Below are 50464 nucleotides of genomic sequence, written 5' to 3' on the forward strand. Positions count from 1 at the left end.
GGAACCGGTCACGCGTACCCGGCTGCCCAGACCCACCTCCTCACCGGAGGATCCGGAGCCCAGACGCAACCCCATACTGTCCGGGATCGGTGTGGTCGTGGTGGTCGCCGTGGTGATCGTTTCCCTGTTGTTCGCCGCCAACCGCTCGGACGAGGACGACGGTTCCACCACGGGGGACGCCGCGAAGACCTCCGCCGCGCCCGAGGCGTCGAGCGGACCACCGCTGTCCGCCGCCCAGTTGCCCGAACGCGTCGAGTCGGGTGTGCCGGTCGGCTACCCGCAGACCGCGGAGGGCGCCCAGTCCGCCGCGGCGAACTTCGTCGTCGCGTTCGGCTCGGACCGGATGTTCCGGGCCCAGCCGCGCACCGCGATCATCACCACGGTCACCGACCCGGCGGTCCGGGACGGTCTGCTCGCGCGCGCCGACCAGACCTACCGCACGCAGACCACGACATTCGGCCTGCAACCGGACGGCTCGCCGCCCAAGGGACAGACCTTCGTTTGTCGGGCCGTCCCGATGGGCACCAAGTCCGTTGTCTTCACCGCCGCTTCGGCGACCGTCGAGGTCTGGAGCGTCGGCGTGGTGGGCCTGGCCGGACCCGGCTCCACCAAGCCGGTGGCCGAGGCGTGGAACACCACCACGATGAAGTTGTCGTGGGTGAACGGCGACTGGAAGCTGGTCGAGTTCAGTCAGAAGGAGGGCCCGACTCCGGTCTCCGGGCTACAGGATCCGTCCAGCGCCAACGACATCGCCAAGGCCGACGGGGAGTTCGGGGAATTGCGCCATGCACGCTGACCGGGAACGCCGCAGCCTTCGCAACCGATTCCTGACCCTCGGCGGGACACTGACCGCGGCCTGGACCGTCGTCGTGCTCGGCGCCGGCCGCGCGTGGGCCGAGCCCACACCGGGCGCCACCACACCGCCCGGCGGTACACCCGCTCCCAGCGCACCCGCGAGCAAGCCGGAGTGCGACCTGCTCACCGGCCCCGCCAAGGACATCTGCAACAACGGCGGCCCCAGCGCTCCGGGCACCGGCACGCTGGGTACCGTCACCGACCCGCTCGGCTCGATCGCCAAGGGCTGCGCCGACGCGGCCACCTGGATCATCGACAAGCTCGCCGGCGCGGTCAACGACACCACGCAGGTGGACTTCACCAACCCCGGCTTCCTGCGCCAGTACGCGGTGGTGTTCGCCGCGTCCACGTTCCTCACGCTGATCCTGTGGATACTCGCGGTCGCCAAGCGCGCCGTGCGCGGGGTCCCGATCGGCACCGCGATCAGCGAGGCGGTCGGCTACCTGTGGCTCGCGGTGATCGCGTCCGCGTTCACGCCGCTGATGCTGTATCTGGCCGTCTCGATGACCGACGCGGTCACCGCGGCCATCGCCACCGGTACCCAACAGGACACCAACAAGTTCCTCGGCGGCTTCTCCAAGGCGCTCGATCCCGCGAGCGACCTCGGCGGCGGGCCGGTGATGCTCATCTTCGTGTCCTTGCTCTCGATGGCCGCCGCGGCCGTGCTGTGGGTCGAACTCCTGGTCCGTGCCGCGATGTTGTACGTCGGCGCGATCCTGGGCACGGCGGTGTACTCGGGTCTGGTGGACAAGGCGATGTGGCACCACGTCCGGCGCTGGGCCGGGATCATGATCGCGGTACTGCTCGCCAAACCGGTGATCGTGATCGTGCTCGGATTGGCCACGGCGGTCACCGCCGGCGGCAAGGACGACGCGTTCTCGTCGGTGCTCTCGGGCCTGGCGATCCTGTTCCTGTCCATCTTCGCGAGCGTGCTCATCTATCGTTTCGTCCCCAGCATCGGCGACGACATGGCCTCGCTGCACAGCAGCCGCAAGGCGATGCAGTCGGCGGGTCCGGCGTCCATGGTCAACGGCCCGGCCACGTACGTGAAGCAGGGCATCCAGGCGCACGCCTCGCGGGGATCGACCGGTTCCGGCTCTGCCCCGGTGACCGCGAACGCCGTATCGTCGGGCATTGCGGCCCATGGCACCAGGGGCGGCGGATCGGGCGGCGCCCCGACTCCGGCACCGACGCCTCCGGCCAACCCCGCGGCAACGCCTCACGCGAGGAACGGTAAAGAGTAATGACTACGCAACCGGTCGCCCGACGGCGGACCTTCCTGATCGGCAAGGCCAAACCCACCGCCGTCATCGGCAAGAACCGCGAGCCCGGTGAGATCTTCCTGATCATCGCGGCCGGCGGACTCGCCCTGATGTGGGGCCTGTTGGTGCCCGTCCTGGTGATCCGCATCGCCGGTCTGGTCGGCTTCCCACTGCTCGCGTTCGCCGCCGTGTACATGCCGTACAAGAAGCGCACGTTCTACAAGTGGTGGGAGATCAACCGCACCTACAAGCGCACGCTCAAGCGCGGCGCGAAGTACCGGTCCGCGGTCACCGAGGCGGGCACCAGGCTGACCGGCCAGGGTGTCGCGGTCGGTGCCCCGCCCGGGGTCGGCCGGGTGACCTGGTCGAGTGTGCCGTTCGGCCCGGACGACCTGACCGTGCTGCTGCACCTGGAACGGCGCACGGTCACCGCCGCCGTCGAGATCGAGGGCCCGGGTGTGGGGCTGCGCGACTCGGAGGACCAGGAGGCGCTGGTCGAGCGGTTCGGCACGCTGCTCAAGCACGTGGCCAACGGCGACGGTTTCGTCACCCGGTTGCAGGTGCTGGCCCGGACGCTGCCCGCCGACCCGGACGCGCACGCCAAGGACGTGGCCCGGCGCGGCGACCACAAGGCGCCGCTGTGGGTCCAGGACTCCTACGAGCAGCTCCAGTCGATGGTCTCCACCTCCTCCGAGCAGCACCGGGCCTACCTGATCGCGTGCATGCACTACACCCGGGAGCTGGCCGCCGAGGCGAACGTGATGGGCAAGGGTGACAAGGGCATCGGCGTGGTGATGGCACGTGAACTCACCGACGTCTGCGCCCGGTTGACCGAGGCGGACATCCGGGTCCGGCAACCGCTGAACGAGGCCCGGCTGTCCTCGCTGATCCACTCGATGTACGACCCCGAGCACCAGATCGACGCGTTCGAGGGCATGCAGGCGCGCTACGCGTGGCCGGCCGAGCTGGACGCGACGCACCAGAACTACCTGGAGGCCAAGACCCGCGAGTCGGATTCGGCCGAACCGTGGTGCCACGCCACCGCGTGGATCAAGGAGTGGCCGCTGACCCCGGTCGGCGTCAACTTCCTGGCCCCGCTCCTGGTGCACACCCCGGACGTGATCCGCACCGTCGCCGTCACGATGGACCTGGAACCCACCGACGTGGCGATCGAGCGCATGCTCACCGAGAAGACCAACGACGACGCGGACGCGGCCCGCGCGGCCAAGATGAACCGGGTGGTCGACCCGCGCGACATGGCCCACACCGGCCGGGTCGACCAGCGCGGCGAGGACTTGGCGGGCGGCGCGGCGGGAGTGAACATCGTCGGCTACATCACGGTGTCCTCGCGCAATCCCGACCAACTCTCCCGGGACAAGCGCACGATCCGCGCGTCGGCGGGCAAGTGCTTCCTCAAGCTGGAGTGGTGCGACCGCGAGCAGCACCGCGCGTTCGTCAACACGCTGCCGTTCGCGACGGGCATTCGCAAGTGAGCGTCGGCGGCCACGACAGTGGCCGCGACCAAGGGATGAGGTGATCACGTGTCAGGTCTGATGTCCGCGTTGACCCAGGGCTTCTCCGGCATCATCTTCGGCCGCAACGAGACCCAGCGGCTGCCGGTGCGTACGTCCACCGGCCAGGCCCAGGCGGTCTACCTGCCCACGGCCGCACCCGGGCTGGGCGACTCGGGCGTGATCATCGGCCGCGAGGTGTACTCCGGCAAGGGCTACATCTACGACCCCTTCCAGCTCTACGGCCAGCAACTGCCCGCACCGCACTGGCTGGTCCTGGGCGAGTCCGGGAACGGCAAGTCGGCGCTGGAGAAGACCTACGTGCTGCGCCAGCTGCGTTTTCGCGACCGCCAAGTGGTGGTCCTGGACGCGCAGGGCGAGGACGGCGTCGGCGAGTGGAACCTGATCGCCGAGGCGTTGGGCGTCAAGCCGGTCCGACTGGACCCCAACGACCTCTCCGGCGACGCGGTCCGGCTCAACCCGCTGGACCCGGCGATCGCCGTCACCGGCCAACTGGCGCTGTTGCGCACCATCATCGAGGTGGCCATGGGCCACGCGCTCCAGGAGCGCGCCGGCTACGCGCTCAAGGCCGCGCACACGCACGTGATGCGCACCGTGCACGGGCGGCAGCCGATCCTCCCGGACATCGTCGAGGCGTTGCGCAATCCGACCCCCGAGTCGTGCGAACTGCTCAGCCTGGACGTCAAGGACGTCCGGGTCTGGGGTCTGGACGTCGCGCTGGTCCTGGACCGGCTCACCGACGGCGACCTCAAGGGCATGTTCGAGGGGCCGACCACGGACGGCATCGACCTGGACTCGCCGCTGATCATCTTCGACCTGTCGCACATCGACCGGAACTCGATCGCGATGCCGATCCTGATGGCGATCGTCGGCGTGTGGCTGGAGCACACCTGGATCCGCCCGGACCGGGTCAAGCGCATCTTCCTGGTCGAAGAGGCGTGGCACATCATCAACAGCCCGTTCGTGGCCCAACTCTTCCAGCGCCTGCTCAAGTTCGGCCGTCGGCTGGGTCTGTCCTTCGTCGCGGTCGTGCACCACCTCTCCGACGTGGTGGACGGCGCGGCGGCCAAGGAGGCGTCGGCGATCCTGAAGATGGCCTCGACCAGAACCGTGTACATGCAGAAGTCGGACGAGGCACGCGCGACCGGGAAGGTGCTCGGCCTGCCCCGGTGGGCGGTGGAGATCATCCCGACGCTGACCCCGGGTATCGCGGTGTGGGACGTGAACGGCAACGTACAGGTGGTCAAGCACCTGATCACCGACACCGAGCGGCCGATGGTCTACACCGACCGCGCGATGACCGAGGACGCGGTGGAGGAACGGGTGCGCGCCGAGGCGGCGTTGGCCGACGATCCGGCGGCGTAGATGGGCTCGCCCGGACAACCGCCGGAACCGCGCCTGCCCACGCCGGGCCGGGCGCCCTCGCGTGGCGTGCCGGACGGTCTGCTGATCGCGGGCCTGTTGCTGCTGATCGCGGGCACCGCGGTGATCTGGCTCTCCACCGGGTTGGCCGCGCTGGCGAGCGGCAAGGACTGGCCGGACGGGGTCACCTACCGCCGGTCGGCGCTCGCCATGCGCTCGGTGTTCGGCACGCCCGACGACCTGCCGCGCGCGTGGCCGGACACCCCGCCGGGGCAGTTGCCCACCCCCACCGCGTTCTGGGTGTCCTTCGGCTTCGTGGTGCTGCTCCTCCTGATCGCGGCGGGGTGCGTGTTCCGGTGGTGGTTGCGCCGGATGGCGGCGAGGGCCGCGCGTGCGCCGGCGGCGGCCGCGATCGCGAACGCACGGGCACAATCGCCGAATTCACTGGCCCCGAAACGGAATCAGCGGCTCCCCGACGGGGAATGATGCGCTTGCGTCCTCGTCGAGGACGCCCCCGAACGTGGCCGGGCCTGGTCGCCGCGTGGCCGCACGGTCACCCGGCGATCGGCCCGACCCACCATGTTCGTGGCCGCATGGCCCTGATGGGACTCGGCCGGCGGTTGGCTGGTCGATGCCATGGAGTGGCCGCGGACGCCGGCCGGGCCGAGATGTCGCCGGCTCCGGGTGACGGTGACGGGTGACGGTTTCAGTCCGTCCAGGTCATGCATTCTTCGCAGCGGTAGGCGCGTGGGCCGGACTTGTATTCCACCTTGTCGGATTTGCGGTAGTACTTGCACGCGCGGTTCTTGCAGACGATCGGGTGGCCGTCGACCGCCTCGGCCGGTAACGGCGCCGTCTCGTAGGTGCACGGCGTGGGTGGGAGCTTCTTGTAGTAACCCCCCGTCGCCGGCAGCGCGGTCGGGTCGAACGGTGAACACGCGGCCCCGTCGGACACATCCTCGGACACGTTCATGGCACCTCCTCCGTGTGCCGGCACGCTAGCCGAGAAACGGGTGCGGGGCGGGTGGTTCGGGATGGTTCCGCCCGAAGGGCCGACGGGGCCGCGTGGGTTCAGTCGCGGGCCGGCAGGCCGGCCGCGCGTCCGTGTACGGCGATCGAGGTCAGCACGAGGAGTGCACCGAGCAGTTGCACCGGACCGAGTCGCTCACCGCGCAGGAGCGCGGAGAGCACGGTCGCGGTCAGCGGCTCGAGCAGCACCGCCACGACGGCGCCGGCCGGGTGCGCGCGGCCGAGCGCGGTGAAGTAGGCCACATACGCCGCCCCGGTGGGCAGCACGCCCAGGAAGACCACCGCGCCCAGGACGTCGGCGCGCATCGGCACGGTCATCCCGACCACCAGCCCCGCGGGCAGCAACAAACAACCCCCGAAGAGGAATCCGAGGCCGGTCACCGCGACCCGATCGAGCGTGGGCAGGGCCGGTCGGGAGTCCAGGGTCAGCACCGCGAACCCACCGGCGGCCACCAGTGCGAAGCCCGTACCGACGAGCGCGCCGCCCGCGCCGCCCGCGGGTGTGCCGAGCAGCAGGACCAGACCCAGCGCGGCGGCGGCAAGGCTCGCGAGCACGATCCGGCCGGGTCGGCGCCGCTCGCGCACGGCCGTGCCGACGGTGACCATGAGATGTACCGCGACCATGGTGGTGAGCGTGGCCAGACTCACCGAGCCGGCCACCACGGCCGCGAAGTAGGCGGCCTGGAACACCGTGAACAGCGCGCCGGCGCTCGCGATCCGGGCGAGCTCGGCCCGGCTCGGGCGGCGTACCCGCAGCCGCCCCGTGGCCAGCGCGTAGCCGGTGATCAGCAGACCGCCGGCGAGCAGCCGGTAGGCCGCGATGGCCACCGGGTGCAGGCCGGCGCGGCCGGCCAGGACCGCGCCGGCGATCCCGCCGGTGCCCCACAGGACTCCGGCGAGGACGAACAGATCGAGCCCGGATCGGGTGTTCCGGGCAGCGTGCACGAAGGTACGAACAGACATGGAATGGCTCCGACTTCGACGCCAACAGGACAACGTCGGAGCGGGGCGGCACCGGTTCGGGCCAGGTCGGGCAGGGGCCGCGACCCGGACTGTCGGATCGGACCCGGGGACACCCCGCTCAGTGGCGGGGCGGCGGGCAGATCGACCAGTCGCGGTGCATGGACGACACCCTAACGTCGCGCCGGCGCCGCGGGCAGGTGATTTCGCGGTGCCGGGAGAGGGTGTGAAACGTTTCTTCGGGGCAGCAGCCCACCATGGACGAAACGTCGAAGGAACGACTGGACCGCGAACTGAACGAGTTGCTCCAAGGGCTGCGCATCGCGCTCCCGGGTGTGCAGTTCATGTACGCGTTCCTGCTGACGGTGCCCTTCGCGCAGGGCTTCGCGCGTGTGACCGAGTTCCAGAAGGACGTCTTCCTGGTGGCGTTGATATCGACCGCGCTGTCCTCGGTGTGCTTCATCGCGCCGGCCGTCCAGCATCGACTGCTCTTCCGGGGCGGCCTCAAGGACGTCCTGCTCAGGCGGTCGAACCGCTACGGGATCGCTGGCGCGGTCGCCCTCGCGGTGGCCATGATCTCGGCGATCCTGCTGGTCGTGGACTACCTGTTCGGCCGTTCCTGGGCGTTGTCCGTGGCGATCCCGCTCGCGGTGCTGATCCTGTGGGTGTGGCTGCTCCAGCCGATGGTCACCCGTTTCCGGCGGGCCGGCGACCCGCTTCCCTGAAGCTTCGCGCACAAGACTTCAGAGCGGGTCGCGTCGGATCCGTATCGGGTCAGACCCATTCCAGGAGCCGGGCCGCGTGCGCCCGGACCGGGCACGGTACGGGCACGCCGCAACCGCACTCGCCGGCCTCGGCGGGCCGGTGCCGGATCAGCGTGCGGGTGACCACCAGGCGGTAGTCCAGCAGTGGGTCCTCGGCCGGGCGCGGGGCCCTCGGGCGCGGCGCGCGCAGGATGCGCGGCGCCGGTCTGGACAGTCCCTCGGGCAGCGGCCGGTCCAGCCGCTCGATGTCGCCGCGTTGCCTCGGAATGCGCACTCGCATGTATCCGGTCCCCTTCTCGTCCGGTGTCCCGCCGTGGCGGCGCACCCGAGCGTGGCAGCGCTCGGAGCCCGCCGGATCACTCCGTGTCCAGGCGCCCGCCCGCGTCCGGCTGGGATTCCTCGACCCGCGCGAGCATGCCGCGCAGGCCGGCCGCGAGCGCGTGCCGCTCGGCCGGACCCAGGTCCTGGAGCAGACCGGCCTCGAAGACCGCGGCCTCGCGCACCACGCGCAGCCACACATCCCGACCGGTCGTGGTCAGTTCGACGATCACCCGCACCCGGTTCTGCTCGTCCCGGGTTCTGGTGACCAGCGCCTCGGCGACCATCCGGTCCAGCCGATGGGTCATCGCCGCCGGGGTCAGGCCCAACCGGCGGGCCAGGTCGCCGGGGCTGAGCCGGTAGGGGCGGCCGACCAGCACCAGGGCCTTGAGCACCTCCCACTCGGCGTTGGTGATGCCCAGCGCGGTGAGTTGGCGGCCGTACGCGACGTTCATCCGGCGGTTGAGCTTGGACAGCGCCGCCACGATCGTCTCGACCTGCGGGTCCACCTCGGGGAACTCGCGCTGGAAGACGGCGAGGTACTCCTCGATGTCGCCTTCGTCCGCTGTTGCCTGCTCGGCCCCCTCTGTCATGCCCGGAAGTATCGCATCCTCGGCCCGCTCGGCCGCCGTCTCCGGGCTGTCGCGACACAAGGCGTTGGACGGCGACGCTATAGATCCGTATAGTTTAGCTCTGAAGTCTTCAGGCTTGAGGACTCGGACTCTTCGGATCAGGCACGGCGGCGACGCCGGCGTGGGCCCGGACCAGGCGCGCCCTGGACTCCGGTCGCCCCCGGCGCACCCGCCTCGACGCGGATACAGGCGGTCCCTCGCCGCCGGACTCGGGCATGCCCCGGGCCGGCGACGGTCGGCTCGGCTGCTCTCGCACGCCTCCGTACGCCCGAGCCCGGCCTGCGGACCGATCCCCGTGGACCGGAGCGGCCGGCCCGCGCGACCGGTAGTCGGGAGGTGTGTGATGGCGACCCAGGGCGCTCTGCGTCGGATCCAGCTCGGTAACGCGCTCAGTGCGTTCGGCAGCGGTTTCACGGTGCCGTTCCTGTTCGTGTACGTGACGCGGGTACGAGAGCTGTCAGCCGGTCAGGCCGGCCTGATGTTCAGCGTGCTCGCCATCGCCGCGCTGTGCGCGCTCCCGATGGTCGGTCCGGCGATCGACCGGCGCGGCCCCCGCCCGGTGGTCGCGGTCGGCTCGGTGGTGGCCGCGCTCGGCGCGCTGACCCTGGGTCTGGCCCGCGGCGAGCTGCCGGTGATGGTGGGCGCCGCGCTGCTCGGAGCCGGCGTGGCCGCGATCCAGCCCGCGCTGGCGACGATGATCGTGCGGTGCACGACGGCGCCGACCCGCGCTCGCGCGTTCGCGCTCCAGTTCACCTTCAACAACCTGGGCCTGGGCATCGGCGGGTTGATCGGCGGCCTGATCGTCGACCCGTCGCGGCCGGCCAGCTTCACCCTGCTGTTCGCCATCGAGACCACGATGTTCCTGGTGCTCGGCGCGGTGTGCGGAACGGTCCGGCTGCCCGCGGTGCCTGCCGCGCCGGCCGGGACGGTGCCGGGCGCGGGTTTCCGGCATCTGCTGCGAGACCGCGCGATGGTCCGGCTGTGCGTGGTCAGCGCGGTCATCTTCTTCACCTGCTACGGCCAGTTCGAGTCGGGCCTGGCCGCGTTCGCGACCGAGGTCAGCCGGATCTCGCCGAGCATGCTGGGCGTCGCGCTCGCGGCCAACACCGCGGTGATCGTGCTCGGTCAGCTCACCGTCCTGCGGATCACCCAGCGCCGCCGGCGCAGCACGGTGATCGCGGCCACCGGCCTGGTCTGGCTGCTCGCCTGGATCGTGACCGCGCTGTCCGGTCTGGTGCACGGCGACAAGGTCGCGGCGGCGGTCACCATCATCATCACGTTCGCGCTGCTGGGCGTGGGCGAGTCGCTGCTCGCGCCGACGCTGGGGCCGATGGTCGCGGACCTGGCACCCGCGCACCTGCTCGGCCAGTACAACGCGGCCCAGTCCCTGGTGAAGCAGCTCGCCATGGCAGCGGGTCCGGCCTTCGCCGGCGTCATGGTCGGCGCCGGCCTGTACGGCCCCTACCTGGCCGCCCTGATGGCCTGCTCACTCCTGATCACCGCACTCGCCCTACGCATGCGCCACACCCTCAACCCCACCCAAAACGGCACAATAATCGCCGAATCCACCCCCCACCCCACCCCCCAGGCCCTCACAGCCTGACCACCAACCTCAACCCCGGCCGGCACATGACGCCAACTCAGCCCGGCCGGCGCTTGAGGCCACTCAGCCCGGCCGGCGCTTGAGGCCACCCCAAAGCAACCCACCGCCCAAGGTCAGCCAAAACCAATCCAGCCCGGCCGGCGCATGAGGCCACTCAGCCCGGCCGGCGCTTGAGGCCACCCCAAAGCAACCCACCGCCCAAGGTCAGCCAAAACCAATCCAGCCCGGCCGGCGCTTGAGGCCACCCAGCCCGGCCGGCGCATGAGGCCAAAAACCCCATCACCCCAACGGGAACTCGCACCAGACCGTCTTGCCCTCGTCCGTGAGCCGACTCCCCCACGACTTCGCGATCGTCGCCACGATCGCCACCCCACGCCCACTCTCGTCGTCGGCCGCGGCCCGCCTCCGCCGCGGCACGTGATCGTCCGCGTCCGAGACCTCGACGATCAACCGCTTGTCGGTGCGCCGAAGGCGCAACCGCATCGGCGCGGCCCCGTGGGTGAGCGCGTTCGCGACGAACTCGCTGACCGCGAGCACGCCCAACTCGCGCAGTTCCTCGCCGACCTGCCAGCTCGCCAGCACGCCCGACGTGAACGCCCGGCCACGCGCGGCCACCTCGCTGCCGCCGAGCAGGTCCAGCGACGCGGTCCGGAACAGCCGGGCCTGGGCGCCTTCCCGACGCGGCAGTTGCAGCACGAGCATGGCCATGTCGTCGTCGTGTTCCTCGGGCAATTGCATGTGCGCGATCAGATGGTCGCGGACCGCCTCGGGTTCGCCCACCGACGACAACAGCGCGGCGCCCAGCGTGTCGATGCCCTCGTCCAAGTCCTCGCCCCGGCGCTCGACCAGGCCGTCGGTGTACAGCACCACCGTCGAGCCCGGGTCCAGGGTGATCCGGCCGGAGGTGTGCGGCCAACTCGCACCCGTGCCCAGCGGCGGCCCGTTCGCGTCGTCGAGCTTGTGGATCACGTCCTCGCCGTCGCGGACCAGCGGCGGAAGGTGGCCCGCCGTCGAATAGGTCAGCACGCCCTCCCCCGGGTCGTAGACCGCGTACGCGCAGGTGGCGATCTGGGTGGCGTCGATCTCCATCGCGGTCTCGTCGAGCAGTTGCAGGATCTCGTGCGGCGGCAGGTCCAACCGCGCGTACGCCCGGACCGCCGTGCGCAGTTGACCCATCACCGCAGCGGCGCGCACGCCCCGACCCATCACGTCGCCGATCACCAGCGCGGTGCGGCCCGCGCCCAGGGTGATCACGTCGTACCAGTCGCCGCCCACCGCGGCGTCCGTGCCGCCGGGCAGGTACTTCGCGGCCACGATCAGGTCGTCGGGGTTCTCCAGCCGCTGCGGCAGCAGGCTGCGTTGCAGGGTGACCGCGGCCTGCCGGTGCCGCCGCTCGCTCTCCCGCAGCCGGTCGGTGGCCTGCACCTGGTCGGTGACGTCGACCGCGAAGACCAGCACGCCCCGCGTGTCGCCGCCGCGCCCGGCCGCCTCGGGTCGTACCGGCGTGCAGACGAACGTGTAGTAGCCGTGCTTGCGCTCGCTCTCCGGCATGCCGGGATACGTCTCGCCGCGATGGTCGACGCGGCGGGCGCGCACCGTCCGCCCGCGCCCGGTCCGGTAGACCTGATCCATCAGCGTCAGCAGCCCGTGCTCGGCCAACTCGGGCAACGCGTCCCGGGCCGGAACGCCCGATCTGCGCGCGCCGAAGACCGCCCGGTAGGCGTCGTTGACGTAACACAGCTCGTGGTTCGACCCTCGGGTGACCGCGATCAGCGCGGGCGCGTGGGCCAGCACGTCGCGCAACGGGAAGGTGTCGTTCGATTCCTGGCTGCGTGCCGCCGGCACCGAGCGCCGCCGGTCACCGGCCAGCCGGGCGCCCCACCGAGTGATGTTCAACCGCTCGCTTCCTAGGGAGTTCGTTCACGCAAAGCGCATGGAGGTTTACCGCAGGTGACATCACCAGTGTGGGCGAAAGTCGGCCGTGAGGGAATCACGTCCCGTGACCGGGCCCCCGTTCGGGGTACCACAGGAGTGCGCTGTGGCAATGTACGGGACCCGGTCGCGAGACACTCAACCCTCGGGCACCACGGCAGCCTACGAGCCCGCCGGTCGTTCACGCCTACCTGGTGGGCTTGCGGTCGCCTCGGGTGGCGTACTCGAATTCGGCGCGCGGGTGTTCGATCGAACCCAGCGAGACGATCTCGCGCCGGAACATCAGGGACAGCGTCCACTCGGCCATGATCCGCATCTTGCGGTTCAGCGTGGGCACCCGGCTGAGGTGATAGGTGCGGTGCATGAACCACGCCGGAAGGCCCTTGGTCTTGATCCCGTACACCTGCGCGACGCCCTTGTGCAGGCCCAGCGAGGCCACCGAACCGGCGTGCTTGTGCCGGTACTGCCGCTGCGGCTGTTCACGCAGTGTGGCGATGATGTTGTCGGCGAGCACACGCGCCTGGCGCACCGCGTGCTGCGCGCTCGGGCCGGTGAACTCCTCGCCCGGCTTGGTCAGATCGGGCACCGCCGCGCAGTCGCCCGCCGTCCACACGCCGGGGACGCCGTCCACCTCCAGCGTCGCGCGCGCCTTGAGCCGGCCCTTGTCGTCCAGCGGCAGGTCGGTGGCGATCAACATCGGGCTGGGCTTGACGCCCGCCGTCCACACCAGCGTGCTCGCGTCGAGTTCGGTGCCGTCCGAGAGCACCACGTGCCGGTCGCGGGCCGACTCCAGCCGGGTGTTCAGCCGTACGTCGATGCCGCGCCGGCGCAGTTCGGCGACGGTGTACCGGCCCATGTCCTCGCCCACCTCGGGCAGGATCCGCGGCGATGCCTCGACCAGGATCCAGCGCATGTCCGCCGGAGTGATGTTGTCGTAGTACCGGCACGCGTAGCGGGCCATGTCCTCCAGCTCCGCGAGCGCCTCCACGCCCGCGTAGCCGCCGCCGACGAAGACGAAGGTCAACGCGTGGTCGCGGATCGAGGGATCCCGGGTCGAGGAGGCGGTGTCCATCTGCTCGAGCACGTGGTTGCGCAGAGCGATGGCCTCCTCGACGGTCTTGAAGCCGATGCCCCACTCGGCCAGGCCGGGTATCGGCAGCGTGCGCGCCACCGAGCCGGGCGCGACCACGAGCAGGTCGTAGGAGGCGTCGTAGGTCTCGCCGCCGAGCAGTTCGATGGTCGCGGTCCGCTTCGCGTGGTTCACGTGCTCCACGGTCCCGGTCACGATGCGGCACTTGGGCAGCACCGAGCGCAGCGGGACCACCACGTGCCGCGGCGAGATGGCGCCGGCCGCGGCCTCGGGGAGGAAGGGCTGGTAGGTCATGTACGACTGCGGTTCGACGACGGTCACCGTCGCCTCTCCCGCCTTGAGTTTCCGTTGCAGGCGAAGGGCCGTGTACATGCCGACGTAGCCGCCGCCGACGATCAGGATGCGCTCGGGCCGAGTCGAGGTCGTCATGCGTCCCACTCTGCCCCTTTCCGGCGGCCACAGACAGATGTTCATCGGGTTTGCGTGCCCCGCACGGTTGGTGACGAGACGTCAGCGGTCAGCGATATCTTCACAACCGTGCTGTCGGATTCCGCTTCTGGGGCGGGGTCGGTTCGGGTAGTCTCGACGCCCTGGGCAAAGCGGGGTCTGGTGGGGGAATCGACACACTTGCCTTTCGGGGGAGACGCTATGAGCGGCGCTTCGCGTACGCGTACCACGAAGACACAGGACACCGGCGACGGCATCGGGGGTCGGCACACGACGACGATCCCGCCGGCTCGCAAGCCGCAACGAAGCCGGCCGGCCGAGCCGTCGCCGCAGTTGCGCACCGACGCCCGACGCAATCTGGAACAGGTGCTCCGCGCGGCCCGCGAGGTGTTCGGCGAGCTGGGCTACGACGCTCCGATGGAGGAGATAGCCCGCCGCGCCGGGGTCGGGGTGGGCACCATCTACCGCCGCTTCACCGGCAAGGAGGCGCTGGTCCAGCGGATCATGATCGCCGAGACCAATCGGCTCACCGCCGAGGCGATCAACGCGCTGGACGAGGAGCCGGACGCGTGGTCCGCCCTCGCGCGCTACTTACGTCGCGCGGTCGGCTCGGGTGCCGGGCGGCTGTTCCCCGCGCTCAGCGGCCGGGTTCCGGTGACCGAGGAGATGAGTTCCTCGCGTGCCGAACTGAACGACGCGGTAGGCGTATTGGTTGATCGGGCCAAGGCCGGCGGGTTGCTCAGGGCGGACGTCTCGGACGCCGACATCTCGCTGATGATGTCGTGCCTGTTGCCCCCGTCCGGGCTTCCGCATCCACAGCGGTTGACCATCGCCGGACGGTATCTGGAGATCCTGCTCGACGGCCTGCACGCGGGACACTCCTCCCCGCTGCCCGGGAAGCCGTTCACGCAGGACGAGTTGGACACCCTTTTCCTGAGCTGAGCCGCACCGCTTTCCTGAGCCGAGCCGCACCGCGCCGAGCCCGGTCTCCCGGGTTCGCTCTCTCCGGCCCACTCACACGCTTCGCGCCGGTCAGCCGCGCACCACGAGCACCGGGCACGCCGCGTGGTGCACCACCGCCGTGCTGACCGAGCCGAGCAGCAGGCGGGAGAAGCCGCCGGAACCGCGCGAGCCCACCACGACCATTTCGTGCCGCTCGGACATCCCGAGCAGCACCTCGGTCGCCGTCCCCGAGTACACCTGGACCTCCGCACGCCCGCCGAACGGCCGCTCGCGTTCGCCGTTCACCTCGGCGAACGTGGTCTCGGTACGGATCCGCAGTTCGGCGAGCACCCGCTCGAGGTCCTCCTGGAAGTTCGGGTCGGGCGCCGGGAGCACATACCCGGGGGTCGCGGGCTGCGCGGTCACCACGTACAGCGGCAGGCCGCGCAGCTCGGCCTCGGTCATCGCCCAGTCCAGCGCCCGCCGGGCGGGCTCCGACCCGTCCACGCCGACCACGACGCCCTTCGGCTCAGCGTCGGCCATGGGCCCTCCTCGTCACCGGATCCGGATGTGGAGGGCCCCATACCACCCGGATGTCGCGCGCTCACCTTTCCGCGGCAACGCCACCCGGACGGCGGTCAGGCGTGCGCGAGGATCTCCCGCGCGCGCTCGGCCAGCGCGCGCAGGCCGTCGGCGGTGAACCGGCCGGCCGCGTCCTGGTCGCCCATCGCGCCGGCGGTGTAGCGATCGAGCACGCCGGCCAGGATGCACGCGAGCCGCCAGCACGCGAACGCCTGGTACCAGCGGATGTGCGACAGATCCCGACCGGTGGCCGCCGCGTAACGCGCGGCGAACGCGGCCCGGTCGACGAAGCCCTCGCTCGCGGTGCCGTCGGCGGGCAACAACGCGCCGTCCTCGCCCGCCTCGACCCAGTACATGAGCGTGGTGCCCACGTCCGCGAGCGGATCGCCGAGCGTGCACAGCTCCCAGTCCAGGACGGCCCGCACCGTGCCGTCCGGGCCCAGGATCACGTTGTCGAGCCGAAAGTCGCCGTGCACGATCGTGGCGCCCTGCTGCGGCGGTACGGATGCCGCGAGCGCGTCGTGCACCTCGTCGATCGCCTCGATCCCGGGCACCCGGGTGGCCTCCCACTGGCGATGCCAGCGGCGCAACTGGCGCCCGATGTAGTCCTCGCGACGGCCGAGTTCGCCCAGGCCCACCGCGTCCACGTCCACCGCGTGGATCGCGGCGAGCACGTCCGCGAGCTGCTCTCCGGCCCGCTGTCGGGCCTGCGGCGTGAGCAGCTTCGTCGCGTCCTCGGCGGAGCGGATCACGTGCCCGTCGACGAAGTCCATCACGAAGAACGGCGCACCGTTGACCGTGTCGTCCGTGCAGAGGCCGAGCACCGGCGGTACCGGCACGTCGGTGCGTCCGGAACCGAGCGCGGCCAGGATCCGGTGCTCGCGGCCCATGTCGTGCGCGGTCGCGAGCACGTGCCCCAACGGCGGCCGACGCAGCACCCAGCGGCGCGCGTCGGCGTCCGAGACCACGTAGGTGAGGTTGGAGCGACCGCCGAGCACGAGGTCGAAGCCGAGCGGTGCGCGCACCTCGGTCCGCTCGGCCAGCCAGGCCGTGATGGCTTCCGGCCGCAATGCCTCGGCCAGGGGACTCTGCGTCATGTTCGCACTCCGCTTCAGATACCGAGGGAGCGGCCGATGATTTCCTTCATGATCTCGTTCGTCCCCCCGTAGATCGATTGCACGCGCGTGTCGATGAACGCCTTGGCCACCGGGTACTCCAGCATGTAGCCGTAGCCGCCGTGCAGTTGCAGACATCGGTCGACCACGCGCTTTTGCAGGTCGGTGGTCCACCACTTGGCCTTCGAGGCCGCGACCGCGTCCAGCTCGCCCGCGATGTGCTTCATGACGCAGTCGTCGACATACGTGCGCGCGATGTCCAACTCGGTGTCCATCTCCGCCAATTCGAACCTGGTGTTCTGGAACGAGCCGATCGGGCGGCCGAACGCGGTACGGGTCTTGACGTACTCCAGGGTGTGCGCGAAGACCGTCTCGGCGCCGGCGACCGCCGCGCTCGCGATGCCCAGGCGCTCCTGCGGCAGGTTGTTCATCAGGTGGTAGAAGCCGCGGTTCTCCTCGCCGAGCAGGTTGGCCACCGGCACCCGGACGTCGGCGAAGAACAGTTCGGCGGTGTCCTGCGCCTTCATCCCGATCTTGTCCAGATTGCGCCCGCGCTCGAAGCCCGGCATGTCCCGCTCGACCACGATCAGGCTGATGCCCTTGCTGCCCTTGGCCGTGGGGTCGGTCTTGGCCACCACGATCACCAGGTCGGCGTTGATGCCGTTGGTGATGAAGGTCTTCGCGCCGTTGAGCAGGTAGTGGTCACCGTCGCGGATCGCGGTGGTGCGCACACCCTGGAGGTCGCTGCCCGCGCCGGGTTCGGTCATCGCGATCGCGGTGATGATCTCACCGGAGCAGAAGCCGGGCAGCCAGCGCTCCTTCTGCTCGTCGGTGGCCAGGTCGTTGAGGTACGGCGCGACCACCTCGTTGTGCAGCCCGAAGCCCACGCCCGAGGCGGCCACCCGGATCAGCTCCTCGGACAGCGTCGCGAAATAGCGGAAGTCGGACACTCCGCCGCCGCCGTAGCGCTCGTCCACGTCGATGCCCAGCAGCCCCTGCTTGCCGGCCTTGAGCCAGACCGAGCGGTCCACGATTCCGTCCTTCTCCCACTGGTCGTGGAACGGGACGACCTCGCGCTGGAAGAACTCGCGCGCGGATTCGCGGAAGGCGATGTGCTCGGGTTCGAGGTGGCGGTCCCTCATGTGTGTGCTCCCCCTGCGGTGTCGCGGTGGATCGAGCCGGATCGGACATTCCTACCGGTCGGTAGGTGCCACGTGCTCGCATGCTAGGTCCGCACCGAAAGCGGATCAAGGCCCCCACCCCGAATCCCCCACCAACCCCTCACCCCCGAAGCACCCCAAACAACGCACGCCCACCGCCCGGGCACGCGACCGGCCGCGTGGCGAGCGGGGACGCCTGCGGCGCGGGGGGCGACCGCGCGGCGAACGCGACGGGCGGCGCGGATGGGAGCGGATGGGACGAGCGAGCGACGCCGGGCACGGGGCGGCCACGCGGCGAACGAGACGGGCCGCCCAAGTGGGGACGCCTGCGGCGCGGCGAGCCACGAGGCGGAACGGGGGCGGACCCGGTACGCGCGCGGGGAGCGACTAGCCCTCTTGCAACACTGCGATGCTGAGGGGGCGGACCCGGCACGCGCGCGGGGAGCGGGAAGGGCGGCGCGAGTGAGGACGCCGGCGGTGCGGTGGGGGCCATGCGGCGAGCCACGACGTGAGGCGCCGGCATGGGCGCGCACCGGGCGAGCGGGCGGCGCCGGACACGCGCGGCCATGCGGCGGGTGGGATGGGCGGCGGGTGCGATTCCGTGGCCCGCGAGGCGGGCCGTGCGGTGGGGCAAGGGCGTGCCGGCCTCGTGTCGGGGGAAGGTGGCGGCCATGTCCGCCCAGGCTCGCTGTGCCGGGCGGTCGGGCTCCCGTGCACCGGATCCACCGCATCGCGCCGCGACCGGCGGGCACGCCGAAGCGATCGCGTCGGGCGACGGCGGCGGCCATGTCCGCCCGGCGGTGGCCATTCACGTACCCCGCGCGGCTGGGCGCCGTCTCCCGATCGATGGCGGGCCGGGCGGACAAGCGCGCGGTGGTGGCTCCAGAGGCCCCGTGGCCCCGGGCCGGCGTGGCGGCCTCCGGGTGTGGCCGGGGTGCCGCGCCCCTCGGTGGCCGCGCCGAGGGTGCGGCGGACTGTGGTCAACGGCGTGCGATCCGGGTGCGGGCGGGCACGTGACCGTGCGAGGCGTGCCCGCCCTGTGCGCGACCGCGAAAGGCGGGCCCGTCGTCCACGCGGCCGGGCGAAGGCGTGCGCGCCCTCTGCGCGCTCGCCCGACCGCGCCCTTGGCGCAGCCGGGCAAAGGCGTGTGCGGGGTCAGGCGACGGCGGCCATGCGGATGCCGGGGGCGGAGCTGGGAGTTGCGTCCCAGCGCATTACTCGGCCCTCCCAGACGCCGCGCAGCCACAGTTCGGCCGAGACGATGTCGGCGAGCGCGCCCAGCGGCACGTCGGGTCGCACGACCGGTTCGCCCTTGCCGAGGTTCGGGCCGCCGATCGCCCGGTCGAGCGTGTGCCGCACCTCGACCGGATCGAGCACACCCAGCTCGGCCAGCAGCGGATCGGCGAACAGCTCGCGCAGCACGCGCGCGTTCAGCCGCAACCCGCGCCGCTCCGCCTCGGTGTAGTCGGCCCGATGCACCTCGCCCAGCGTGTGTCGGGGCAACAACCCCTGCACGGCCGCGGTGAGCAGCGCCCTGGGCCCGTCGTCCCGATCGCGCGCCCAGGCCGGCAGGGACAACCCCGCCCGCACCACGGCGGTGTCCAGGTACGGCGCCTGGACCCGCACTCCGATCCGCTCGGCGAGCTGCTGGCAGGCGCGTTGGCGCTCAGCCGCCCGGCGGACCGCGACCCATGCGGCGCGGTCCCCCGGACGGCCGTGGACCGCCGGGTCCGCGGCGACAACGGATCCGGCGGAGACCACCGACTCGCCCGCGAGGCGGCGCAGCGACACGGCAAGACGGCGGCGCATGTCCGGCGTCGTCCAGACCGCCGTCGGGGCCGCGGTGCACCACGCGATCGCGGCGGCCGGGCCCGGGGCCACCCGACCGGAACCCGCGAAGATCTCGGCGAGTTGGTCGAGCGCCTGGGGGAAGGTGGTGCGCGCGACCCGGTTCGCGGTGCTCGCGAGTTCGTGGCCGCTCATGCCCAGATTGCGCGCCCAGGTGCGGGCGTGTCGGGCGGTGGTCATCCGGCGGCGGTCCATCGCCAGGTCCGCGAGGTAGGCGAGCGGGGTGCCCAGCACCGCGTCCCCGCCGTAACCGGTGATGTGCATGTCGATGCCGGCTTCGCGAATGGCGTTGAACGTACGGGTGGTTCGGGCCATGCCGATCAGCGAGAAGCCCGGTTCGTCGGGCATCACCGCGCCGCCGAGCACGTCCTCCAGACCGGTGTAGGGCAGGTGGTCGACGCCACCCGGGATCACCAGGTGCCGCAGCCGCGCCGAGCGGGCGACGATGTCCGCGGCGGACTCCGGGTCGCCGGGGGCGCACGGCTCGGCCCAGGTGACCGCGAGCAGGTCCCGCGACTTGGCCATCGACACCGAGCGGGCGCCGAGCAGCGCGAGCACCGCCGAGTCCCGTCCACCGGACAGATCCGCGCCGGGGCGCTTGGATCCGGCCACCCGCCGGCCGACCGCGTCGTTCAGCGCACGACCCAGCGCGTCGGCGGCGCCCGGGAAGTCGAGCGGGGAGCGGTGCTGTTCGTACAGCCGGACCCGCGCCACACCGTGCGCGACGTCCAGCGCATGGCCTGGTTCCAGCCGGCCGACTCCGACGAACATCGAGCGTCCGGAAACCAGTTCGGGCACATCGGGGCAGGCGAGTCGGGCCGCGAACGCCTCGGTGTCCAGGCCCGCCCTGGTCAGGTCGGCGAGCGGGAGCGCGTGCGAGGCGTAGACCACGCCGTCGGCCGGCTCGGCGTGGAACACCTGCCGTACGCCCGCGAGATCACCGAGCACCACGGTACGCAGCCCGGTACGCAGCACGACGTGATAGCTGCCGGCCCACCCGGTCAGGTGGCGCAGCGCGCCGCCGCGGGCGACCGCGAGACCGACCTCGAGCTCGGCGTCGGTGGCGCCGCACACCCCGAGCACCGCCATCCGCATCCCACCCCGGCTGACCACCCGGACCTCGTCCGCGGGCCAATCCCCCACCAGCCACAGCGGATCGGAGCCGTCCCACAGCGTCCTGGCCCCGGTCGGCCGGGTCACGCTCCGACTCTCGGACGTCCCTGCGAACCAGCGCATCTCGACCCCCTTCGGGTTACGGCTCCGCGCGAACCACCATGGATACCGGCCGTATGTGCTCCGACACTTCCATGAAACCAAGGTTAGGCAAGCCTGAGTAGAGCGCATCCGACGGCGCACGGGGACACACACCCGGCGCATGGTTCCTTTTGACCGTGCCTGGGTACTGACGCGCCGTCAAGTACGTTCTGTCAATGATTGCGACCGGGCCTTGGTGACGGCTTGGCCAAGCGTTGTCCCGGCGGCGGCTCGACCACGAACGACACGTGAAATCCCGTCGCACGACACCCCGGAATGGCGAATATCTCCCTTACCGACGGTGGCCGGTCCGGTTACGCTGAGGCGGACGGAGGGTTGCCTTTGGGGGCAAACTATGCGCGGCAGTCCCAAGCAGGATCAGTCGGGGCGTTGTGCTCCCGGCCACGGTGACCCGGAGGTCTCCGATCCGGGGGTGGTGAGCGGAGGCGTCGGCGCCGGGTCCGACGGCTCCTTCGGCGATTCCCCGGCCGGCGCCGAGCAGGCGCCCTCCGACCGCGTCCGTCTCGTTCCCGCGCCCGACCACACCGGCCCGGAGGCCGTCGACCCCCGCCCTCGACCCCCGCGCGAGCGCGGACCCAACGGCCGACTCGGCGAACTGCTGGGCGTCGCCGGGGTGAGCAACGCCGGGCTCGCCCGCCGGGTCAACGATCTGGGCGCGCGGCGCGGCCTGTCCCTCCGCTACGACAAGACCTCCGTGGCCCGCTGGGTCGGCAAGGGGATGACTCCACAGGGCCCCGTGCCGCACCTGATCGCGGCCGTGCTCGCGGAGCGCCTGGGCCGCCCGGTGCCGCTGGAGGAGATCGGCCTGGACGACAGCCGGCCGGTGGATCCCGATCTCGGTCTGGCCTTCCCACGCGACGTCGGGGAGGCAGTTCGCACCGCCACCGACCTGTGGAGGCACGACCACGTGAATCGACGCGAGTTGCTCGCCGGGACGTTCGCCGTCACCGCCTACGGCACCCCGATGGCCCGATGGTTGATCACCCCGGCGGACGCCCGCGCCGAGCACCGCGGCACCGGGTCGCACGTCGGCCACAGCGACGTCACCAAGCTGCGCGAGGCGGCCGAGGAGGCCCGCCGGTGGGACAGCAAATACGGCGGCGGCGACTGGCGGGCGTCGATGGTGCCGGAGTGTCTGCGCTGCGACGCGACGCCGCTGCTGCGCGGCAGCTACCACGACGACGTGGGCCGCCGGCTGTTCGGCGCCACCGCCGAACTCTCCCGACTGGCCGGGTGGATGGCCTTCGACACCGGCCAACACGAGGTCGCGCAGCGCTACTACATCCAGGCCCTGCGGCTGGCCCGCGCGGCGGCGGACGTACCGCTGGGCGGCTATGTGCTCGCGTCGATGAGCCTTCAGGCCACCTATCGCGGCAACCCCGACATCGCGGTGGACCTCGCGCAGGCCGCCATCGAGCGGAACAAGGGCATCGCGACCGCGCGGGTGACCGGCTTCCTGCACCTGGTCGAGGCCCGCGCCCAGGCCCGGGCCGGCGACGCGGCGGGCTGCGGACGGGCGCTGAACGCGGCCGAGGCGCACCTGGAGCGGTCCCGCCCGGGCGACGCCGACCCGGAGTGGATCGACTTCTTCACGTGGGATCGACTGTGCGCGGACGGCGCCGAGTGCTACCGCGACCTCGGCGTGCCCGAGCGCACCCGCTACTTCACCGCGCAGGCGCTCGCGGGCCTGCGCGGCGAGGCGTTCCAGCGTTCGCACGGATTGCGGTTGGCCGTGGGCGCCCAGGCCGAGCTGCGCGCGGGCGAGATCGAGGCGGCGTGCGCGACCGGCCGACAGGCCCTGGAGATCGCCGACCGGGTGCACTCGTCCCGCAACGCGGCCTACCTCAACGATCTGATGGTCGGCCTCAAGCCGTACGCCGACGTGCGCGCGGTCAAGGACTTCACCGAACGCGCCAGGCTGGTCGGCGGAATCACCGTCTGAGCCGCTCCGGGAACGTCCCCCGACCGGCGCGGGCAACCGTGCGGCGCCGTCCCGGAAAACGCCGCAGGCCCGACATGTACATGTCGGGCCTGCGATCCAAGTAGCGGGGACAGGATTTGAACCTGCGACCTCTGGGTTATGAGCCCAGCGAGCTACCGAGCTGCTCCACCCCGCGTCGGTAACCCCAACTGTACGCCATCGCGACCGCGCCCACGACCAATTCCCGCGCGAGCCGGCTCGTTCGTTCGGGCGGGCCGCGCGCCGGGTCCGGCCGGTCCTCCCGGGGCGAAGATCGATTCCCGTACGGAGAAAGGCCGTTCCTGTCCGATTCGAACCCGTGGCAAGCGGTCGCGGGCACGATATGGTTCCGGGCCGTAGAGGGGGCGGGTCGCCCACCGGGGGCGGGCCGATGTGCGCCGGCGACAGCCGTGGCAGCGGCGGAGCGGGATGTGTCCTGAGATGACCGAGAGATCCGGCTGCCCGTACGCGGCCTTGACCGGCCCGCGCTTCGAGACCGACCCGGCCGGCCTGTACCGGGAACTGCGCGAACGGCACGGTCCCGTCGCACCGGTCGTGCTCGAGGGCGACGTGCGCGCGTGGCTGGTCCTGGGCTATCACGAGGTGCTGGCCGTGCTGCGCGATCCGGTCCTGTTCTCGCACGACTCGCGGTTGTGGCGCGACCGGATCAAGGGCCTGGTCCCGGACGACTGGCCGCTGGCGCCGATGGTCGAGTATCGCCCGTCGGTCCTGTGCGCCGACGGGGCCGAGCATCGAAGGCGCAGCACGGCCGTCGCGCACAGCCTGGGCCGGGTCGACCGACGGGCCCTGCGGGGCGAGATCGAGCACATGGCCGACTCGCTGATCGACACGTTCGTCACCCGGGGCGAGGCCGACCTGCTCACCGAGTACGCGCAACGGCTGCCCCTGTTGGCGATGGGCCGGATGGTCGGCATGCCCGCCCCGGACGGACCGCACCTGGTCCGGGCGATCAACGGGATGTTCGACGGCGGTCCGGACGCGCTCGCGCATCAACTGGCCTTCCACACGATGATCACCGACCTGGTCGCGGCCAAGCGCTCCGCGCCGGGCGCGGACGTCACGTCCTGGCTGATCGCGCACCCGGCCGGGCTGACCGACGCCGAGGTGATCGAGGACCTGCTCGTGATCACCCCGACCGAGCCCACCGCCAACTGGATCGGCAACGCGCTGCGCATCCTGCTGACCGACCACGACCTGCACGCGTCCCTCACCGGCGGCCGGCACACCACCGACGAAGCGCTGGACGAGGTGTTGTGGCAGGACCCGCCGATGCAGAACGCGGCCGGTCGCTGGGCCACCGAGGACACCGTGCTCGGCGGCACCGTGATCCGCGGCGGCGACTTCCTGGTGCTGGGCATCGCGGGCGCGAACGCCGACCCGGCCGTGCGCACCGCCGGCACCGAACTCACGGGCAACCGCGCGCACTTGGCCTGGGGCGGCGGGCCGCACATGTGTCCCGCGCGAGACCACGCCCGGCTGATCGCCAAGACCGCCGTGGACACGCTGCTCGACCGGCTGCCCGATCTGCGCCTGGCCGTCCGCCCGGACAGGCTCACCTGGCGATCCTCCCCCTGGATCCGCGCCCTCGCCGCGCTGCCGGTCGCCTTCACGCCCGACCGACCGATCCACGGCGGCGCCCCCTGGCCGGCACCCGCCGCCCACCCGGACCCGACCCCCGAGCCGGCTCCCGCACCCATCCCCGCGCCGCCGATGCCCGAGCCCGTACCCGCACCACCCGTGCGGCGGGACCCGGTCCCCGCCCCGGCGCCGGCCGCGTCCACCGCGTGGTGGTCCCCGGCGAGGTGGCGCCGCGGCCGGTGAGCCGACCGGCGCACGACCGGCGCCCGCCGTCCGACGCCCCCTCCCGGCCCGCACCGTCTAGGGTCGAAGACCGGAGGTGTGCTCTCATGACGTTGACCTACGACGTGGTGGTGATCGGCGGCGGGATCGTCGGCCTGGCCACCGCGTACGCGATCACCGAACGCGACCCCGGACGCACCGTCGCCGTGGTCGAGAAGGAGACCTCGTGGGCGGCCCACCAGACCGGCCGCAACTCGGGGGTGATCCACTCCGGCCTCTACTACCGCCCGGGCAGCCTCAAGGCACGGTTCGCCGTCGAGGGCGCCCGCCGGATGACGGACTTCTGCGCCCGACACGACATCGCGCACGACGTCACCGGCAAGCTCGTGGTCGCCACCAGCGTGCACGAACTCCCGCGCCTGCGCGCGCTGTACGAGCGCGGCCTGGCGAACGGCGTGCCGGTCACCGAACTGGGCACCGAGCAGGTCCGCGAACGCGAGCCGCACATCCTGTCCGTCGGCGGCCTGCACGTGGCCTCCACGGGCATCGTGGACTACGCCGACGTGTGTCGGACCCTGGTCGCGCTGCTGCACGAACGCGGTGTCGCGCTGCGCACCGGCGCGGGCGTGGTCGACCTGGCCGTGCATCCGGACGAGGTGGTCGTCCAGACCCGGCTCGGCGAGCTGCGCGGGCGAATCCTGGTCAACTGCGCGGGCCTGTACAGCGACCGGATCGCGGCACTGGCGGGCGATCCGCCGCCGGTGCGGATCGTGCCGTTCCGTGGCGAATACCACGAACTGGTGCCCTCACGACGCGGGTTGGTGCGCGGGCTGGTCTACCCGGTGCCCGATCCGGCCTTCCCGTTCCTGGGCGTGCACCTGACCCGGGGCATCCACGGCGACGTGCACGTGGGTCCCAACGCGGTCCTGGCGCTGCGTCGCGAAGGCTACTCGTGGGCCCGGATCGCGCCGCGCGAGTTGGCCGAGACCCTGGCCTACCCGGGCATGTGGCACATCGCGCGCCGACACTGGCGCTACGGCGCGGGCGAGTTGCTGCGCTCGGTGGCCAAGCCCGCGATGGTGCGCGAGGTGCAGCGGCTGCTGCCCGAGGTCACCGCGAACGACCTGGTCCGGGCCCCGGCTGGAGTGCGTGCCCAGGCGGTGCGACCCAACGGCGATCTGGTCGACGACTTCCTGATCACCGGCGGCCCGCGCACGATCCACGTGCTGAACGCGCCCTCGCCCGCCGCGACCGCTTCGCTGCCGATCGGGGACGAGATCGCCACCCGGGTCGACGAACGCCTGGGCGCACTCGCCGGCCGCTGACCCCGGCCCGGGTCGAGGTGCGCGGAAGGTCCGGGTGCGCTCGCCTGCCGCCGACCCGGCACGAGATCATGGGCGCGGGCCTGCGATCGGGGGACTGTTGTGGCCGTGAAATCCGCCTTGCCGCGGATCCTGTTCGTGGGTGCCGCGTTCGTGCTGGGCGTAATGGGCGTGCTGCTCGGCGGCTACCCGCCGGCGCACGCGGACGCCCCGGGGGCCCGATTGGTGATCTCCCCGGGCGGGCCGCTGCGCCCGGGCGACGTGGTGACGCTTCGGGGCACCGGGCACACCGGCTGTGCCACCGGGCGGGTCGACGTGATCGGGTACGACGCGCGACTGCGCACGAACGTGATGGGCGCCGACCGGCTGATCGCGGCGGACGTCCCGATCGACCCGGCACGGGATCACGGCTTCACCGTGCGCTTCACCCTGGACCCGCCGATCTACACCGGCGATCAGGGCTTCCGCACGGTGTGCACGAACCGGGGCTCGGTGATCCACCCCGCGCCGATGGCCCAGGCCACGTTCGCCTATCCGGAGAGCGAACCCGGCAATCCGAACGGCTTCCCGGCCCCGGGTCCGCCGCCGGCGACCCTGGCGAGCCGGCGACTGGTGGTCGAGCCGGCCGAGGCCGTGCCCGAGGCGCCGGTCACCGTGTGGACCGATCTGCGCTGCGGCCCGGCCTACGCGACGCACAGCGGCGCGCTCTTCTGGGACGGTCGCTTCGTCACCACGTTCCACGCCCCGGCCGAGTACGAGGGGCCCCGGGCACTGCGGGTACGCATCCCGCAGACGCCCGTGCGCGGCGGACACAAGTTCACCGTGTCCTGCCTGGCCGGCCGGGAAGGTTTCGGCGTCGTCGACGCGGACACCGTCCTGGGCGCCGAACTCGCGGTCGCACCCGCCACGTTCACCCTCTCCACGACCCGGGCCGGGGGCGGCGACCGGATCCGGGCGAGCGGAACCGGCTTCACCGGCTGCGCCGCACGGCTGGACGGCGCGCCGGCCGAGGTGGCGATCCGCCGAGGCGACCGGGAGCTGGCCCGAGTGCCGGTCGGCCCGGACGGCCGGGTGGAGGGCGAGCTGACCGTGCCCGCGGGGCTGCCCGAGGGACCGGCCGAGCTCACCGCGGCGTGCGCCACCGAGCGCCTGGACGGCAGCGTCCGGCTCGCGCTCACCGTGCTGCCGACCCGAAGCCCGGCCGAGGCCGCGGCGGAGGCGGGCCGACCCACCGACCGCGCCGACTCCGCGCGCCGCCTGCCCTCCCCCGACGATCTGCTCGATCATCCCGCGCCCCTGGCGGCGGCCGGTGTCGGCACAGCGCTCGCGCTCCCGCTGATCGGCTTCGCGGCCGAGTTGTTCAACAAGACCGTCGAGGAGAACCGGCTGCGGATCCGTCGCCGGCTGCGGCCCGGCGCGGCCCGCCCGCGCTCGATGCCCCGAGCGCCCCGGCTCCAGGTACTCGCCTTCGTCGCGCTGTCCGCGCTCGGCACCGTCGCGGTCGAACCGAACGTCGCCCTGGACACCGGCACGTACACGCTCGCGCTGTCCCTGCTGATCGCGATCCCGCTCACCGTGCTCGCCTACTCCGGCGTGGCCGAGGCGTACCGCCGACGCGTCTCGCGGATCCGCGCCTTCCCGCACCTGGTCCCCGGCGCCCTGGTGGTCGCACTGCTCCTGGGGATCGGGTCCCGGCTCGGGCAGCTGGTGCCGGGCTACCTCTACGGGCTGTTCCTGGCCTTCACGCACGCCGGGCTGCGCCGGTTGTCCGTGCGCGAGGACGGGCGGGCCGGCGCGTTGGGCGCGTGGGCGCTCGCCGGGCTCGGCGTGAGCGCGTGGGTGTGGCGGATCCCGGTCGAGCACGTACTGGCCGACGACGAGACGCCGGCCTTCGGCTGGGTACTGGCCGAGAACGTGCTCACCCAGACCTACGTCGCCGCGGTGATCGGCCTGGTCTTCGGCCTGCTGCCGATCCGCTTCCTGGACGGGCACCTGCTGTGGCGCTGGAGCCGCCGGGGCTGGGCGGCGGTGTACGCCGTCGCGGTGTTCCTGTTCCTGCTCACCCTGCTCGACCCGACCGGCGTGAGCACGGGCGCGAGCCGGGAGATGTGGCTGCGCGCGGTGTGGTTGTTCGGCGCCTTCCTGATCGCGTCCATGGCGTTCTGGGCGGTGTTCCGGTTGCGCCCGGGACCGCCGCCGGGTCCACCGGGGCCGCGCCCCGCGCCGATCGCGTCGACGGTGCCCGGACCCACGGGCGCGCCGCCGCCGATGCCCGGTGTTCCCCCGACGATCGGCCGATCGTAGGTTCGGCCGTAAAATCCTTGTCTTATGTCCCCTCTTCCCGGCGCCTCGACCGCCTCCGGCGTCCCGATCACCGATCGACCGATCCGACACCTCGCGACCGTGCGCAGCTTCACCCCTCGGCGGGGGCGGGTCACGCTCGCCCAGCGCGACGCGCTGGACCGGCTGTGGGAGCGGTGGGGATTCGACGTCGCGGACCGGCGGCTGGACCTGGGCGAGTTGTTCGGCGACGACCGTCCGGTGGTGCTGGAGGTCGGCTTCGGCATGGGCGAGACCACCGCGGCGATGGCCGAGGCCGATCCGGGCACCAACGTGCTCGCCATCGACGTGCACACCCCGGGCCAGGGCAGCCTGTTGCACGACGCCGAGCGCCGGGGACTGACGAACATACGGGTGGCCAACGGCGACGCGATCGAACTGCTCCGGGACATGTTGCCGCCGGCCTGCCTGGCGGGCATCCGGGTCTTCTTCTCCGACCCGTGGCCCAAGACCCGCCACCACAAGCGCCGGCTGATCCAGCCCGGCTTCGCCGCGCTCGCCGCGTCACGGCTGGTCCCGGGCGGGACGCTGCACTGCGCGACGGACTGGGCGCACTACGCGCAATGGATACTCGACGTGCTCTGCGCCGAGCCCGAACTGGTCAACACCGTCGACGGCTACGCACCCCGGCCGAGTTGGCGACCGGTCACCCGCTTCGAACAGCAGGGGCTGGACAAGGGCCACGAGGTCGCGGATCTGCTGTTCCGCCGCCGCTGATCCGGCTCTCGGCCCGAGGCGACCACGCCCGAGGCGCGCCGGCCCGGCCCGATCTCGGCAAGGCACCCATACCGACCAAGTCACAGCCAAGCGAGAGAGGGGCGCCGCGGCACCGCGCGGCGTTATCGTCACCCCATATGGACGCTGAGCGAGGACCCGACGCGCCGGCCGGTCCGGTCCCCCCGGACCGGGCCGCGTACGAGTTCGCCCTGTACCGGCCCGGGCCCACGGAGAAGTCGGGGCTGCGCGCGCTCGCCGCGAACCAGACCGCCCGAATATCCGTGCTCGTCCTCGCGTTGCTCGGCTGCGCGGTCACCGTCGCGGTCATGCTCGGCGACACCATCGGCGCGCAGGGACTGCTGGTCGGCGCGCTGCTGGCGCTGGTGCCCGCCCCGCTGGTGGTGAGCGCGATCGTGTGGCTGGGCCGGGTCCGGCCGATGCCGTGGAAGAGCCTGCTCTTCGCGTTCGCGTGGGGCTCGTGCGCGGGCGCGCTGGTGGCGCTGCTCGCGAACAGTTGGTCGTTCGACAAGCTGATGGACCTCAAGGGTGAAGAGGACGCCGAGCTGCTCGGACTGACCATCGTGGCGCCGGTGGTCGAGGAGTGCGTCAAGGGACTCGCGGTCCTGCTGCTGTTCGTGACCATCCGGAGCAGCTTCAAAGGCGTGTTGGACGGGCTGATCCCGGCCGCGGTCAGCGCGGCGGGCTTCGCGTTCACCGAGAACATCCTGTACTTCGGCCGCGAGTTCGCGGCGAGCGAGGACAGCGGCAACGGTCTGGGCACCACGTGGGGGACCTTCATCGCGCGCGGCATCATGTCGCCGTTCGCCCATCCCCTGTTCACCTCGATGATCGGCCTCGGCTTCGGCCTCTCGCTGTTGGCCCGGTCCCGCCAGGCACGGATCCTGCTCCCGCTCGGCGGGTACCTGTGCGCGGTCGGCCTGCACGCGGCCTGGAACGGCTCGGCCAGCCAGGGTCTGGCCTTCCTCGGGGTGTACTTCCTGGTCATGATGCCGATCCTGGGCGCGCTCGTCTGGTACGCGGTGATCGTGCGCCGCGATCAGTTGCGGGCGGTCGAGGACGAGTTGCCGGGGTATGTCGCGGCGGGCTGGTTCCGGCCGCACGAGCCGCTGCTGCTGTCCTCGATGGCGGACCGCTCGCGGGCGCTGCGGACCGCGCGGACCACACTGGGCCCGGCCGGCGTGGCGCGGCTGCGCGCGTATCAGGCGGACGCGACGCTGCTCGCCGAGCTGCGCCGGCGCGCGGGCCGGTCGCGCCGCGGGCCGACGCCGGAGTATCCGCAACAGGAACGGGAGTTGCTGAACCGGCTGTGGGCCGCGAAGCCGAGCCTGGGACACGTGATCGACCACACCATGCCCTCGCCGCGCTGGCGCTACATCAAGCCGCCGCCCGGGTGGGGCCCGCCGGGGCCGATGCGGTACGGGCCGCCGGGCGTGGCGCCGTACGGACTTCCGGCCGGAACGGCCCCGTACGGGGCGCCGATCGGCTGGGGGCCGCCGGCGGGAACGGCGCCGTTCGGACCGCCGCCGCCCGGGTGGGTGCCGCCGGCTCGGCATCCGGCCGCGCACCCCGCCTGGGGACCCGCGCCGTCGTACGGCGCCCCGGTGCCGTGGCAACCGCCCCGGCACGCGGCCGACGGCGCCCGGGCCGAGCCGACCGGGCCGCCCGGCTCGCCGTGGGGTCCGCCACAGGCGTCGGCCGACGATGCCGTGCCCGCCCGGACCGGGCCGCCGGGCCCGCCCATCTGGTACGCCCGCCCCGGCGACGCCCCGCACCCGCCGCCCGACGGCCCGCCGTACGGGGAGCGCCGGGAGGCGTAGCCGGCCCGGGTCGACCGCGTGCGACCATGGCCGGGTGCATATCTCGACCACCTACGTCCCGACCGAGGCCGATATCGCGGAGGGCGTGCTCGCCTTTCGGCGCGGGCTCTTCCGGGGTCTGTTCGGGGCCGGGGCGGTGCTCTCGGTGCTGGGCGTCGTCCTGGTGACGAAGGCGCTGCTGTCCGGTACGACCGTGTTGTGGCCGCTCGCGTTCGTGGGTTTCGGCCTGGCGATGCTCGCGCTGCGGTTCTGGGCACCGATCCAGGCGGCGCGCCAGAACAAGCACATGCACGGGGTGCCGTGCGAGGTCACCTTGACCGACGAGGAGTTCGTGACCACGCTCGGCGGCAGCCGCAGCGCCACCGAGTGGGACACCTTCCGCAAGGTGCGCTCGGTGGACGCGCAATGGATCTTCGAGTTCGGTCCCACCCAGGCGATGACCATTCCCCGCCGGGTCTTTTCGGACGCCGAGAACCTCGAACTGGAGACGTTTATCCACAGCCGGAGCCGGGCAGCCCGCTGATCTTCCACAAGGAAGATCCACATCCTGTGGAAAACCTGTGGGCAAAGGCTTTCAGTACGGCCCGGCTGCTCGAAATGGCGAGAATCAATACCGATTCGACCTGATCGGGCGCGTTTATCCTGCCATGCGAGCATCATTGGCCTTCATCCGTTCCGCATTTCCCGCATTCATCACAAAGGCGACCCCTCGCGGGATCGCCTTCGGGTGCCTCCGGTCGCCCACGCACACCCGGCGGGGCATGCGCGAGCCGTTCCTCAGTGGGTACGCACCGACTCGGTCGACCCGTCGGCCGCGGCGCGCACGTGGCCGGACGTACGGGACATGCGGGACGCGAGTCCCGAAGGGGTGCCCGCCGACGCGCTGCACACGGCGAACGCGGCCGCCGGGCGGCTCTCCGGGCAGGCGCGCGACCGCGGGGTTCCCACCCCGGTCGCAACGGGTAGTCGGGTGCGGTGCGGGGGCACCGACTCCACTTCCGAGCGAAGGACGGCGACATGAGTGACGAGCGGATTCCCGTGGACGAGATCCCCGAGGGCGACCGACCGCGGATGGACCTGCGCAGCGGCGCGGAGACGCCCGTCGACCCCGAGGACCTGGTGCTCGCGGAGGGCAAGGACCTGACCGAGAAGAACATCGAGGAGGCCCGGCGGCGGCTGGCCGAGCTGGGTGCCGCCGCGGTGGAGCGCATCGTCCCCTGACCGCTCGCGGCTCGCGCGGCGCGGCGCCGATCGGGGTGCCGCGCCCCGTGCCGGGCGCGACGAAGCGGGCCCGCGGGTGGGGCGGGCGACGTGGGGGCGATCGCGCGGCGGGGGCCGCTCCGGCGCCGGGTCAGCGCCCGGTGCGCCGCCGGGGGCGCATCTCGACCGGTCGTACCTGGTAGACGCCCCGGTCCCGGTCCCGCTGCTCCTCGGCCACCTGGAGCGCGATCAGGATCTCCAGCGCGCTCCACGCCATGCCGAGCATGCCCAGGCCGACGAAAAACATCGCCCACACCCAGAACCACGTGTGCGCCCAGACGCCGAGCAGCGCCACCATCGCCGCGACGATGGTGAGCGCCAGGAGCACACCGGTACGCGCCGCCGCGTTTCTCGCGCCGTCCGGAAGCCTGTCGCGCGCCATGGCCGACCTTCCCACCGCCGAGTAGGCAGTCTGCCGCCGAGTATCCGGTTGCTCCTCGCCTGCCCCGTCATCCCCGGACGGAACCCGATCGGTCCCCTTCGTCCGAGGATCGATGGAACTCCCGCCAGGTGTCCCAGATGGCCGGCACCGTGCCCGAGCCGTAGGAACGCTCGGGCCAGTTCGCCGGCGGCAGCCCCACGGGGTTGGCGCCGACGTTCGCGCCGTACCACAGGTCGTGTCGCCGGCGGGCGAAGTACCAGGTGCCGTCCCGCCGTTCGTACACGTCGCGGTAGAGGATCGCCTGGTGCAACCAGCGCGGCCCCTCCTGGATCTCGGCCTTGCAGTACACGTGCCCGGTCGCGTGATCCGCGTCCGACAGGTCGATCACGTGTGTGCCGACATTGAGGATGCTCACCCCCAGCGGGGCCAGTTGGGCCGCGAACGACGCCCGCAGCGCGGCGCGCCCGGACTCCTGCCGACTCACCCGCACATCGGGCACGAACAGCGCGCACAGCGCGTCCAGGTCCCGACTGTCCAGAGCCAGCGCGTAACGCGCGGCGAGTTGACGGATGTCTTCGTAGGCCAGCAGCCGTTGCACGTCGTCCATATCCGACACCTTGTCAGGCCGGGGGACGACCGATCTCCTGCGGGTTGTACACGACCTCCACATAGGACCAGCGGCCCTCGCCCGCGTAGTGCAGCACCACGTTGACGTCCAGGCTGCCGACGGGCCCCTCGGCGCGTACCACCGTCGAGACCCGATTGCCGTCGATGATCCGCAGCCGGATCGGGTAGCGCGTGAACGGCGAGCGGCGCACACCGTCGCGGATGTACGCGCTCAACGCGTGCCGGCCCTCGACGAAGCCGATCACGTGGTCGCGCACCCGCACCTCGTCGGTGAACACCGCCGCCACCGGCGCCCATTCGCCGCCGGCCGAGGCCGAGGTCAGTCGCACGGTGAAGTCGCCGAAGGCGCGCTCGATCTCCTCGCGCGGGGTCGGCACCGGCATCGGCTCCGGCGCCCAGCCGACGATGCCGCGCAATTCGGCTCCGTCGTGCCCGGCGGCCGGGCCGCCCGCCGCGTGCCAGCGCGCGATCATCGCGTCGGCGTCGTCGCCGTTGCGGAACTCGCCCACCGTCTCGAAGCGATCGCCGTCGCCGAGCCGGCGCACGATCTCGGTCCCGGGCACCGTGTACCTGGTGGCGCCGCCGGTGGGATCCGGCAGGTTGTGCCAGACGTAGCGGCAGACCAGGTCGCCGTCGACCATCGTCCACTCGGTGAATCGGCACACCCGGTCGCCCACATCGCCCGCGCCCGGCCCGCCCCGTGCGAGTGCCGCCGCCACCTCGTCCCGGCTGCCGCCCATCGTGCCTCCCCGCATTCGTCCGGCGAGCCTGGGCGCACGGAGAGATCCGGGCGCTGCCTGCCGCCTCCGGTGCGCGTGATCCTGCCCGCGCCCCGCCGGGAAGTCCAGCCCCCGCCCGATCGACGAAACGGAACCGTCGCCGGCTGGTATACGTATTACCGGTCGCAACAAGCCGGCCGGGCTCCGAGCGAGCACGCCACCAAGACGAAAACGAAGCGGAGGGGACGCGAGTGATCCGGTACAGGGTCCGGGTGGACTTCTACCAGGACGTCCCACCGGACCGTCCCCCGACGGGATACGTGGGCTCGTTGCTCTCGGGCGACTTCGCCGGGCCCGCCCTGCCGCGCGGCGGCGACTCGGTCTCGGCGATCCCGCTGGGGGGCGCGCACATAGGGCCGTGGACCGGCGGACCGTACATGATGGTCCACCGGGTCGAGCACCACCCCGTCCCGGTGGACGGCGAGGGCCACATAGTCCAGTGGTGGGAGCAGTATCCCCAGCCCTCGGTGCATGTGGTCGTCAACGCCGAGTGGCCGGACACCGAGGAGTCCGAGCACGAGTTGATGAACCTCTACGAGGAGCAGAGCTGGAGCTCCTTCCCGGCCGGACCGGAGAACCCGTTCCTGCCGGTGGCCGCGGCGGCCGACTTCTAGCCCACCGCGTCCCGCCGGACGTGACGGGCTACACCTTGGGTTTCTTGTAGCTCGTCACGTCCACGGACGCCAGGATCTTGTTCAGGTCCGCGTCGTACTCGCGGGACAGGCCCGCCGTGGAGAACGAGATCATCGACTGCGGCAACCACCACAACTGGGGCTGGAACGAGTCGCCGCTCTTGCAGGTCACGCTGTACGACGCGTACTCGTACTTCAGGCTGCCCTTGCCCGGCTCGGCGTACTTCTTCCCGTCCGTCTTGCTGGTCGGTGCCACCGCGTCGTCGGCCCGGGTCACGCAGGTCGCCTTCGCACCCAAGGTCCAGTTCGCCTGATTTTTGAAGTCGATCTTGCGCTGGTCGTTCTTGCCGACCCAGATCCGCAGCCCGGCACGCTCGCACGTGGTGCGCAGCGCGGCCGGCGTCGCGGTCGGCAGTACGCACACCTCGGTGTCGCTGACCTGCTTGAGCTCCCAGGTGACGGGCACCGCGAACTTCATCCCCTGGATGTCCTGGGTGAAGCCGCCGGGTTTACCGGTGAGTTTGGGCGCCTCGGCGGACGGGCTCGGGTTCGCCTTCGGCTTGGTCTTGTCCCCGTCGTCGCCGCGCAACGCGAACACCGCGCCGACGGCGATCGCGACCACCGCCACCGCGGCGCCGGCCACGATGACCACCCGCTTGCGGCCCGCACCGCCGCCGGCCGCGCCCTGCCGGGCCGCGGCCCGCCCGATGGGCGGCGGGGTGTCCGCGCCGCGGCCGGCCGGGGGCGGGGTGAACGCGCCACTGGCGGGCGCCTGATGCTGATGGGTGCCGTGCGCCTGGCCGGCGGTGCCGAACTGGCCCGACGGCGCGCCGTACTGGCCGGAGGGGGCGCCGTACTGGCCGGAGGGAGCGCCGTACTGGCCGGAGGGCTGCGAGGGGATTCCGTGCGCGCCCGAGGTCGGCGTGTCGCGATACAGCGGCGGTTGCGTCGGGGAGGCGCCGTACGGGTCGTGCGAGGGCCCGCCGTGCGCGGGCGGTGGCGGCACGCTGGGTGCCCCGAAGGCGGCGGTGCCGCCCGAACGCGCGGGACCGCGCGGCGGCTCGTACACCCGAGGCTGCGGCGTCCGCGGCGTCTGCTGCTGCTGGTTCTGCTGGACCTGCCACGGGCCGCCGGACGCGGGCGTGGTCCACAACTGCCCGATCAGCGACGTCGCGTCCGCGACCGGGTCGAGCGAGGGCGCCGCGGCGGTGCCGAGCGCGCCGCGCCACACATGGGTGACCGAGGCCAGCAACTCGCGGGCGTGCGGCCGGTAGTGCGGTTCCTTGTCGGCCGCGCGCTTGACGATCAGGCGCAACGCGTCCGGCACACCGGACAGGTCGGCCTCCTCCTGGAGCACGCGGAGCGCGACCACCTCGGGCGCGCCGGTACCGAACGGGATCACCCCGGTGGCCGCGTAGGTGATCAGCATCGCCCACGCGTACACGTCGGCGGCGGGCGTGCTGTCGTGGCCCTTGAAGCGCTCGGGGCTCATCCACGCGGGCGAGCCGATCATCATGCCGGTGCGGGTGAGTCCGCTGTCCTCCATCGAGCGCGCGATGCCCAGGTCGAGCACGCGCGGTCCGGCGGGCGAGCAGATGATGTTCTGCGGTTTCAGGTCGCGGTGGATCACGTCGGCGTCGTGCAGCGCCACGAGCGCCTCGGCGAGCCCGGCCGCGAGGCCCATCAGCTCGTCGCCGCGCATCGGGCCGCCCTGGTTGACCCGCACGTCCAGGGTCGGGCCCGGGACGTACTCGGTCGCGAACCACGGTGTCTCGGCGTCCACATCGGCGTCGAGCACCGGTGTCGTACACGTGCCCTTGATCGCGCGCAGCAGGTTGACCTCGCGCGTGAACCGGGCCCGGAACTCCGGGTCGTCGGCGTACTGCGCGTGCACGACCTTGACCGCGACGCGGCGTTCGTAGCCGTCCAGGCCCGCGTACACCGCGCCCATTCCACCCGCGCCGAGTCTGCCCGTGATCCGGAACGGTCCGATGTGTTGTGGGTCTCCCGGACGCAACGGACGTATCTCGGCGCCGCCCTCGGCCGTCATGGACGTGCCTCCCGTGTTGGTTCGCCGGCCCGCGGCTGCGGCCGTACCGGGATGGAATCCTCTCATCCGGTCTTGTGACCTCCCCAGGGCGCCGGCTGGTTCCCCGTTCGGGCGAAAAGGCTCGCCTTACCCGAGGGGTCGCGTGATAGGCCAGCGGTTGCGCCGGGTGTGCCAACGCCCCGGCGCGGGACGACGGTTCGCGTGTCGGCCGGCGCGGCCACCGGGTCGCACCGCCGCGGAAGGCCGTCGTTCGGCACCGCTTCGAGGTATCGCCGCATCGCACCGCTTCCACGACCGAAGGGCCGAATGTGAAGATCGTCGTCGACTTCGACAAGTGCAAGAGCAACGCACTCTGCATGGCCGAGGCACCCGAGGTGTTCGAGGTCCGGGATGACAACTTCCTCTACATCCTGAACGAGAACCCGGGTGAAGGGTTGCGGCCGCAGGTGGAGGAGGCGGCTCGGCTCTGTCCGACCCGAGCCATCTCGATCCAGGATTGACCCGCGGCCGGCCCGGCGTGGCGGGTAGGACCTCAACCCGCCCCGGGTCGGCCCGAGTCGCCGGGGCCGGACGACGGATCGTCGGAGCGGGCCCTGGTCGACTGCCACCGCTCACGTGCGCCCAGAGCGCCCTGGACCACCGCGCCGGACGCGCCCCGAGCACCTTGGGCCACCCTGCCGGACGCTTCTCGCGCGCCCTGGGCCATCGCCGCCGAAGCGTTGCGGGTGGCCGACCAACCCCGGGCGAGCAGCTTGACGTTGACCACCACGGTGCCGGCGGTCCGGTCGTGCCACGTGCGCCGGCGCGGGCCGAGCACGGCCAGCGGATCCAAAAAGCCGATCAGGGTGATCAGCGCGAACAGGCCCGCCATGCTCCACTGGCGCAGCGCGATCTCGTACCAGGTGAGCAGCAGCGCGGCCCACGGCACCACCACGGCCACCAGGGTGCGCCGGGCCGATCGCCACCCGCCGACCGGCACCCTGCCGCGCACCGCCTGCGCCGACGTGCCCACCGGCACCACCTTCGCGCCCACCATGATCTTGCCCAGCGTGCGGCCGAACCTGGCGTGCATGAACCAGTCGTAGACGGTGGGCACCAGCAGGTGCGCCAGGATCAGCAGGAGCAGCAGGGTCTTGGTGGTGCCCCACAGCCCGTCCACGGCTTCCAGCGGCGCGCGTTGGGCTTCGCCGGCACGACCGAACACGACGTCCAGGAACGCGTCGCGAACCACCTTCGTGGGCAGGTCGGTGGCCTTGGTCTGGAGGTAGTGGTAGGCCAGGAACCACAGTGGCAGCACCAGCGCGGTGGTGAGCAGGTAGTCGGTGGTGCGGGCGATCAGGCGCATGGTCCGCGACGCGAGCGGGAGTTCGCCGGAGTCGGTCGGGCTCGCGGCCGGTGCCGGTGCCGGTGGCGGCGGCGGCCGGGTCGGGTCGAAGTGCGCGGCGGGCGGCCCGGGCAGCGGCGGTTGCCCCTGATCGGGGATCAGGGGTGCTGCGGTCACGGGCGGTTGGTGCCAGGACAGGTGTGGGTCACCGTCGACGGATGGTTGCTCCCCGTACGGCGACCCGGGCCCGCGTGGAGGCTGGGGGATCGTCATGACCGGGACGGTATCGCGTAGATCGTCCCTTGCGCCGAGGGACGGTGGATCGGGTCGGGGGCGTGTCGGGGTCGGGGGCGTACCCGGACCGGGAGGCCGTTTCGGGTCGGGAAGCCGTCCGCTCAGCTCTTGAGTTCGCCCAGGGTCGCTTCCACGGTGGCCTGGCCGCCGGCGCCGGCGCGGACCAGGCTCACCGTGGCCTTGTCGCCCGGTCGTTTGCCGCCCAGTGCCTCGGACAGGCTCGCGACGTCGGTGATCGGCTGGTCGTCGATCGAGGTGATCACGTCGCCCTGCCGGATGCCCGCCGCCTGGGCGGCGCCGCCCTCCTGGACGGAGACCACGCCGACGCCGGCGGCCCGCCCGTTGGAGCCCGCCACGGTGCGCACGGTGACACCCAGCGCGGCCTTGCCGGAGTTGTCGACCTTGCCGTTCCGGATGATCTGGTCGGCGATCGATTTGACCGTGTTGGCCGGGATCGCGAAGCCGATGCCGGGCGCCGCGCCGCCGTTGCTCTCCGGGTCGGTCGCGGCCAGGGTCGGGATGCCGATCACCTGGCTGTCCAGATCGACCAGCGCACCGCCGCTGTTGCCCGGGTTGATCGCCGCCGAGGTCTGGATCGCGCTGGAGATGGTCGCACCGGTCGAGCCGGTGCTCTGCGGTTCGCTGACGGTGCGCCCGACGGCCGAGACGATGCCCTCGGTGACGCTGGAGTCCAGGCCGAGCGGGTTACCCATCGCCATGGTGATCTGGCCGACCTGGAGCTTGGCGGAGTCGGCGAACCTGGCGGGCTTGAGGTCGCCGGGCGGGTTGTCCAGGCGGATCACCGCGAGGTCGTCGGGGGCGAACGCGGCGACCAGCTTGGCGGTGACCGGCTTGCTCGCGTTCGGGAGGGTGACCTCGAAGGTGGTGGCCTGACCGACCACGTGGGCGTTCGTGACGATGTTGCCCTTGTCGTCGTAGACGACGCCCGAGCCGAGCCCGGTCTGCGTGGTGATCTGGACCACCGAAGGCAGCACGTTGCGTACGACCTCCTGGTACTTCGCCTGGAGGTCGTTCGCGAGCGCGTTGCTCGGCGCGGCCGAACCCGAGGCGACGTTGCCGCCGGCGGTGGCGCCGTCCTGGGACGAGTCCTTCTTCGACCCGTCGTCGTCGCTGCACGCGCCCAGCCCGCCCAGGGCGATCACGGCGGCCGTCAGCGCGACCGTGACCCGTCGCCGCGTCGTCCTGCCCACGATGTCTCCCTCGGGTTCGGCGGCTGTCGCCGGCGACGGCCCGGATACCGATAGCGGGGCCGGTCCCCCGAGCATTCTTCGTACTAACCCCAGGATCGGACTTTTCACCGTCCCGCCGAGGCGGTGCCCCTTTCGCCATGTGCTTGTTCGTGTCAAGTTGGCCCCTCGGATCGACCCGTGATCACGGAACGACGCCGCAGGGCCGGAGAGGGTGGGCACGCACATGCTGACGCTTCAGGAGATCTCGGACCGGATGGAGATCCAGGACCTGATGGTCCGTTACTCGCACGCCGTGGACACCGGCGACTGGGACGCCCTGGACACGGTCTTCACCGCCGACGCCCTGATCGACTACTCGGCGATGGGCGGCTCCAAGGGCGGCCTGAAGGAGACGAAGGAGTTCCTGGCCTCGGTGATGCCGGGCTTCGGCGCCTACCAGCACCTGATATCGAACTCGTCGATCACCGTCGACGGCGACACCGCCACGGGCCGCACGATGTGTCACAACCCGATGGTCTTCAAGGGCGAGGACGACGAGACGCCGGGCCCGGTGATGTTCTGCGGCCTGTGGTACATCGACACGTTCACACGCGTGGCCGGCGAGTGGCGGATCTCCTCGCGCAGCGAGGAGAAGTCCTACATGTATGTGGCACCCACGGCATAAAAACGCGGGCGCAAAATCCGCCGAGCCGACCGGCGGGGTCGCGATAGCTTCGAACCATGATCCGCGAAGCCACCGCAGCAGACGTCCCCGCCATCCACACCCTCGTCCGCGAACTCGCCGACTACGAGAAGCTGCTGCACGAGGTCAAGTCGACCGAGGCCCAACTCCACACGGCCCTCTTCGGCCCGAACCCGGCGGCCTTCGCACACGTCGCCGAGGACGAGGAAAGCGGCGAGGTGGTCGGCTACGCCCTGTGGTTCACGACGTTCTCGACCTGGGAGGGCGTACCGGGCATCTATCTCGAGGACCTGTACGTCCGCCCCCAGGCCCGCGGCGGCGGCCACGGCACGGCGCTCCTCAAGCGCCTCGCCGCCATATGCGTCTCCCGCGGCTACGCGCGCCTCCAATGGGCGGTCCTGGACTGGAACGAGCCCAGTATCGGCTTCTACGACTCCCTGGGCGCCCTCCCCGAACGCGAATGGCTCGGCTACCGCCTCACCGGCAACCCCTTGGCCCGCCTCGCCGAACGCTGACCCGACGCCCTCGGCACAGGCCACGTCCCCGCACCCGTTTTATGCAGCAACGCGGGTAGCCCTTGCCCCGGCTCGTCGCCATCTCCTAGCGTCCCCATAGGTAGTCGAACGAACACGGAGGGCGAAACATGAAGCTGTCGCGCGTCGCGGGCGGGAATCCGGAATGTCGGTCGAACGACTGCCCGACTGTCTTCACCACCGACCTGAACGGCACGATCGCCGTTCAAGGCTTCCTCGTGGATCACCGAACGCCCGAGGGGGAGGCAGTCGTCTCGTTGCCGGAAGAGGTGCTCCGGGAGGCCGCGCGTGCACTTGGCTGGTGAGCGCTGGACCGCGTTCTTCGACTCGTTCGCACACGAAGCGTTCAGACTGGAGACGCTGTCCGTATATTCCATGGTCGACGAAGAGCAGGAATACTCCGATTTCCTGGCCACCGGCCGTCTGGTTCTTCCCGAAGATGATCCGTGGCTTTTGAAGCTCGCCCACTACCGGAGGGGTGGCCGCCGGATTCGACGGGTCCACGTCGTCACACCGCCCCTGTCCAATTATCTTCGATACGAGTTCGCGGCGTATCGCTACAACGTCGCGGCCGGTGAAGACGTCAGAATTCTCGACACGACGCGCCTTCAGGACGTCCCGTCACTGCCTTCGGATTTCTGGATGCTCGACGACTCGAAAGTCGTAGAGATGCGATACGACGAACACGGCGCTCAGATCGCTCGCATTCTGCTGGAGTCTCCGGATCTCGCCTGGTATCGCCGGGCGAAGGAAACGGCAATCGCCCTGTCCGTCCCCCTCTCGGAATATCTCCCGGATTGACCTTCGACCCGCGACAGGCGGGCCGGGACCGACTGCGCCTGGCCTCGGCCCTGCGTGCCCTGCGGAACGCAAGCGGTCTCTCCGGCGAGCGCTTGGCCGTTCGATGCGCCATGTCGCAGAGCAAGATCTCCCGGATCGAAACCGGACGGACTCTGCCGTCCATCCTCGACGTGCGGCAGATACTGGAAGCCCTCGACGTGGATACCGCAACCGCAGACGAGATCACCCGCCTGGCGGAAGTTGCCAATACCGAGTACGAAGACGTCCGCACGTCGGTCCGGCGTGGTCTCCATCACCGCCAACGCGAGCTGGCGGCGCTCGAGGCCGGCGCCGATCACATCCGACATTTCCTGCCGGTGATGATCACGGGCCTGCTCCAGACGCCGGAGTACATGCGGCAGGCCCTGGCACCGGCCGTCGACCCCGCGGCCGGTGACACGGCACGGATGATGGCCATAAAGCTCGAACGACAATCGGTACTGCATGATCGTCGGAAACGATTCGACTTCCTTTTGACGGAGTCGGCGATCCGCTGGCAACTGTGCCAGGCATCGGCAATGGCGCTACAACTGGATCACCTTGTTGCCGTATCGAGACTCCCACAGGTCCACGTGCATATATTACCGCTCTGTCGCCGACTGGCGGATGCTCCGTTCAATACGTTCGTCGTCTATGGCGACCACCTGGTGACTGTCGAGTTGTTCAGCGGACAACTGGTCTTCCGTGACCCCAAGGACGTCTCATATCACCGAAGCCTGTTCGAGTACTTCACCGGTCTCGCGCTTTCCGATGACGAGGCGCGGGCGGAAATCGAATCCTGGGCCGCATCCTTCCGGACGCAATCAATGCAGGAACGTGACTGAAATTGGACATCCGACAGCAGGCCCGAGTATCCATGGAAAGCGACTTCGAACTTTATCGAGGAGATATCCATGGGAAAGCACCGCGACCCCGCAACCGATGACGGACACAAGCCGCAGAAGCCGGTTCCGCCACCCATTCCACCGGACAAGCCCGCTCGTCCCGGCACGCCGAAGGGGCGGTGAGGCGGGTGTCCGTGGGCGCAGAGGGGACGCAGGAGGCCCGACTGGGTCTGCTCCGCCTGATCGAGGAGTCGGTCGGTGACTTGCCCCAAGGGTGGCGGGACGCCTTCGTGGGCATCCCGCGCCATGCGTTCCTGCCCCAGGCGGTGTGGTTGCGTCGGTCGGACGGCGATCGACACGAGCGCTGCGAGCGTGACGAGGCCCCCGACGCTGGTGGTCGGCCGCGTACGCGAACGAGCCGGTGGTCGTGCAGGTGTGCGACGGTGGCGCGCCGAGACCGGGCGGGCCGGAGTGGCCGTCCTCTTCCGCGTCGCAACCCTCGATCGTGGCGGCGCATCTGTTGGCCCTCGAAGTCACCGAAGGGCACCGCGTCCTGGAGATCGGCACCGGGACCGGCTGGAGCGCCGGACTGCTCGCGTATCGGCTGGGCGATCGACACGTGGTGACCATCGAGGTGGACGCGGCGCTCGCCCGCGCCGCACGCACCCGCCTGGCCGCGCTCGGGTGGCATCCCACCGTCGTCTGGGGAGACGGTGCCGATGGCTGGGCCACCGGCGCCCCCTACGACCGAATTCTGTCGGGCGCGGCGGTGACCCACCTCCCGCCGGCCTGGATTCGGCAGTGCCGGCCGGGAGCCGTGATCGTCACGCCGTGGGCGACCGCCTGGACCGCCAACGGCACCCTCGTGGCCACCGTCGACGACCTGGGCCGAGCACACGGCCGCTTCCGCGCGGGCGGAGCGTTCATGCACCTGCGCGGACACCGCTCCCGGATCACCGACATCCGCCAGGTCGTCCTCTCGGACCAGGTCCCCGCGTCGAGCGGCACCACGCTGTCACCCTGGGACGTGGCCGGCGGCGACCCCGTCGCCGAGTTCGCGATCGGCCTGATGGTGCCCGGCGTCTGGCAGCACTGGGACGACGACCCCGACGTCGAGGGCGTACACACCCGCCTGTGGGTGGGCGACGAGGCCGGCACCTCGTGGGCGAGCGTCGACTACGACGGCCGGCGACTCGACGCCTTCACCGTGCGTCGACACGGACCGCGCCACCTGTGGAACGAGATCGAGGCGGCGTGGGCCCGCTGGTGCGCGGCCGGCCGGCCGAGCGTGGAGGCGTTCGGCTGGACCGTCTCCGCCGACGGCTCCCAGGAAGCCCGGATCCCCGACCCCACCTCCGGTGGGCTTCCGACCATGCAGGGTGTCGAAGCCCTGTCCTGGACGCTGTGAGCAAGACCGCGCCTTGCCGCTTTCGCTCCCGGGGGCGAGCCTCGCGGCGAGAATGCGGACCACGCAAGCATCCGATCCCCCGGAGGCGCACGATGCCCGACCCGCACAGCGGATTCGCGGAGCTCTTCGACTCGTTCGACACCGACGCGTTCCGATTGGAGACCCTCGACGACTACGGCCGGTCCGGCAATGTCGACGCCTACCAAGCGTTCCTCGCCGGAAAACCGCAGCCCGCCGACTACAACGCCCCCTGGCTCGCGAAACTTCGTACGCACACGGCGGCAGGCCGCCGCGTGCATCGGGTGCACGTGCTCACTCGCCCGCTCAGCCCCTATCTCCGCTTCGAACTGGGCTGGGGATACCGCAAAAACATGACGGCCGGTGAGGAGTTCTTCATCCTCGACGTCACCGAACGCGCGAATCCTCTCGAAGGAGTGCCGGACTTCTGGCTCTTCGACTCGACCACCACCGCGGTGATGAACTACGACGAGGACGGAGCCTTCCTCGCAGCCGATGTGTTGCCGCTCGACTGGTCGGGGGAGTTCTGCCGTCTCCGTGATCTCACGCTCGCCGAGGCCGTGCCGTTCGAGTCCTGGTGGGCCGAGTTCGGCGACCCCGCGCACTGAAGCCGTGGTCCGACGAAACATCACGACTCCGGCGAGGCAGGCGCGATGACGATCGTCGCGGCGGCGAACAGCGTCGGGAGGGCCGCCACCGTGAAGATCAACGGTAGTGGCACCCGGCCGATCAGGAGGCCCGTGGTCGCGGTGCCGGTCGAGGCGCCCGCGTTGAGTGCGGTGTTGACCCACGCGCCCACCCTGGTCCGGGAGTTCGCGGTCGCGCACGCGTCGGCCGACAGGTAGGCGGTGGTGATCGTCGGCGCCACGAAAGGGATCCGCAGCACGGCGGCATAGGAGGGAACCAGCGCGGGACGCGCGTCGGCACGAACGAAAGCGGGCTCGTCAGCCACGGTGTCGGGATTCCTCCGCGAAGTCGGCGCGACCCGGCCGCACCGAAAACCTGCGTGGACGCTCGAACGACCGACCCCGTCGACGGCGGCTCGGCCGGAGCGGTCCTACGCACAGAGGAGGAACATGCCCGGCAATCTACCAACACCCCCGCGATCTCGACCCGGTCCCGAGCCGGCCGACATCGCCCCGCACGCCCGCGGAACGCCCGAGTCCCGCGCTACTTCTTCGGCGCCGCGGTCAACCCCGTGCACGGCCGCAACGTCTCCCGGCGGTCCAGGATGCGCCTGGACTCGGCACCGGTCACCGGCATCGGCACGCCGCGCTTGTCGATCGAGGCCGGGGTGAACTTCTCGCCGACGACCTTGCCGTCCTTGATGGTCAGGGTCGCCACGCCGGTGTCGTTCGAGTTCGGGTACGGCGACGTGCCGTACCACAGGAAGTTGCCGTAGCCGTAGCCCACATACGTGTCACCCAGCCAGCCCGCGCCCTGCATCACGTGCGCGTGCGTGCCCAACACCGCCGCCGCGCCCGCGTCCGCGAGCTTGCGCGTCACGCTCTTCTGGTCCGCGCTCGGGCACTTGTCGCCCTCGATGCCCCAGTGCATGTACACGATCACCACGTCCGCCTGTGCCTTCGCCTCCCGCACCGCGCGCACCAGGCGGTCGGTCTGCAACGCGGTGGCTATCCCGGGCTTGGCGTTGCCCGCCTGGTAGAGCTGGTTGGTGATGTCCTGCACCTGGCTCGCGGCCAGGAACGCGACCTTGACGCCCTTCACGTTCTTGACGAACGGGCGGTACGCCTGCTCGGCGTCCTTGCCGATGCCGACCACGCCGATCGGCGGGTTCCGCACCGCGGCGATCGAGTCCTCCAGGCCGACCTTGCCGTAGTCCACGGCGTGGTTGTTGGCCATGCTGACCACGTCTATGCCGGTCGACTGGAGCTCGGTCAGCGCCTTGGCCGGGGCCCGGAAGTGGTACGTCTTGTTCTCCGGCGTGCCCCGCTCGGTGATCGCGCTCTCCAGGTTGAGCATCGCCAGGTCGGCCTCCGCGAGCGTCTTGCCGATCGGGCCCAGCGCGCCCTCGGTGCCGGCGTTCAGCCGCGACTGGGTGCGTTCGAAGAAGTGCACGTCGCCCGCGAGCGCGACGGTAATCTCCGTCCCGGGCGCGGCCGCGGCCGGCGGCGGCGCGGAGCCGGTGCCCGGAGCCCCCGAGGGGTCAGGCCTGCCGACCACGGGATCGGCGTCCGAGGCGTTCTTCGTCCTGCCCGACGAGTCGCCGGAGTCGGAGAGCAGTCCGCACGAGGCCAGACCGGCGATCAGCAGCGGAACGAGGCCGAGCGCGACGGTCCGGCGGCGGGGTATAGACACGCGGACAAGGTAGCCCAGCGACGTACGCGCCCGTACGTGCGCCGTGGCGTGACGAGGATTACCTCGTCCGCGTGCCACGCATCAGCCGTTCAGGGCCTCATAGACCCGGTCGCACAGCTCGGGGTGCATGTCGAAGTAGCCCTCTTCGTCCACCTCGAAGGCCCCGGTCCGGAAGCTCTCGGTGACCGTGCGCAACATCAGCGGGATCGACGCGTACACCATCGGCTCATCCGCGCCCTGCACGTAGCTCGCCACCTGGACGTCCGCGCCGTCCCAGACCGCCGCGTAGAAGTCGGCGGCCGGCGACACCAGCAGCGGCAGCCACTGCACGCCCTCCGGCTGGTCCATCTCGACCTCCTCGCGAAACTCCAGCGCCTCGGCCAGGCTGACCAGCACGTAGCCCGGTATGAACGACGCCTCGTCCACCAACTGGTCCGGCTCCTCGCGGGTGCCGTCCGCCCAGCCGAACCAGGAGACCAGTTCGGCGGGCACCTCGGCGCCCACCCGGGTACGGACCGCCTCTGCCGGCAGACCCGGCTCCAACAGGCGCACCACGGGGCGATCGAGGCCGACCAGCTCCGCCCGCACGGCGTCCAGGCCTTCGTGAACGGCGTCCATGCCACGTCCCTCGCGTTGTTCGTCTGCTTCGAATGCTTCGCGTCGCACGACCCGCGTCGATCGAGGGGCCGAGCCGAAGGGATCAAGCCTGACAGACGTTCGACCGATCGGCGCACGGTGCCTTGTTTCCGGGTTCGACGGGTAGCCGCCGAACAGACGGCCGGACCGACCGATCGAGCGAGGCATCGGCCAACCGGTCGCGGACCGCCACCGGACGACAAGGAGGGAGTGCGCGTGGACGCGTGGTTCGACCCGATCATGTCCTTCGCGGGTTCGCCGTGGGCCTACCTGATCGTCTTCCTCACCGCGCTCCTGGACGCGATGTTGCCGATCCTGCCGAGCGAGAGCTCGCTGATCGCGTGCGGTGTTTTCGCCACCGTCACGGGCTGGTCGCCCAACCTCTTCCTGCTCATCCTGGCCGGCGCGATCGGCGCCTTCCTCGGCGACAACATCACCTACGCGATCGGCCGGTGGGCCGAACCGTTCGCGAACCGGCACATGCTGAACGGCGAGCGCGGCCAACGGGCCCGCAAGCAGGCGGAACGCTGGTTGGCCGAACGCGGCGGCGCGATGATCGTGGTCGGCCGGTACATCCCCGGCGGTCGGACCGCGATCTCGCTGGTCGCCGGCATGGTCGAGTATCCGATCGCGCGATTTCGGGTGTTCACCGCGATCGCGGGCCTGACCTGGGCGATCTACGGCGTGATGCTGGGTTTCTGGGGCGGGACCGCCTTCAAGGACAGCCCGATCAAGGGCATCGGCGCGGGCCTGGCCACCGCCGCGGTGATCGCCGCGCTGGTCGAGGTCGTCCGCCGCGTCCTCGCCGCCCGCAACCGCCGCAGGCGACGCCGTGCCGGAGACGACGCGGACGGGCGTCCCGACGACGACGCGCCCGAGGAACTCGAACCTCACACGGCGCGAACCCGCCCGGTGGACCCACCGGCGCGCTGATCCGCCCGTGCGCCGCGGCATGTGGCGACCCGGTGCCGAAACGCACGAGGCCACCGGGATGCCCCGATGGCCTGGTGCGTGTCGCCTGGTTCCGCCCGCGTGCTGCTCGCGTTACGCCGAGGGGTACGGGAGCGGCAGGACCGCGCTCGTCGGGAGCACCTCGACCTTGAGGTCGGGGTCCGGGCCCGCGCCCTGGAAGCGACCGAACTTGGGCACCGCGGTACGGCGGTACTTGGTGGTCGAGTGCTCCGGGTCCTTGTCGAACGCGGGGATGACCTTGTCGCCGAAGAGCTCGATCATCTCGAGGTTCTCCTCGTGCGTCATGCCGTCGTTGATACCGAAGACGAGCTGGTCACAGCCCACGTTCTGGTACGCCTCGACCTGCTCGCACACCTCGTCGGGGGTGCCGACGAGCATGTATCCGCCCTTGATCAGCTCGTCGAGCAGCTCGTCGCCGCCCATCGAGAGGTCGAACGTGGGCGACGGCCAGGTGATCGCGTCCGCCGACTTCGGCATGGTGTCGTGGTACAGGTTCACCAGGGTGACCAGGTAGCCGCGACCCTTGCTGAGCGCGATCTCGCGGGCGCGCTTGCGGTCGGACAGACAGATGACGGCGTTCGTCATCATCACGTTGTTGTTCTGGTAGTCGCCGATGATCTCGACCGGGTTCTCGGCGGCTTCCTTGTATGCCTCGATGCGGCCCTTGAGGTTGTGGACCGGTTCGAAGTTGAACGCGATCGCGCCGATGCCCATCGAGCCGGCCTTGCCGAAGGTTGCCGGGTTGCCGCAGGCGACCCAGATCGGCGGGTGCGACTCGCCGTACGGCTTCGGGTGGATGTCGTGCGGGGTCGGCACGGTGAAGTGGTCGCCCTCGAACGTGTAGTCCGTCTGCGCCCACATTCGGGGGATCTCGCGAACGACCTCGTCCCACTCGGTCTTCGTCGAGTTCTTGTCCATGATGTTGAACGAGGCCATCTCGTGGCTACCCGCACCACGACCGGTGCCCCACTCGAAGCGGCCCTCGGTGATGTGGTCCATCATCGCGGCGCGCTCCGCGTAGCGGACCGGGTGCTCCTTGCGCGGCGACAGGCTGTTGATGCCGGTCGCCAGGTGGATCCGCTCGGTCTTCGCCGCGACGTAGCCGATGACGACCTCGGGGGCCGACATGTGGCTGTACTCGACCAGACCGTGGTGCTCGCCGAACCAGGCGTACTTCCAGTTGTGCTTGTCGGCCTTGATGGCCAATTCCATCTCGCGCATGAGCACGAGGTGCTCGCTCGCGCGATCGTGAGCGGCCGGACCGGGGGTGTACCCGTTCAGGAAGATGCCGAACTCCACGTGGAGCCTCCCAAAATCGCCTGGTTCAACCAGCGCTGCGTACGCCTGTATGAGGTCTGCGTACGGGACAGTATGCGAGCGTCGGCCGGAACTTTGTTTACACGTGGCTAACGTCACGTCAGATGTCAGGCGCCGCCCGGGACATCGAGCTGACGCATAGTCAGATCCTCTCGCGGCAAAGGCCGAAGATCCAGCGGAACGGCCCTTTGTGGCCCGCGACACCCCTGCTGCGACCGCGCGGAAGCGCCCCGATGAACGCACCGGAAAACACCGACCGGCCCGAAATCGAAGGGTGGTCGACAATCACCGCCGCGCTTTTAGGGCAAGATCGTTTCGACGGGCGAAATGGGGCGCGTTCAAACCGCCTTGGTACGCGCCAACAACAAGGTCACGTCGTCCCGATGACCGGTCAGGTCGGCAAGCCCGAACAGGCGCTCGGCGGTCGCCTCCAGATCCAGGCCCCGGCTGCGCTCGAAGCGGTGCGCGAGCCGTTCCATACCCCGATCCAAGGACAACTGCGGTCCCTCGACGAGCCCGTCGGTGACCAGCACCAGGGTCTCCCCCGGGGCCACGGTCAGCGTCGTGCACGCATAGCCCTGATCGGCCAGCATGCCCAGCGGCAGCCCGCCCTCGACGTCCTCGATCCGCGGCGTACCGGCCGGATCCGCGAGCAGCAGCGGCGGGTGCGCGGCACGCGCGACCCGGAGGCTGCCGGTGGCCGGGTCCAGGTAGGCCAGCGTGCAGGTGGCGTAGGCCGGGCCGGGGAACCGGTCCAGGAAGTCGTTCACCAGGGCGAGCGTCCGGCCGGGGTCCGGGGTGACCACCGCGTACGCGTGCAGCAGGGTGCGGATCCTGGCCATGATCGGCGCCGTGCCCGCGCCGTGACCCTGGACGTCGCCGACCACCAGCGCGACCTGGCCGTCGTCCAGCGTGAACACGTCGTACCAGTCGCCGCCCACACCGAACTCGTCCTGCGCGGGCCGGTGCCGCACGGCCAACTCCAAGCCGGCGACCGGCTCCGGGTGGGACGGCGTCACGCCCGCGCGAAACGCCTCGGCGAAGTCGCGGTACGGCGGTGGCGGGACCGGCTCGGTGCCCAGCGCGCGAGTGACCCGGCCGGCCACGTCCGGCGGCATCCCGCCCGCCGCGGAGGCCGCCGCGGCGTCGGCGTACCAGTCGGTACGGATCGCCATCAGCGTGTGCGACTCCTCCTGCCACGCGTCCGTGCTGACCGTGAGGCTGCCGTCATCGCCCTGGTACACCCGCCAGGCGGTCGCCGGATCGTAGCGGTGGTCACGCGTTCCCGACGAAACCAACAACCGCCCGGGCTCCGCACCAACCGCACCCATGCGCCCTCCTCCTCACACCCGACCGACACAAGTCCCAACGCCCAAACCCCCCCAAGGCAACGGCCACTGCGCCGAACACCCACCCGAACCCCGCACCCGACCCGCCCAGCGCTCGACGACAACCGGCCCACAACCCAACCCAACCCGCCCTGCACTCGAGGACAAGCAGGCCGCAACCCAAACCCAGCCCGCCCGGCGCCCGAGGACAAGCAGGCCACAACCCAACCCAGCCCGCCCGGCGCCCGAGGACAAGCAGGCCACAACCCAACCCAGCCCGCCCGGCGCCCGAGGACAAGCAGGCCACAACCCAACCCAGCCT

47 protein-coding genes and 1 tRNA gene (1 of these 48 running past the window's edge) are annotated in these 50464 nt (G+C 71.2%); 26 read left to right on the forward strand and 22 right to left on the reverse strand.

All coding sequences use genetic code 11. The features are described 5' to 3' along the window. From ACZ4FV_RS11925 to ACZ4FV_RS11945, 5 genes are all read left to right on the forward strand, one after another. Window positions 1-796 carry the 3' portion of a DUF8175 domain-containg protein gene (locus tag ACZ4FV_RS11925; protein WP_402236014.1) on the forward strand. It extends 11 nt beyond the left edge of the window, so only the last 796 of its 807 coding nucleotides appear in the window; the start codon falls outside the window, past its left edge; it ends in the stop codon at window positions 794-796. Then, a complete protein-coding gene (locus tag ACZ4FV_RS11930; RefSeq protein ID WP_395864471.1) occupies window positions 786-2099 on the forward strand; it encodes a hypothetical protein in 1314 nt (437 codons plus the stop codon). Before ACZ4FV_RS11925 ends, ACZ4FV_RS11930 begins: the two co-directional genes overlap by 11 nt. Further along, on the forward strand, window positions 2099-3610 hold the full coding sequence (locus ACZ4FV_RS11935) for an SCO6880 family protein (protein ID WP_402236012.1): 1512 nt from the start codon (window positions 2099-2101) through the stop codon (window positions 3608-3610). Before ACZ4FV_RS11930 ends, ACZ4FV_RS11935 begins: the two co-directional genes overlap by 1 nt. A 60-nt stretch (window positions 3611-3670) precedes the next feature. Beyond that, a complete protein-coding gene (locus ACZ4FV_RS11940; protein WP_395864727.1) occupies window positions 3671-5014 on the forward strand; it encodes an ATP-binding protein in 1344 nt (447 codons plus the stop codon). Between the two features lie 66 nt (window positions 5015-5080). Beyond that, entirely contained in the window at window positions 5081-5497 is a 417-nt protein-coding gene (locus tag ACZ4FV_RS11945) for a hypothetical protein (RefSeq protein WP_465322563.1), read from the forward strand. A 220-nt stretch (window positions 5498-5717) separates the two neighbouring features. Here ACZ4FV_RS11945 and ACZ4FV_RS11950 read toward each other — a convergent pair whose 3' ends face one another. Further along, on the reverse strand, window positions 5718-5984 hold the full coding sequence (locus tag ACZ4FV_RS11950; protein WP_395864476.1) for a hypothetical protein: 267 nt from the start codon (window positions 5982-5984) through the stop codon (window positions 5718-5720). Window positions 5985-6082: 98 nt separating this feature from the next. After that, window positions 6083-7003 (reverse strand): DMT family transporter, encoded by a 921-nt coding sequence (locus ACZ4FV_RS11955; protein ID WP_402236009.1) that lies wholly within the window; start codon window positions 7001-7003, stop codon window positions 6083-6085. A 254-nt stretch (window positions 7004-7257) separates the two neighbouring features. Between ACZ4FV_RS11955 and ACZ4FV_RS11960 the strand changes: the two genes are divergently transcribed. After that, window positions 7258-7725, forward strand: coding sequence for a DUF6328 family protein (locus ACZ4FV_RS11960; RefSeq protein WP_395864480.1), 468 nt, complete (start codon window positions 7258-7260; stop codon window positions 7723-7725). 49 nt (window positions 7726-7774) lie between these two features. Here the strand turns inward: ACZ4FV_RS11960 and ACZ4FV_RS11965 are convergent, their stop codons facing one another. Further along, window positions 7775-8044 (reverse strand): hypothetical protein, encoded by a 270-nt coding sequence (locus ACZ4FV_RS11965; RefSeq protein WP_395864481.1) that lies wholly within the window; start codon window positions 8042-8044, stop codon window positions 7775-7777. A gap of 76 nt (window positions 8045-8120) precedes the next feature. Continuing rightward, window positions 8121-8675: a MarR family winged helix-turn-helix transcriptional regulator gene (locus ACZ4FV_RS11970; protein WP_395864483.1), complete on the reverse strand. Its 555-nt coding sequence runs from the start codon at window positions 8673-8675 to the stop codon at window positions 8121-8123. A 382-nt stretch (window positions 8676-9057) separates the two neighbouring features. Here ACZ4FV_RS11970 and ACZ4FV_RS11975 point away from each other — a divergent pair, with 382 nt between their 5' ends. Further along, the gene (locus tag ACZ4FV_RS11975) at window positions 9058-10317 is read left to right on the forward strand and encodes an MFS transporter (RefSeq protein ID WP_465322564.1); all 1260 of its coding nucleotides are present in this window, start codon (window positions 9058-9060) and stop codon (window positions 10315-10317) included. 279 nt (window positions 10318-10596) lie between these two features. Here ACZ4FV_RS11975 and ACZ4FV_RS11980 read toward each other — a convergent pair whose 3' ends face one another. After that, window positions 10597-12213 (reverse strand): SpoIIE family protein phosphatase, encoded by a 1617-nt coding sequence (locus ACZ4FV_RS11980; protein ID WP_395864487.1) that lies wholly within the window; start codon window positions 12211-12213, stop codon window positions 10597-10599. Between the two features lie 223 nt (window positions 12214-12436). Then, window positions 12437-13768, reverse strand: a complete 1332-nt coding sequence (locus tag ACZ4FV_RS11985) for an NAD(P)/FAD-dependent oxidoreductase (protein WP_395864488.1) — start codon at window positions 13766-13768, stop codon at window positions 12437-12439. A gap of 219 nt (window positions 13769-13987) precedes the next feature. Here ACZ4FV_RS11985 and ACZ4FV_RS11990 point away from each other — a divergent pair, with 219 nt between their 5' ends. After that, on the forward strand, window positions 13988-14728 hold the full coding sequence (locus tag ACZ4FV_RS11990; protein WP_395864490.1) for a TetR/AcrR family transcriptional regulator: 741 nt from the start codon (window positions 13988-13990) through the stop codon (window positions 14726-14728). A 90-nt stretch (window positions 14729-14818) separates the two neighbouring features. Here the strand turns inward: ACZ4FV_RS11990 and ACZ4FV_RS11995 are convergent, their stop codons facing one another. The 4 genes from ACZ4FV_RS11995 to ACZ4FV_RS12010 form a co-directional block, all read right to left on the reverse strand. Next, window positions 14819-15271 carry a universal stress protein gene (locus tag ACZ4FV_RS11995; RefSeq protein ID WP_395864491.1) on the reverse strand — a complete coding sequence of 151 codons (453 nt, stop codon included), beginning with the start codon at window positions 15269-15271 and terminating at the stop codon, window positions 14819-14821. A 95-nt stretch (window positions 15272-15366) separates the two neighbouring features. Continuing rightward, window positions 15367-16407 (reverse strand): phosphotransferase family protein, encoded by a 1041-nt coding sequence (locus ACZ4FV_RS12000; RefSeq protein WP_395864493.1) that lies wholly within the window; start codon window positions 16405-16407, stop codon window positions 15367-15369. Between the two features lie 14 nt (window positions 16408-16421). Next, a complete protein-coding gene (locus ACZ4FV_RS12005; protein WP_395864495.1) occupies window positions 16422-17567 on the reverse strand; it encodes an acyl-CoA dehydrogenase family protein in 1146 nt (381 codons plus the stop codon). Between the two features lie 1173 nt (window positions 17568-18740). Further along, window positions 18741-20810 carry an albusnodin/ikarugamycin family macrolactam cyclase gene (locus ACZ4FV_RS12010; protein ID WP_395864496.1) on the reverse strand — a complete coding sequence of 690 codons (2070 nt, stop codon included), beginning with the start codon at window positions 20808-20810 and terminating at the stop codon, window positions 18741-18743. 310 nt (window positions 20811-21120) lie between these two features. Between ACZ4FV_RS12010 and ACZ4FV_RS12015 the strand changes: the two genes are divergently transcribed. Further along, the gene (locus tag ACZ4FV_RS12015; protein ID WP_465322586.1) at window positions 21121-22650 is read left to right on the forward strand and encodes an MFS transporter; all 1530 of its coding nucleotides are present in this window, start codon (window positions 21121-21123) and stop codon (window positions 22648-22650) included. A gap of 101 nt (window positions 22651-22751) precedes the next feature. Here ACZ4FV_RS12015 and ACZ4FV_RS12020 read toward each other — a convergent pair. Further along, window positions 22752-22825, reverse strand: a tRNA-Met gene (locus ACZ4FV_RS12020). A 284-nt stretch (window positions 22826-23109) separates the two neighbouring features. On the opposite strand from ACZ4FV_RS12020, the gene ACZ4FV_RS12025 reads away from it, so the two are divergent. The 7 genes from ACZ4FV_RS12025 (at window position 23110) to ACZ4FV_RS12055 (ending at window position 31927) form a co-directional block, all read left to right on the forward strand. Further along, a complete protein-coding gene (locus tag ACZ4FV_RS12025; RefSeq protein ID WP_465322565.1) occupies window positions 23110-24510 on the forward strand; it encodes a cytochrome P450 in 1401 nt (466 codons plus the stop codon). Window positions 24511-24596: 86 nt separating this feature from the next. Next, window positions 24597-25814: an L-2-hydroxyglutarate oxidase gene (gene lhgO, locus ACZ4FV_RS12030; RefSeq protein WP_395864500.1), complete on the forward strand. Its 1218-nt coding sequence runs from the start codon at window positions 24597-24599 to the stop codon at window positions 25812-25814. Window positions 25815-25919: 105 nt separating this feature from the next. After that, a complete protein-coding gene (locus ACZ4FV_RS12035) occupies window positions 25920-28115 on the forward strand; it encodes an FGLLP motif-containing membrane protein (protein WP_465322566.1) in 2196 nt (731 codons plus the stop codon). Window positions 28116-28139: 24 nt separating this feature from the next. Beyond that, window positions 28140-28868, forward strand: a complete 729-nt coding sequence (trmB, locus tag ACZ4FV_RS12040; RefSeq protein WP_465322567.1) for a tRNA (guanosine(46)-N7)-methyltransferase TrmB — start codon at window positions 28140-28142, stop codon at window positions 28866-28868. Window positions 28869-29005: 137 nt separating this feature from the next. Beyond that, entirely contained in the window at window positions 29006-30706 is a 1701-nt protein-coding gene (locus ACZ4FV_RS12045) for a PrsW family intramembrane metalloprotease (RefSeq protein ID WP_395864505.1), read from the forward strand. Window positions 30707-30740: 34 nt separating this feature from the next. Further along, window positions 30741-31229 carry a YcxB family protein gene (locus tag ACZ4FV_RS12050; RefSeq protein ID WP_395864507.1) on the forward strand — a complete coding sequence of 163 codons (489 nt, stop codon included), beginning with the start codon at window positions 30741-30743 and terminating at the stop codon, window positions 31227-31229. Window positions 31230-31723: 494 nt separating this feature from the next. Then, on the forward strand, window positions 31724-31927 hold the full coding sequence (locus ACZ4FV_RS12055) for a hypothetical protein (RefSeq protein WP_395864509.1): 204 nt from the start codon (window positions 31724-31726) through the stop codon (window positions 31925-31927). A 130-nt stretch (window positions 31928-32057) separates the two neighbouring features. Here the strand turns inward: ACZ4FV_RS12055 and ACZ4FV_RS12060 are convergent, their stop codons facing one another. From ACZ4FV_RS12060 to ACZ4FV_RS12070, 3 genes are all read right to left on the reverse strand, one after another. Further along, window positions 32058-32348: a hypothetical protein gene (locus tag ACZ4FV_RS12060; protein ID WP_465322568.1), complete on the reverse strand. Its 291-nt coding sequence runs from the start codon at window positions 32346-32348 to the stop codon at window positions 32058-32060. A 67-nt stretch (window positions 32349-32415) separates the two neighbouring features. Beyond that, window positions 32416-32955, reverse strand: a complete 540-nt coding sequence (locus ACZ4FV_RS12065; RefSeq protein WP_402235985.1) for a nuclear transport factor 2 family protein — start codon at window positions 32953-32955, stop codon at window positions 32416-32418. A gap of 13 nt (window positions 32956-32968) precedes the next feature. After that, a complete protein-coding gene (locus ACZ4FV_RS12070) occupies window positions 32969-33715 on the reverse strand; it encodes a nuclear transport factor 2 family protein (RefSeq protein WP_395864514.1) in 747 nt (248 codons plus the stop codon). 230 nt (window positions 33716-33945) lie between these two features. Here ACZ4FV_RS12070 and ACZ4FV_RS12075 point away from each other — a divergent pair, with 230 nt between their 5' ends. Then, window positions 33946-34368 (forward strand): hypothetical protein, encoded by a 423-nt coding sequence (locus tag ACZ4FV_RS12075; RefSeq protein ID WP_395864516.1) that lies wholly within the window; start codon window positions 33946-33948, stop codon window positions 34366-34368. A 28-nt stretch (window positions 34369-34396) separates the two neighbouring features. Here the strand turns inward: ACZ4FV_RS12075 and ACZ4FV_RS12080 are convergent, their stop codons facing one another. After that, on the reverse strand, window positions 34397-36436 hold the full coding sequence (locus ACZ4FV_RS12080) for a serine/threonine protein kinase (RefSeq protein ID WP_465322569.1): 2040 nt from the start codon (window positions 36434-36436) through the stop codon (window positions 34397-34399). A 308-nt stretch (window positions 36437-36744) separates the two neighbouring features. On the opposite strand from ACZ4FV_RS12080, the gene ACZ4FV_RS12085 reads away from it, so the two are divergent. Beyond that, window positions 36745-36936: a ferredoxin gene (locus ACZ4FV_RS12085; protein ID WP_395864520.1), complete on the forward strand. Its 192-nt coding sequence runs from the start codon at window positions 36745-36747 to the stop codon at window positions 36934-36936. 32 nt (window positions 36937-36968) lie between these two features. Here the strand turns inward: ACZ4FV_RS12085 and ACZ4FV_RS12090 are convergent, their stop codons facing one another. Continuing rightward, window positions 36969-37937: an RDD family protein gene (locus ACZ4FV_RS12090; protein ID WP_402235980.1), complete on the reverse strand. Its 969-nt coding sequence runs from the start codon at window positions 37935-37937 to the stop codon at window positions 36969-36971. A 218-nt stretch (window positions 37938-38155) separates the two neighbouring features. Next, complete coding sequence (locus ACZ4FV_RS12095) at window positions 38156-39265, reverse strand: S1C family serine protease (protein WP_395864524.1); 1110 nt, start codon at window positions 39263-39265, stop codon at window positions 38156-38158. 223 nt (window positions 39266-39488) lie between these two features. Here ACZ4FV_RS12095 and ACZ4FV_RS12100 point away from each other — a divergent pair, with 223 nt between their 5' ends. From ACZ4FV_RS12100 to ACZ4FV_RS12130, 7 genes are all read left to right on the forward strand, one after another. Further along, a complete protein-coding gene (locus ACZ4FV_RS12100) occupies window positions 39489-39929 on the forward strand; it encodes a nuclear transport factor 2 family protein (protein WP_402235977.1) in 441 nt (146 codons plus the stop codon). A gap of 56 nt (window positions 39930-39985) precedes the next feature. Next, complete coding sequence (locus tag ACZ4FV_RS12105; protein ID WP_465322570.1) at window positions 39986-40462, forward strand: GNAT family N-acetyltransferase; 477 nt, start codon at window positions 39986-39988, stop codon at window positions 40460-40462. A 128-nt stretch (window positions 40463-40590) separates the two neighbouring features. Then, entirely contained in the window at window positions 40591-40785 is a 195-nt protein-coding gene (locus ACZ4FV_RS12110; RefSeq protein ID WP_395864530.1) for a hypothetical protein, read from the forward strand. Beyond that, complete coding sequence (locus ACZ4FV_RS12115) at window positions 40769-41281, forward strand: DUF6879 family protein (protein ID WP_395864532.1); 513 nt, start codon at window positions 40769-40771, stop codon at window positions 41279-41281. Before ACZ4FV_RS12110 ends, ACZ4FV_RS12115 begins: the two co-directional genes overlap by 17 nt. After that, complete coding sequence (locus ACZ4FV_RS12120; RefSeq protein ID WP_465322571.1) at window positions 41278-42144, forward strand: helix-turn-helix domain-containing protein; 867 nt, start codon at window positions 41278-41280, stop codon at window positions 42142-42144. The genes ACZ4FV_RS12115 and ACZ4FV_RS12120 overlap by 4 nt, the downstream gene beginning before the upstream one ends. 433 nt (window positions 42145-42577) lie before the next feature. Then, window positions 42578-43552, forward strand: coding sequence for a methyltransferase domain-containing protein (locus ACZ4FV_RS12125; protein ID WP_465322587.1), 975 nt, complete (start codon window positions 42578-42580; stop codon window positions 43550-43552). Window positions 43553-43644: 92 nt separating this feature from the next. Continuing rightward, window positions 43645-44178: a DUF6879 family protein gene (locus ACZ4FV_RS12130; RefSeq protein WP_465322572.1), complete on the forward strand. Its 534-nt coding sequence runs from the start codon at window positions 43645-43647 to the stop codon at window positions 44176-44178. Window positions 44179-44198: 20 nt separating this feature from the next. On the opposite strand, the gene ACZ4FV_RS12135 is transcribed toward ACZ4FV_RS12130, so the two are convergent. From ACZ4FV_RS12135 to ACZ4FV_RS12145, 3 genes are all read right to left on the reverse strand, one after another. Continuing rightward, window positions 44199-44522: a hypothetical protein gene (locus ACZ4FV_RS12135; RefSeq protein WP_395864539.1), complete on the reverse strand. Its 324-nt coding sequence runs from the start codon at window positions 44520-44522 to the stop codon at window positions 44199-44201. 218 nt (window positions 44523-44740) lie between these two features. Continuing rightward, a complete protein-coding gene (locus ACZ4FV_RS12140; RefSeq protein ID WP_395864541.1) occupies window positions 44741-45889 on the reverse strand; it encodes a CapA family protein in 1149 nt (382 codons plus the stop codon). Window positions 45890-45970: 81 nt separating this feature from the next. Continuing rightward, window positions 45971-46507: a hypothetical protein gene (locus tag ACZ4FV_RS12145; RefSeq protein WP_395864543.1), complete on the reverse strand. Its 537-nt coding sequence runs from the start codon at window positions 46505-46507 to the stop codon at window positions 45971-45973. 234 nt (window positions 46508-46741) lie between these two features. Between ACZ4FV_RS12145 and ACZ4FV_RS12150 the strand changes: the two genes are divergently transcribed. Then, window positions 46742-47458, forward strand: a complete 717-nt coding sequence (locus ACZ4FV_RS12150) for a DedA family protein (RefSeq protein ID WP_465322573.1) — start codon at window positions 46742-46744, stop codon at window positions 47456-47458. A 111-nt stretch (window positions 47459-47569) separates the two neighbouring features. On the opposite strand, the gene ACZ4FV_RS12155 is transcribed toward ACZ4FV_RS12150, so the two are convergent. Together ACZ4FV_RS12155 and ACZ4FV_RS12160 are read right to left on the reverse strand one after the other, a co-directional pair. Continuing rightward, window positions 47570-48796 (reverse strand): LLM class flavin-dependent oxidoreductase, encoded by a 1227-nt coding sequence (locus ACZ4FV_RS12155; protein WP_395864547.1) that lies wholly within the window; start codon window positions 48794-48796, stop codon window positions 47570-47572. A gap of 356 nt (window positions 48797-49152) precedes the next feature. Further along, the gene (locus ACZ4FV_RS12160) at window positions 49153-50145 is read right to left on the reverse strand and encodes a PP2C family protein-serine/threonine phosphatase (RefSeq protein WP_465322574.1); all 993 of its coding nucleotides are present in this window, start codon (window positions 50143-50145) and stop codon (window positions 49153-49155) included. Window positions 50146-50464 lie beyond the last annotated feature (319 nt).

It is taken from the genome of Embleya sp. NPDC025285, assembly GCF_055558835.1.

Coding starts and splice junctions, on each gene's coding strand:
- ACZ4FV_RS11990 (WP_395864490.1), top strand. CDS start 13,988: ATGAGCGGCGCTTCGCGTACGCGTACCACGAAGACACAGGACACCGGC.
- ACZ4FV_RS11995 (WP_395864491.1), bottom strand. CDS start 15,271: ATGGCCGACGCTGAGCCGAAGGGCGTCGTGGTCGGCGTGGACGGGTCG.
- ACZ4FV_RS12070 (WP_395864514.1), bottom strand. CDS start 33,715: ATGGGCGGCAGCCGGGACGAGGTGGCGGCGGCACTCGCACGGGGCGGG.
- ACZ4FV_RS11970 (WP_395864483.1), bottom strand. CDS start 8,675: ATGACAGAGGGGGCCGAGCAGGCAACAGCGGACGAAGGCGACATCGAG.
- ACZ4FV_RS11965 (WP_395864481.1), bottom strand. CDS start 8,044: ATGCGAGTGCGCATTCCGAGGCAACGCGGCGACATCGAGCGGCTGGAC.
- ACZ4FV_RS12145 (WP_395864543.1), bottom strand. CDS start 46,507: ATGGACGCCGTTCACGAAGGCCTGGACGCCGTGCGGGCGGAGCTGGTC.
- lhgO (WP_395864500.1), top strand. CDS start 24,597: ATGACGTTGACCTACGACGTGGTGGTGATCGGCGGCGGGATCGTCGGC.
- ACZ4FV_RS12100 (WP_402235977.1), top strand. CDS start 39,489: ATGCTGACGCTTCAGGAGATCTCGGACCGGATGGAGATCCAGGACCTG.
- ACZ4FV_RS11985 (WP_395864488.1), bottom strand. CDS start 13,768: ATGACGACCTCGACTCGGCCCGAGCGCATCCTGATCGTCGGCGGCGGC.
- ACZ4FV_RS11950 (WP_395864476.1), bottom strand. CDS start 5,984: ATGAACGTGTCCGAGGATGTGTCCGACGGGGCCGCGTGTTCACCGTTC.
- ACZ4FV_RS11930 (WP_395864471.1), top strand. CDS start 786: ATGCACGCTGACCGGGAACGCCGCAGCCTTCGCAACCGATTCCTGACC.
- ACZ4FV_RS12005 (WP_395864495.1), bottom strand. CDS start 17,567: ATGAGGGACCGCCACCTCGAACCCGAGCACATCGCCTTCCGCGAATCC.
- ACZ4FV_RS12060 (WP_465322568.1), bottom strand. CDS start 32,348: ATGGCGCGCGACAGGCTTCCGGACGGCGCGAGAAACGCGGCGGCGCGT.
- ACZ4FV_RS12130 (WP_465322572.1), top strand. CDS start 43,645: ATGCCCGACCCGCACAGCGGATTCGCGGAGCTCTTCGACTCGTTCGAC.
- ACZ4FV_RS12065 (WP_402235985.1), bottom strand. CDS start 32,955: ATGGACGACGTGCAACGGCTGCTGGCCTACGAAGACATCCGTCAACTC.
- ACZ4FV_RS12160 (WP_465322574.1), bottom strand. CDS start 50,145: ATGGGTGCGGTTGGTGCGGAGCCCGGGCGGTTGTTGGTTTCGTCGGGA.
- ACZ4FV_RS11955 (WP_402236009.1), bottom strand. CDS start 7,003: ATGTCTGTTCGTACCTTCGTGCACGCTGCCCGGAACACCCGATCCGGG.
- ACZ4FV_RS12000 (WP_395864493.1), bottom strand. CDS start 16,407: ATGACGCAGAGTCCCCTGGCCGAGGCATTGCGGCCGGAAGCCATCACG.
- ACZ4FV_RS11960 (WP_395864480.1), top strand. CDS start 7,258: ATGGACGAAACGTCGAAGGAACGACTGGACCGCGAACTGAACGAGTTG.
- ACZ4FV_RS12025 (WP_465322565.1), top strand. CDS start 23,110: ATGACCGAGAGATCCGGCTGCCCGTACGCGGCCTTGACCGGCCCGCGC.
- ACZ4FV_RS12045 (WP_395864505.1), top strand. CDS start 29,006: ATGGACGCTGAGCGAGGACCCGACGCGCCGGCCGGTCCGGTCCCCCCG.
- trmB (WP_465322567.1), top strand. CDS start 28,140: ATGTCCCCTCTTCCCGGCGCCTCGACCGCCTCCGGCGTCCCGATCACC.
- ACZ4FV_RS12110 (WP_395864530.1), top strand. CDS start 40,591: ATGAAGCTGTCGCGCGTCGCGGGCGGGAATCCGGAATGTCGGTCGAAC.
- ACZ4FV_RS11940 (WP_395864727.1), top strand. CDS start 3,671: ATGTCCGCGTTGACCCAGGGCTTCTCCGGCATCATCTTCGGCCGCAAC.
- ACZ4FV_RS11935 (WP_402236012.1), top strand. CDS start 2,099: ATGACTACGCAACCGGTCGCCCGACGGCGGACCTTCCTGATCGGCAAG.
- ACZ4FV_RS12105 (WP_465322570.1), top strand. CDS start 39,986: ATGATCCGCGAAGCCACCGCAGCAGACGTCCCCGCCATCCACACCCTC.
- ACZ4FV_RS12080 (WP_465322569.1), bottom strand. CDS start 36,436: ATGACGGCCGAGGGCGGCGCCGAGATACGTCCGTTGCGTCCGGGAGAC.
- ACZ4FV_RS12010 (WP_395864496.1), bottom strand. CDS start 20,810: ATGCGCCGGGTGTGTGTCCCCGTGCGCCGTCGGATGCGCTCTACTCAG.
- ACZ4FV_RS11975 (WP_465322564.1), top strand. CDS start 9,058: ATGGCGACCCAGGGCGCTCTGCGTCGGATCCAGCTCGGTAACGCGCTC.
- ACZ4FV_RS12055 (WP_395864509.1), top strand. CDS start 31,724: ATGAGTGACGAGCGGATTCCCGTGGACGAGATCCCCGAGGGCGACCGA.